Source organism: Paenibacillus sp. GCM10023252, assembly GCF_042653305.1.
GTDB lineage: Bacteria > Bacillota > Bacilli > Paenibacillales > Paenibacillaceae > Pristimantibacillus.
On the sequence record NZ_JBHSHW010000021.1, the window covers coordinates 115,344 to 172,757 of the forward strand.

General features: G+C 52.7%; 56 protein-coding genes (1 of these 56 cut by a window edge). 36 read left to right on the forward strand and 20 right to left on the reverse strand.

Going from position 1 to position 57,414, the window contains the following annotated elements; genetic code table 11:
- The 3 genes from ACFO9Q_RS11420 to ACFO9Q_RS11430 all read left to right on the forward strand — a co-directional run.
- Positions 1-471: the end of a DUF2339 domain-containing protein gene (locus ACFO9Q_RS11420; RefSeq protein ID WP_379181954.1), read on the forward strand. It extends 1,182 nt beyond the left edge of the window; the window shows 471 of its 1,653 coding nt (coding positions 1,183-1,653); its start codon lies off the left edge, out of view; the stop codon is at positions 469-471.
- A gap of 873 nt (positions 472-1,344) precedes the next feature.
- On the forward strand, positions 1,345-3,702 hold the full coding sequence (locus ACFO9Q_RS11425) for a BclA C-terminal domain-containing protein (protein WP_417621572.1): 2,358 nt from the start codon (positions 1,345-1,347) through the stop codon (positions 3,700-3,702).
- 13 nt (positions 3,703-3,715) lie between these two features.
- On the forward strand, positions 3,716-5,218 hold the full coding sequence (locus ACFO9Q_RS11430) for a glycosyltransferase family 2 protein (RefSeq protein ID WP_379181956.1): 1,503 nt from the start codon (positions 3,716-3,718) through the stop codon (positions 5,216-5,218).
- A 99-nt stretch (positions 5,219-5,317) separates the two neighbouring features.
- On the opposite strand, the gene ACFO9Q_RS11435 is transcribed toward ACFO9Q_RS11430, so the two are convergent.
- The 3 genes from ACFO9Q_RS11435 to ACFO9Q_RS11445 form a co-directional block, all read right to left on the reverse strand.
- The gene (locus ACFO9Q_RS11435; protein WP_379181958.1) at positions 5,318-6,829 is read right to left on the reverse strand and encodes an alpha-glucosidase/alpha-galactosidase; all 1,512 of its coding nucleotides are present in this window, start codon (positions 6,827-6,829) and stop codon (positions 5,318-5,320) included.
- Positions 6,830-6,980: 151 nt separating this feature from the next.
- Positions 6,981-7,895: an AraC family transcriptional regulator gene (locus ACFO9Q_RS11440; protein ID WP_379181960.1), complete on the reverse strand. Its 915-nt coding sequence runs from the start codon at positions 7,893-7,895 to the stop codon at positions 6,981-6,983.
- The gene (locus ACFO9Q_RS11445) at positions 7,888-8,865 is read right to left on the reverse strand and encodes a helix-turn-helix domain-containing protein (protein ID WP_379182743.1); all 978 of its coding nucleotides are present in this window, start codon (positions 8,863-8,865) and stop codon (positions 7,888-7,890) included. The genes ACFO9Q_RS11440 and ACFO9Q_RS11445 overlap by 8 nt, the downstream gene beginning before the upstream one ends.
- Positions 8,866-8,915: 50 nt before the next feature.
- Here ACFO9Q_RS11445 and ACFO9Q_RS11450 point away from each other — a divergent pair, with 50 nt between their 5' ends.
- The 3 genes from ACFO9Q_RS11450 (at position 8,916) to ACFO9Q_RS11460 (ending at position 11,649) form a co-directional block, all read left to right on the forward strand.
- The gene (locus ACFO9Q_RS11450; protein ID WP_379181962.1) at positions 8,916-10,214 is read left to right on the forward strand and encodes an alpha-glucosidase/alpha-galactosidase; all 1,299 of its coding nucleotides are present in this window, start codon (positions 8,916-8,918) and stop codon (positions 10,212-10,214) included.
- A gap of 144 nt (positions 10,215-10,358) precedes the next feature.
- Positions 10,359-11,093, forward strand: coding sequence for an MBL fold metallo-hydrolase (locus tag ACFO9Q_RS11455; RefSeq protein ID WP_379181964.1), 735 nt, complete (start codon positions 10,359-10,361; stop codon positions 11,091-11,093).
- Positions 11,083-11,649, forward strand: coding sequence for a TetR-like C-terminal domain-containing protein (locus ACFO9Q_RS11460; RefSeq protein ID WP_379181966.1), 567 nt, complete (start codon positions 11,083-11,085; stop codon positions 11,647-11,649). The genes ACFO9Q_RS11455 and ACFO9Q_RS11460 overlap by 11 nt, the downstream gene beginning before the upstream one ends.
- Here ACFO9Q_RS11460 and ACFO9Q_RS11465 read toward each other — a convergent pair.
- Positions 11,646-12,563 carry an ROK family protein gene (locus ACFO9Q_RS11465; RefSeq protein WP_379181968.1) on the reverse strand — a complete coding sequence of 306 codons (918 nt, stop codon included), beginning with the start codon at positions 12,561-12,563 and terminating at the stop codon, positions 11,646-11,648. The genes ACFO9Q_RS11460 and ACFO9Q_RS11465 overlap by 4 nt on opposite strands.
- 143 nt (positions 12,564-12,706) lie before the next feature.
- Here ACFO9Q_RS11465 and ACFO9Q_RS11470 point away from each other — a divergent pair, with 143 nt between their 5' ends.
- Positions 12,707-13,831 (forward strand): AI-2E family transporter, encoded by a 1,125-nt coding sequence (locus ACFO9Q_RS11470; RefSeq protein ID WP_379181970.1) that lies wholly within the window; start codon positions 12,707-12,709, stop codon positions 13,829-13,831.
- 41 nt (positions 13,832-13,872) lie between these two features.
- Here the strand turns inward: ACFO9Q_RS11470 and ACFO9Q_RS11475 are convergent, their stop codons facing one another.
- Positions 13,873-14,499 carry a GTP pyrophosphokinase gene (locus ACFO9Q_RS11475; RefSeq protein WP_379181972.1) on the reverse strand — a complete coding sequence of 209 codons (627 nt, stop codon included), beginning with the start codon at positions 14,497-14,499 and terminating at the stop codon, positions 13,873-13,875.
- A 108-nt stretch (positions 14,500-14,607) separates the two neighbouring features.
- On the opposite strand from ACFO9Q_RS11475, the gene ACFO9Q_RS11480 reads away from it, so the two are divergent.
- The 3 genes from ACFO9Q_RS11480 (at position 14,608) to ACFO9Q_RS11490 (ending at position 18,704) form a co-directional block, all read left to right on the forward strand.
- Positions 14,608-15,384, forward strand: coding sequence for an ABC transporter ATP-binding protein (locus ACFO9Q_RS11480; RefSeq protein WP_379181974.1), 777 nt, complete (start codon positions 14,608-14,610; stop codon positions 15,382-15,384).
- A 215-nt stretch (positions 15,385-15,599) separates the two neighbouring features.
- Positions 15,600-17,867 (forward strand): alpha/beta hydrolase family protein, encoded by a 2,268-nt coding sequence (locus tag ACFO9Q_RS11485; RefSeq protein ID WP_379181977.1) that lies wholly within the window; start codon positions 15,600-15,602, stop codon positions 17,865-17,867.
- Positions 17,868-17,870: 3 nt separating this feature from the next.
- Entirely contained in the window at positions 17,871-18,704 is an 834-nt protein-coding gene (locus tag ACFO9Q_RS11490; protein WP_379181979.1) for an alpha/beta hydrolase family protein, read from the forward strand.
- A gap of 67 nt (positions 18,705-18,771) precedes the next feature.
- On the opposite strand, the gene ACFO9Q_RS11495 is transcribed toward ACFO9Q_RS11490, so the two are convergent.
- A complete protein-coding gene (locus ACFO9Q_RS11495; RefSeq protein WP_379181981.1) occupies positions 18,772-19,692 on the reverse strand; it encodes an AraC family transcriptional regulator in 921 nt (306 codons plus the stop codon).
- Positions 19,693-19,851: 159 nt separating this feature from the next.
- Here ACFO9Q_RS11495 and ACFO9Q_RS11500 point away from each other — a divergent pair, with 159 nt between their 5' ends.
- Positions 19,852-22,029 carry an alpha-galactosidase gene (locus ACFO9Q_RS11500; RefSeq protein WP_379181983.1) on the forward strand — a complete coding sequence of 726 codons (2,178 nt, stop codon included), beginning with the start codon at positions 19,852-19,854 and terminating at the stop codon, positions 22,027-22,029.
- 61 nt (positions 22,030-22,090) lie between these two features.
- Here the strand turns inward: ACFO9Q_RS11500 and ACFO9Q_RS11505 are convergent, their stop codons facing one another.
- Positions 22,091-22,795, reverse strand: a complete 705-nt coding sequence (locus tag ACFO9Q_RS11505; RefSeq protein WP_379181985.1) for a queuosine precursor transporter — start codon at positions 22,793-22,795, stop codon at positions 22,091-22,093.
- 197 nt (positions 22,796-22,992) lie between these two features.
- On the opposite strand from ACFO9Q_RS11505, the gene helD reads away from it, so the two are divergent.
- The 5 genes from helD (at position 22,993) to ACFO9Q_RS11530 (ending at position 31,332) form a co-directional block, all read left to right on the forward strand.
- Positions 22,993-25,317 (forward strand): RNA polymerase recycling motor HelD, encoded by a 2,325-nt coding sequence (helD, locus tag ACFO9Q_RS11510; RefSeq protein ID WP_379181987.1) that lies wholly within the window; start codon positions 22,993-22,995, stop codon positions 25,315-25,317.
- A gap of 282 nt (positions 25,318-25,599) precedes the next feature.
- Positions 25,600-26,766 (forward strand): glucose-1-phosphate adenylyltransferase, encoded by a 1,167-nt coding sequence (locus ACFO9Q_RS11515; RefSeq protein ID WP_379181989.1) that lies wholly within the window; start codon positions 25,600-25,602, stop codon positions 26,764-26,766.
- The gene (gene glgD, locus ACFO9Q_RS11520; RefSeq protein ID WP_379181991.1) at positions 26,763-27,875 is read left to right on the forward strand and encodes a glucose-1-phosphate adenylyltransferase subunit GlgD; all 1,113 of its coding nucleotides are present in this window, start codon (positions 26,763-26,765) and stop codon (positions 27,873-27,875) included. The genes ACFO9Q_RS11515 and glgD overlap by 4 nt, the downstream gene beginning before the upstream one ends.
- 47 nt (positions 27,876-27,922) lie before the next feature.
- Positions 27,923-29,386 (forward strand): glycogen synthase GlgA, encoded by a 1,464-nt coding sequence (glgA, locus tag ACFO9Q_RS11525; protein ID WP_379181994.1) that lies wholly within the window; start codon positions 27,923-27,925, stop codon positions 29,384-29,386.
- Positions 29,371-31,332 carry a glycoside hydrolase family 15 protein gene (locus tag ACFO9Q_RS11530; protein ID WP_379181996.1) on the forward strand — a complete coding sequence of 654 codons (1,962 nt, stop codon included), beginning with the start codon at positions 29,371-29,373 and terminating at the stop codon, positions 31,330-31,332. The genes glgA and ACFO9Q_RS11530 overlap by 16 nt, the downstream gene beginning before the upstream one ends.
- 146 nt (positions 31,333-31,478) lie before the next feature.
- Here the strand turns inward: ACFO9Q_RS11530 and ACFO9Q_RS11535 are convergent, their stop codons facing one another.
- From ACFO9Q_RS11535 to ACFO9Q_RS11560, 6 genes are all read right to left on the reverse strand, one after another.
- Complete coding sequence (locus ACFO9Q_RS11535; RefSeq protein WP_379181998.1) at positions 31,479-31,631, reverse strand: sporulation protein YjcZ; 153 nt, start codon at positions 31,629-31,631, stop codon at positions 31,479-31,481.
- Between the two features lie 190 nt (positions 31,632-31,821).
- Positions 31,822-32,259: a spore germination protein GerPE gene (locus ACFO9Q_RS11540; protein ID WP_379182000.1), complete on the reverse strand. Its 438-nt coding sequence runs from the start codon at positions 32,257-32,259 to the stop codon at positions 31,822-31,824.
- Entirely contained in the window at positions 32,234-32,488 is a 255-nt protein-coding gene (locus ACFO9Q_RS11545) for a hypothetical protein (RefSeq protein ID WP_379182002.1), read from the reverse strand. Before ACFO9Q_RS11545 ends, ACFO9Q_RS11540 begins: the two co-directional genes overlap by 26 nt.
- On the reverse strand, positions 32,485-33,153 hold the full coding sequence (gene gerPC / locus ACFO9Q_RS11550) for a spore germination protein GerPC (protein ID WP_379182004.1): 669 nt from the start codon (positions 33,151-33,153) through the stop codon (positions 32,485-32,487). Before gerPC ends, ACFO9Q_RS11545 begins: the two co-directional genes overlap by 4 nt.
- Positions 33,154-33,181: 28 nt before the next feature.
- Positions 33,182-33,385 carry a spore germination protein GerPB gene (locus ACFO9Q_RS11555; RefSeq protein ID WP_379182006.1) on the reverse strand — a complete coding sequence of 68 codons (204 nt, stop codon included), beginning with the start codon at positions 33,383-33,385 and terminating at the stop codon, positions 33,182-33,184.
- Positions 33,382-33,621: a spore germination protein gene (locus tag ACFO9Q_RS11560; protein WP_379182008.1), complete on the reverse strand. Its 240-nt coding sequence runs from the start codon at positions 33,619-33,621 to the stop codon at positions 33,382-33,384. The genes ACFO9Q_RS11555 and ACFO9Q_RS11560 overlap by 4 nt, the downstream gene beginning before the upstream one ends.
- A gap of 72 nt (positions 33,622-33,693) precedes the next feature.
- Here ACFO9Q_RS11560 and ACFO9Q_RS11565 point away from each other — a divergent pair, with 72 nt between their 5' ends.
- The 10 genes from ACFO9Q_RS11565 (at position 33,694) to ACFO9Q_RS11610 (ending at position 42,178) form a co-directional block, all read left to right on the forward strand.
- Complete coding sequence (locus ACFO9Q_RS11565; RefSeq protein ID WP_379182010.1) at positions 33,694-34,245, forward strand: Hsp20/alpha crystallin family protein; 552 nt, start codon at positions 33,694-33,696, stop codon at positions 34,243-34,245.
- 124 nt (positions 34,246-34,369) lie between these two features.
- Positions 34,370-34,570, forward strand: coding sequence for a hypothetical protein (locus ACFO9Q_RS11570; RefSeq protein WP_379182012.1), 201 nt, complete (start codon positions 34,370-34,372; stop codon positions 34,568-34,570).
- 173 nt (positions 34,571-34,743) lie between these two features.
- Positions 34,744-34,962 carry a hypothetical protein gene (locus tag ACFO9Q_RS11575; RefSeq protein ID WP_379182014.1) on the forward strand — a complete coding sequence of 73 codons (219 nt, stop codon included), beginning with the start codon at positions 34,744-34,746 and terminating at the stop codon, positions 34,960-34,962.
- 10 nt (positions 34,963-34,972) lie between these two features.
- On the forward strand, positions 34,973-35,410 hold the full coding sequence (locus ACFO9Q_RS11580; protein WP_379182016.1) for a Fur family transcriptional regulator: 438 nt from the start codon (positions 34,973-34,975) through the stop codon (positions 35,408-35,410).
- A 27-nt stretch (positions 35,411-35,437) separates the two neighbouring features.
- On the forward strand, positions 35,438-35,683 hold the full coding sequence (gene yidD, locus ACFO9Q_RS11585; protein ID WP_379182745.1) for a membrane protein insertion efficiency factor YidD: 246 nt from the start codon (positions 35,438-35,440) through the stop codon (positions 35,681-35,683).
- A gap of 378 nt (positions 35,684-36,061) precedes the next feature.
- Positions 36,062-38,086 (forward strand): methionine--tRNA ligase, encoded by a 2,025-nt coding sequence (metG, locus tag ACFO9Q_RS11590; RefSeq protein WP_379182018.1) that lies wholly within the window; start codon positions 36,062-36,064, stop codon positions 38,084-38,086.
- Between the two features lie 522 nt (positions 38,087-38,608).
- Positions 38,609-39,658, forward strand: coding sequence for a metal ABC transporter solute-binding protein, Zn/Mn family (locus ACFO9Q_RS11595; RefSeq protein ID WP_379182020.1), 1,050 nt, complete (start codon positions 38,609-38,611; stop codon positions 39,656-39,658).
- A 29-nt stretch (positions 39,659-39,687) separates the two neighbouring features.
- Positions 39,688-40,536, forward strand: a complete 849-nt coding sequence (locus ACFO9Q_RS11600) for a metal ABC transporter ATP-binding protein (RefSeq protein ID WP_379182022.1) — start codon at positions 39,688-39,690, stop codon at positions 40,534-40,536.
- Complete coding sequence (locus ACFO9Q_RS11605; protein WP_379182024.1) at positions 40,524-41,330, forward strand: metal ABC transporter permease; 807 nt, start codon at positions 40,524-40,526, stop codon at positions 41,328-41,330. The genes ACFO9Q_RS11600 and ACFO9Q_RS11605 overlap by 13 nt, the downstream gene beginning before the upstream one ends.
- A gap of 134 nt (positions 41,331-41,464) precedes the next feature.
- The gene (locus tag ACFO9Q_RS11610) at positions 41,465-42,178 is read left to right on the forward strand and encodes a cytochrome c biogenesis CcdA family protein (protein ID WP_379182026.1); all 714 of its coding nucleotides are present in this window, start codon (positions 41,465-41,467) and stop codon (positions 42,176-42,178) included.
- 4 nt (positions 42,179-42,182) lie between these two features.
- Here ACFO9Q_RS11610 and splB read toward each other — a convergent pair whose 3' ends face one another.
- Positions 42,183-43,256: a spore photoproduct lyase gene (splB, locus tag ACFO9Q_RS11615; protein WP_379182028.1), complete on the reverse strand. Its 1,074-nt coding sequence runs from the start codon at positions 43,254-43,256 to the stop codon at positions 42,183-42,185.
- Between the two features lie 231 nt (positions 43,257-43,487).
- Here splB and mntR point away from each other — a divergent pair, with 231 nt between their 5' ends.
- Positions 43,488-43,910, forward strand: a complete 423-nt coding sequence (gene mntR, locus ACFO9Q_RS11620; protein ID WP_379182030.1) for a transcriptional regulator MntR — start codon at positions 43,488-43,490, stop codon at positions 43,908-43,910.
- A gap of 124 nt (positions 43,911-44,034) precedes the next feature.
- Positions 44,035-44,313, forward strand: coding sequence for a HesB/YadR/YfhF family protein (locus ACFO9Q_RS11625; protein WP_379182032.1), 279 nt, complete (start codon positions 44,035-44,037; stop codon positions 44,311-44,313).
- 87 nt (positions 44,314-44,400) lie between these two features.
- On the opposite strand, the gene ACFO9Q_RS11630 is transcribed toward ACFO9Q_RS11625, so the two are convergent.
- Together ACFO9Q_RS11630 and ACFO9Q_RS11635 are read right to left on the reverse strand one after the other, a co-directional pair.
- Complete coding sequence (locus ACFO9Q_RS11630; RefSeq protein WP_379182034.1) at positions 44,401-44,700, reverse strand: hypothetical protein; 300 nt, start codon at positions 44,698-44,700, stop codon at positions 44,401-44,403.
- Between the two features lie 46 nt (positions 44,701-44,746).
- Positions 44,747-45,724, reverse strand: a complete 978-nt coding sequence (locus ACFO9Q_RS11635) for a DUF1385 domain-containing protein (RefSeq protein WP_379182036.1) — start codon at positions 45,722-45,724, stop codon at positions 44,747-44,749.
- A 206-nt stretch (positions 45,725-45,930) separates the two neighbouring features.
- On the opposite strand from ACFO9Q_RS11635, the gene ACFO9Q_RS11640 reads away from it, so the two are divergent.
- The 7 genes from ACFO9Q_RS11640 (at position 45,931) to ACFO9Q_RS11670 (ending at position 51,775) form a co-directional block, all read left to right on the forward strand.
- Positions 45,931-46,467: a YqhR family membrane protein gene (locus tag ACFO9Q_RS11640; protein ID WP_379182038.1), complete on the forward strand. Its 537-nt coding sequence runs from the start codon at positions 45,931-45,933 to the stop codon at positions 46,465-46,467.
- A gap of 93 nt (positions 46,468-46,560) precedes the next feature.
- Positions 46,561-47,010 carry a type II 3-dehydroquinate dehydratase gene (gene aroQ, locus ACFO9Q_RS11645; protein WP_379182040.1) on the forward strand — a complete coding sequence of 150 codons (450 nt, stop codon included), beginning with the start codon at positions 46,561-46,563 and terminating at the stop codon, positions 47,008-47,010.
- A 27-nt stretch (positions 47,011-47,037) separates the two neighbouring features.
- The gene (locus ACFO9Q_RS11650) at positions 47,038-48,111 is read left to right on the forward strand and encodes a M24 family metallopeptidase (RefSeq protein WP_379182042.1); all 1,074 of its coding nucleotides are present in this window, start codon (positions 47,038-47,040) and stop codon (positions 48,109-48,111) included.
- A gap of 69 nt (positions 48,112-48,180) precedes the next feature.
- Complete coding sequence (gene efp, locus ACFO9Q_RS11655; protein ID WP_379182044.1) at positions 48,181-48,738, forward strand: elongation factor P; 558 nt, start codon at positions 48,181-48,183, stop codon at positions 48,736-48,738.
- A 137-nt stretch (positions 48,739-48,875) separates the two neighbouring features.
- Positions 48,876-50,129 (forward strand): aspartate kinase, encoded by a 1,254-nt coding sequence (locus tag ACFO9Q_RS11660; protein ID WP_379182046.1) that lies wholly within the window; start codon positions 48,876-48,878, stop codon positions 50,127-50,129.
- A 96-nt stretch (positions 50,130-50,225) separates the two neighbouring features.
- Positions 50,226-50,888 (forward strand): futalosine hydrolase, encoded by a 663-nt coding sequence (locus ACFO9Q_RS11665; RefSeq protein ID WP_379182048.1) that lies wholly within the window; start codon positions 50,226-50,228, stop codon positions 50,886-50,888.
- Positions 50,885-51,775 carry a 1,4-dihydroxy-6-naphthoate synthase gene (locus ACFO9Q_RS11670; protein WP_379182050.1) on the forward strand — a complete coding sequence of 297 codons (891 nt, stop codon included), beginning with the start codon at positions 50,885-50,887 and terminating at the stop codon, positions 51,773-51,775. Before ACFO9Q_RS11665 ends, ACFO9Q_RS11670 begins: the two co-directional genes overlap by 4 nt.
- 452 nt (positions 51,776-52,227) lie before the next feature.
- On the opposite strand, the gene ACFO9Q_RS11675 is transcribed toward ACFO9Q_RS11670, so the two are convergent.
- Positions 52,228-53,268, reverse strand: coding sequence for a LacI family DNA-binding transcriptional regulator (locus ACFO9Q_RS11675; protein ID WP_379182052.1), 1,041 nt, complete (start codon positions 53,266-53,268; stop codon positions 52,228-52,230).
- A gap of 153 nt (positions 53,269-53,421) precedes the next feature.
- On the opposite strand from ACFO9Q_RS11675, the gene ACFO9Q_RS11680 reads away from it, so the two are divergent.
- A complete protein-coding gene (locus tag ACFO9Q_RS11680) occupies positions 53,422-55,218 on the forward strand; it encodes a glycoside hydrolase family 13 protein (RefSeq protein WP_379182054.1) in 1,797 nt (598 codons plus the stop codon).
- Here the strand turns inward: ACFO9Q_RS11680 and ACFO9Q_RS11685 are convergent.
- The 3 genes from ACFO9Q_RS11685 to ACFO9Q_RS11695 form a co-directional block, all read right to left on the reverse strand.
- On the reverse strand, positions 55,199-55,660 hold the full coding sequence (locus ACFO9Q_RS11685; protein WP_379182056.1) for a DUF441 domain-containing protein: 462 nt from the start codon (positions 55,658-55,660) through the stop codon (positions 55,199-55,201). The two genes, ACFO9Q_RS11680 and ACFO9Q_RS11685, sit on opposite strands and share 20 nt — an antisense overlap.
- Before the next feature lie 122 nt (positions 55,661-55,782).
- A complete protein-coding gene (locus ACFO9Q_RS11690; protein WP_379182058.1) occupies positions 55,783-56,499 on the reverse strand; it encodes a 2-phosphosulfolactate phosphatase in 717 nt (238 codons plus the stop codon).
- 32 nt (positions 56,500-56,531) lie between these two features.
- Positions 56,532-57,401, reverse strand: a complete 870-nt coding sequence (locus ACFO9Q_RS11695) for a phosphosulfolactate synthase (RefSeq protein WP_379182060.1) — start codon at positions 57,399-57,401, stop codon at positions 56,532-56,534.
- Positions 57,402-57,414 lie beyond the last annotated feature (13 nt).

A 57,414-nucleotide genomic window follows, 5' to 3' on the forward strand; every position in this document is an offset into this window, starting at 1 on the left:
ATGTTGCCTATGATGACAGAGGAAGGTAATCGTCACCTGTCCCATGGCTACGCGCTTATCTCTCACCTTATAGTAGGGGGGCTGCTGACCGTACAGATTGAGAATATTTTCGAAGAGGTCGATGGGGCTGGCGGGTACTTGAATCTTACGCTCTCTGTGTCATGGGCGGTCTATGCGCTGCTGCTCGTTCTGTGGGGAACCTATCATCGGCAAGCTCTGTTCCGCTGGTTCGGCTCTGTTGTACTGGTGTTAGTTGGAGCTAAGGCGATCTTCCTTGATCTGAGTGGGGAGGAGACCTTGTACAAGGCGTTGGTTCTATCCATTCTAGGCGGAATATCATTCTTAATTAGTTGGATTAATGGACGCTGGAGCGGGAATCGTGAGTTGGATCAGAGTGGGCAGGGTGAAGGGGTAACCGGGTTGTCGTGGACAGATTCGGAAGAGCTGACGAATGAAGCGGATAAGGGTTAGGCTGATGCCGTGTTCACTTCCATTCTCTGACATAGACTGGTGTAATGATGCTGGTTATCGGGCTTGGGCTAAGGCTTGGGTAGTTCGAATATGTGCGGGGGAGGTAATCCTCGTTGAAAAATAAAAAGAAAATCAAAAAAATAAATCAATGCCTTCGATCGCTCAAGAGAGCAAAACGTGAGCTTAGAGCTCGTAAATGCAAAACGGCGGTCATTCGGATGAGACGCGTATCTATTGAATTAAGGGAGCTCCTTGTTGAGAAGGACCGGTGTAAAAGGGTAAGGGGGCAGGAGGGTGAATCGGCGTAGACAACGAAGAGCAGGCTGCATAAGCAAGGTTAACCGCTCCATTCGGAAGCTGCGGCTGGCTAGAAAGGCTCTGCTGAATGGTATGGTTGATGAAGCTCAGGTGAAGCTCGTTCACTCACTCCATGAATTGAATCAAGGTATTAGATGTGTTGATCGTTATTGCGGCTGCGGCTGCAGGCATACCGCTGGGAGAGGAGCCAGAGGAGCAACGGGTCCAACTGGTATGCGGGGTGAAGCTGGGAGCACGGGACCTGCGGGGCCCCAGGGGGGAAGGGGAGCAACAGGTGTAACTGGAGCGCAGGGGGCTGTAGGCGCAACGGGAGCACAGGGAGAGACTGGTGTGGGAGGATTGCAAGGTCAAGCTGGAGCGACCGGTGGGACTGGAGCCACTGGTGCCACCGGTGCAGCTGGCGTAATGGGGGTAACGGGGGCTACTGGCGCAGTTGGACCGACAGGACCAGGTGCTGGAGACACAGGGGTAACTGGTTCGACCGGGGCGACTGGAGCTACGGGAGCGACGGGAGCGAGCGGTGCAGGTGCAACTGGTGCGACAGGTGCAACTGGAATGACTGGATTGGCAGGAGTTGCAGGTGTAGCTGGGGTAACGGGAGTAACCGGTGCGACTGGGGTTACGGGGGATATTGGATTGACTGGAGCGACAGGCGCTTCCGGTGTAACAGGCACTACGGGAACGACGGGTGCTACCGGAGTAACTGGAGTGACAGGAGTGACTGGCGCTACCGGTGCGTCAGGTGCAACAGGGGAGACAGGAGCAACCGGGGGCACTGGTGTAACAGGAGCGACGGGAGTCACTGGTGTGACAGGAGTGACTGGAGCAACAGGTGAGACAGGAGTAACCGGGGGTACTGGTGTAACAGGCGCGACGGGTGTAACCGGTGTGACAGGAGTGACTGGAGCAACAGGATTGACGGGAACGACGGGCGCAACAGGTGCAACAGGTGTAACAGGAACGACGGGTGTCACTGGTGTGACAGGAGTGACTGGAGCAACAGGTGAGACAGGAGTAACAGGTGCCACTGGTGTAACAGGAGCGATGGGTGTCACCGGTGTGACAGGAGTGACTGGAGCGACAGGTGAGACAGGAGTAACCGGGGTTACTGGTGTAACAGGAGCGACGGGTGTCACCGGTGCAACAGGAGTGACTGGTGCTACTGGAGCGACAGGTGAGACAGGAGTAACCGGTGCCACTGGTGTAACAGGAACGACGGGTGTCAGTGGTGTGACAGGAGTGACTGGAGCAACAGGTGAGACAGGAGCAACAGGCGCGACGGGTGTCACCGGTGCGACAGGAGTGACTGGAGCGACAGGTGAGACAGGAGTAACCGGGGTTACTGGTGTAACAGGAGCGACGGGTGTCACCGGTGCAACAGGAGTGACTGGTGCTACTGGAGCGACAGGTGAGACAGGAGTAACCGGTGCCACCGGTGTAACAGGAACGACGGGAGTCACCGGTGTGACAGGAGTGACTGGAGCAACAGGTGAGACAGGAGTAACCGGTGCCACTGGTGTAACAGGAGCGACTGGTGTCACCGGTGTGACAGGAGTGACTGGAGCAACTGGAGCAACTGGATTGACTGGGGCTACTGGAGCAACCGGTGCCAATGGTGTAACAGGAACGACGGGTGTCACTGGTGTGACAGGAGTGACTGGAGCAACAGGTGAGACAGGAGCAACCGCCGCCACCGGTGCAACAGGAGTGACTGGTGCTACTGGAGCGACAGGTGAGACAGGAGTAACCGGTGCCACTGGTGTAACAGGAACGACGGGAGTCACTGGTGTGACAGGAGTGACTGGAGCAACAGGTGAGACAGGAGTAACCGGTGCCACTGGTGTAACAGGAGCGACGGGAGTCACTGGTGTGACAGGAGTGACTGGAGCAACAGGTGAGACAGGAGCAACAGGTGCCACTGGTGTAACAGGAGCGACGGGAGTCACCGGTGTGACAGGAGTGACTGGAGCAACAGGTGAGACAGGAGCAACAGGTGTCACCGGTGTAACAGGAACGACGGGTGTCACCGGTGTGACAGGAGTGACTGGTGCTACTGGAGCGACAGGTGAGACAGGAGTAACCGGTGCCACTGGTGTAACAGGAGCGACGGGTGTCACTGGTGTGACAGGAGTGACTGGAGCAACAGGTGAGACAGGAGCAACAGGTGTCACCGGTGTAACAGGAACGACGGGAGTCACTGGTGTGACAGGAGTGACTGGAGCAACAGGTGAGACAGGAGCAACAGGTGTCACCGGTGTAACAGGAACGACGGGAGTCACTGGTGTGACAGGAGTGACTGGAGCAACAGGTGAGACAGGAGTAACCGGTGCCACTGGTGTAACAGGAGCGACGGGTGTCACCGGTGTAACAGGATTGACGGGAACGACGGGCGCAACAGGCACAACAGGAGTGACTGGCGCAACAGGCGCAACAGGAGCGACCGGAGTAACCGGTGCCACTGGTGCAACAGGAGCAACCGGCGAGACAGGAGTGACCGGCGTTAGCTTAACCGAAACCTCCGCATTTGCAAGCAACACGAGTGGTGGAATAATAGCTGTTATTCTTGGCGGCACGAATGTTCCGCTTCCGAACGCTCAGAATATCGGGACCGGGATTACGATTAATGGAGCGAACGATACGTTCACCGTTGCTAACGCAGGCCGTTATTACATGACGTACCAGATCAATACAACCGCAGCTGTACTTGCCAGCTCGCGGCTGGTTATTAACGGCACTCCCAATCTAGCCTCTACGGTTGACCCCGTGCTGTCGCTCTCTTCCTACAATAATGACGTCATTGTCACGCTTGCTGCGGGATCGACGATTACTTTGCAGTTATTTGGATTAATTGCGGCCGTTACCCTGCTTAGCAATAGTGCAGGAGCAGCCTTGACGATTATCCGTCTATCATAGTGAGGTGCTCCTTATGTCTGAATGCACGAATCGGGTGCTGATTGCAAGTCCCGTTCATCAGAAGGCAGACATCCTTCGTTTATTTCTTCAGTCGCTTGAGAGGTTAACCTGCCAATCCTTGCACGTAGATTATTTGTTCATTGACGACAACGTGGAGGAAGCCAGCTCCGACCTGCTAAGCCAGTTCCTCCCCGCTCATACGACCGTATGGAAGTCTGACTACCGATCCATCTACATTCGAACAGAAGCGGCCCATTGCTGGAATGAACAATTAATCTGGCAAGTCGCCTCTATGAAGAACAGAATCATCCAAGAAGCCATCAGCCTCTGCTATGACTACTTGTTCTTAATCGACTCCGACCTGCTCCTTCGTCCCCCGACCTTACAACATCTGATCTCCCTCAATAAGCCTATCATCTCCGAGATATTCTGGACGAAGTGGCAACCAGATGCAAGACCGCAGCCGCAGGTATGGATGAAGGATGAGTATAAGCAATGGGAAGTGGGAAGAGGTGAGAAGCTAAGCGACACGGAGGTTCAGGAGCGATTCGAACAATTCTTGTTGAGGATGCGAACACCGGGCGTGTATGAGGTGGGAGGGCTAGGAGCTTGTACCTTAATGAGTAGAGAGGCGCTAGTTGCTGGTGTGCATTATGGCGAGATTCCGAATCTGTCATTCTGGGGGGAGGATCGGCACTTCTGCATAAGAGCTGCAGCCTTGGGCATCCCTCTCTTCGTAGACACACATTATCCTGCCTATCACATCTACCGGGATTCTGAGCTTCCCGCTGCAATGGACTATATGAAGCAGAATGGCAAGAGAGCGAAGCTAACCTTGACTATGATCGTTCGCAATGAGAGCGGCAGGTATCTGGCTAGGGTACTTCATGAGCATCGCAAGTACATTGATGAAGCGGTTATTATCGACGATGCAAGCACGGATGATACAGCTGAGCTATGCCGTACCCTGCTTCAAGGTATTCCGCTCAAGCTCATCCGTAATTCGGAGTCCAAGTTCAGCAATGAAGTGGAGCTGAGACGGCAGCAGTGGGAGGAGACCATAGCGACAGAGCCGGAGTGGATTCTTAACCTGGATGCGGATGAGATGTTCGAAGCTGCGTTCCACACCGAGCTGCCCGTACTGTTGAATCAACAAGAGGTAGACCTCTATTGCTTCCGGCTGTATGACTTCTGGAATGAGCAACAGTATCGGGAGGATTCCATCTGGAGGGCGCATCTGCACTATCGACCGTTCCTGCTCCGATATAAGCCAGGCTTCACCTATACGTGGAAGGAGACTCCCCAACATTGCGGTCGATATCCTCAGAATATATTCGAGCTTCATCATCAGCTGTCCGCTCTGCGATTAAGGCATCTAGGCTGGGCGCATCCGGAGCACCGAGCGGAGAAGTTCAAGCGCTACAGCCAGCTCGATCCTGAAGCTAAGTATGGCTGGAAGGAGCAGTACAACTCCATTCTTGATGAGAATCCTCATCTGGTAGACTGGGTGGAATGACGAGACTGATAGAGGAGTTCCTGAGGCTATTCGTATAATTGATAAAAATAAGAGAGCCGTCCTATCTAACGACAGCTCCCTCCCCAATACCCTAATTCACTACTGCTCCACTACTACAGCCGCGCGGTCTGTTCCCTTGTCAGAGGCACCCGCCAGCTTATTGGCTGCTTCGCGGTCCTGCTGCATCTCATCAACCGTCTTCACCTTAAGTCTCGCTGCTCCTTCATTAATCCGCGTCGGAATGAGGTTGCCAGCTGCCAGCCGCTTCTTCGCCTGCTCAATAGCATCGGTGTATTGCGGCAGCCAGGCCTCTCCTGCCACAAGCATCTCATCTACCATCTGCCAGATCTCCTTCGGGTTGCAGACAGCTCCAACGAGGGGATCCATCATGAAGGCTTGGCGGAGCAATCGAACATCCCCGTGAACAGCTGCTTCTACAGCAAGGCGCTGTACGGAGATACTGACGTTGCATACGGCGGCTGGGCCTAGAGGGAGCTCACCTACACGCGGCATGGATATTCCGTTGCCGTCGACATAGCCAGGCGCCTCTATAATGGCATCATCAGGGAGATTGGAGATAATGCCATTGTTGACGACATTGAAGTGTCCGCGGTAGACACGTCCTGTCTCCAGTCCTTCAATAATATAAGAGCCGTGTTCATGGCCGCGTTCCTCTGCTGTATAGGAGAGTGGGGTGTCCTTCATCCAGTTCGGGAAGTCCGTCTCGAACCAGTTACGCCCTTCGGTGCATACTCTTAAGTAACCGCCGGTCTCTCCGTTAATCCAACTGCCCATATCAATCCAATCCTTAATCTCGTCGGCGCGCTTGCGATACCAAGGCAGGTATTCACTTAAGTGTCCATTGGATTCCGTGCTGTAGTACCCGAAGCGGCGAAGCATATCGATCCGCACCTTCTCCGTTCTGGCATAATCAGGGTGATTCTCGAATGCTTCAAGCAGGCCGCCGGTCAGATCCTTGCCTTGGTGACGAATCTGTACATACCATGTCTGATGATTAATACCAGCACATATAATGTCAACCTCGTCCTGCTTCAAGCCGTACACTTCAGCAATCTGATGGTGTCCATGCTGAACACCATGACACAGGCCAATTGTCCGAACACCACCGTACTTGTTGCAAGCCCAAGTGAGCATCGCCATCGGATTCGCATAATTCAGGAGCAGCACATTCGGGTCGGCATTCTCCCGGATATCCTTGCAGATGCTGAGCATCTCCGCAATGCCTCGTTGACCGTACATAATTCCGCCTGCACAGAGGGTATCGCCAACACATTGGTCTACGCCGTACTTCAAGGGAATATCCACATCCGTTGCAAAAGCTTCAAGCCCACCAACTCGAATCGTGCACAGCACATACTTGGCATCCTTAAGGGCTTCTCTGCGGTCGGTGGTCGCCTGAATCTGTATGGACAACCCGTTCTCTGTAATGTCCCGCTGGCACAGCTGGGTTACCATATCCAGATTATGCTGGTTAATATCGGTGAAGGCGACCTCAATATTGCTGAATTCTGGCACTGCCAGCAGATCCTTCAGTAATCCTCGCGTGAATCCAATGCTTCCAGCTCCAATGAACGTAACTTTGAATGACATGATTACTTCCTCCTTCAGGATGACTCCCGCTTGCAAGGGCGCCCCGAACCATACACCTGGCTGTCTTGCAGTAGAGTCTTATATGCTCTTATTGTAACAAGCACTCGTGAGGAAGCGTTATCAATATCGTTACTCATTTGCAATTCGTCTGTCAACTATCCTCACTACTCACATCACCAATCCATCTATGCGTATTGACGGAATGGCGGTATTGAACCGGAGTTAGGGCGGTGTGCTTCTTGAACAGCATATGGAAGTATTGTCTGCTTGCAACACCCACATAATCATAGATCTCGGTCACCGGTATGTCAGTCTGGAGCAGCAGCATCTTCGCCTTCTCGATACGAAGGGAGGTTAAGTAGGCTGTAATCGTCAATTCGGTGTGCTGCTTGAATATTCGGTGCAGATAACCTGGATGAAGGTTGACGGCAGCGGCAATATCCTTCACTTGAATATCCCGATCGTAGTTCTGATGCAGATAGGAGATGGTCTGCTGGACATAGTAGTTCGATTGCTGCATACCGCTGGCTGCTGTCGCCCCCTGCAATCTGCCTATACGAATGAGAAGCTGAGAGAGGAGCAGCTCTGCCATCATTCCCCCGTGCTGCTCTCTGCAATCAAGCTCGAGCACCAGACTCTTCATCGCTTGGTACACTTCGTCCGCATCATGGAGCACAACATAGGAAGCGGGAGTGGAGAGAAGGGAGCTCACTGAAGACTGCTCTGCAGCCAGGACGCGAATTGAAGGCAGCAGACTATCGAGCTTCCTCCAGCGGAATTCCACATTCAGCATGCGGCATGACACCTCATCCTCCATCATGAGCCGGTGCGGCGTTCCAGCATTCAGCAGGATGAAGTCCCCCTTGCTGAGAATGACGCTGTTGCTGCTCCCCTGCTGCTCAATATCTACTCGGCAGGTGCCGGAGATGACATACATGATCTCCATTCCCTCATGGGTATGGCAGGTCATCTTGTATCCATTCCATTGCTTGAAGTAGTACGCATCCACCTTAGGCCAGTAGTCTTCATCAAGCAGGTGTGAATCGAACAACGTCAATCTATCCATGCTGCAGCTCCTCTAGCTTGAATTTGCGATAGCCGGTAGGCGATAGTCCGCACCATTGCCGGAACTGCTTGGAGAAGTATAGAGAATCCTGGTAGCCGACGGAGGAAGCAATCTCGTCAATCGTCAAGGAAGTGGACAGCAGGAGCTCCTGCGCCTTCTCCATGCGAATAGCAAGCAGATACTGCATGGGGGACTTGCCGGTCTTGCGCTTGAACATCTTGGACAAGTGGGTTCGATGATAGCCCAACGACTTCGCCATATGCTCTACCGAGATTGCCTGATAGAACTGCAGCGACATCCAGCGAATGGCCTGATCCACCTGCCTCTCAATATCGGAGAGGGGAGCAGAGCCTTGCGCGATGTGCTGAGCATTAGCCTGTCCAAGCTCATGTAGCAGCAGTCTCAAGATGCCTGAAGATTCAAGATTGGCTAGTGCGGGATGGGTATACGTCATTAGGGATTGCCGTAATCTTGCATATAGAACCTTGAGCTTGCGATAGCGCGGAGAATGAACAATGGGCTGCTCCTGGGTGATGCCTAAGGCTGCTAGTACGGATAGAGCCGCATGTCCGCCTATGCCTGCCCAGGCATATTGCCAAGGGTTAATCGGGTCAGCAATATACGTGATCAAGGCTCCTGGGAAAATAACAAATGTATCACCGGCGCTACATGTATACCGCTTACCAGCAAGCTCATAATAGCCTTCCCCGGCGAACACGGTATGAATGAGAATATAGTCATGAATAGTAGGGCCGATCTGATGTTCGGGGTAAGGATTCGCGTCACCGCTGAATAGAGCCGTTAATTCCCCGTGTGAAGGGGCAGAGTTAGTCGCAATACTATTGCAGTTGTTGTACGGGGTGCTGTTAATCAGAGCAATCCCTCCCTGGTCGTCTACTGCTAGATTAACTTTTGAAACTACAAATGTCCATACTCTTTCTGCTTTTTTCCATACTCGAAATCTGCGTATTTAATTATAGTGAGGGTAAGCACATATCTTCCTAAAAAAGGAGACTAACCATGTCTAAAATTACGTTTCTAGGTGCGGGAAGCACGGTATTCGCTAAAAATGTACTCGGTGATTGTATGCTCACGCCAGCGCTTCAAGGGTATGAGCTGGCTCTGTTCGATATTAATCAAGAGCGGCTTCAGGATTCAGAGAATATGCTTCGCAATATAAAGGAAACGTCGGGCAGCACTTGCACGGTGAGAGCTTACAGTGACCGTAAGGAAGCGCTGCGCGGGGCGAAGTTCGTCGTGAACGCCATTCAAGTTGGCGGCTACGATCCGTGTACCATTACAGACTTCGAGATTCCGAAGAAGTATGGCCTTCGTCAGACGATTGCCGATACGGTTGGGATCGGCGGTATTTTCAGAAATCTGCGTACCATACCTGTTATGCTCGACTTCGCAGCCGATATTCGCGAGGTATGTCCAGATGCCTTGTTCCTGAATTATACGAATCCGATGGCCGTGTTGACCAATGTGATGAATACGTACGGCGGCGTAGAGACGGTGGGGCTGTGCCATAGTGTGCAAGCCTGTATTCCAGGTCTGTTCGACAGCCTCGGTATTGATCAGACTGGTGTGAAGTCGAAGATTGCGGGCATCAACCATATGGCTTGGCTGCTTGAAGTGACGAGAGATGGAGAGGACTTGTATCCAGAGATTAAGCGGCTTGCTGCGGAGAAGCAGAAGGAGAAGCATTGGGACATGGTCCGCTATGAGATGATGCTGAAGTTCGGCCATTATATTACGGAATCCTCCGAGCATAATGCGGAATATCATCCGTACTTCATCAAGCGCAACTACCCTGAGCTGGTTGATCGCTTCAACATCCCGCTGGACGAATATCCGCGCCGCTGCGTGGAGCAGATCGAGCGTTGGGCACAGATGCGTGAGGAGCTCGTGAATGATCAGAATCTAACCCATGAGCGTTCGCATGAGTATGCTTCCTACATCTTCGAAGCGATTGAGACGAACGTGCCGTTCAAGATCGGCGGCAACGTGATGAATACTGGCCTCATTACGAACCTCCCGCGCGAAGCGGTCGTTGAAGTTCCTTGTCTCGTCGATCGCAGCGGCGTAACGCCAACGTATGTAGGTGACCTGCCTCCGCAGCTCGCGGCGCTGAATCGTACGAATATTAATACTCAGCTGCTCACGATTGAAGCTGCCATTACGAAGAAGCGAGAGCATATCTACCATGCAGCGATGCTCGATCCTCATACGGCAGCTGAAATATCTATGGATGATATCGTAGCGATGTGCGACGAATTGATTGAAGCGCATGGTGACTGGCTTCCAGCCTATAAGTAAGCGGTAAAAGTTCATCCTATGGTCAGTCGAAGGCAATTGCCTAAGGCTGGCTATTTTTTTTTTATTGAGAGGCTCATCTTGCATAAACTAATGGCATTAGTTATACTAAAACTAATGATATTAGTTAATGTGGAGGGATATAGGATGAGAACGATTCAAGAGGGTTCATTGTATCAATTGACCTTCATGCCAAGGCTATTCCCGGTTAATTGCTATCTGATTGAGGAGGAGAAGGAGCTAACCTTAATTGACGCCGCGCTTCCTTACAGCTGGAAGGGAATTGTTGCTGCAGCTGGCGCGATCGGCAAGCCCATTACTCGAATAGTCTTAACACATGCCCATGATGATCATGTCGGCTCCTTGGATCGACTGAAGCAGCTGCTGCCACAAGCTCAAGTGTATCTGTCGGCAAGAGATAATCGACTGCTTCAAGGTGATCTGTCATTAGATGAGGGTGAGTCTCAGGGCAAGATTAAGGGCTCCGTTCCGAAGAAGCTGAGCACAAGACCTGATGTACTGCTCCAAGGCGGTGAGAATATCGGTAGTCTGCTCACTGTGCCTTCCCCTGGACATACACCGGGGTCGATGTCCTTCTATCACTCACGGACAGGTCACTTAATGGCTGGCGATGCATTCCAGACCAGAGGGGGGATCGCGGTATCCGGACATATGCAGCCCCTGTTCCCCTTCCCAGCGATGGCTACCTGGGATGCAGCTTCCGCTATCTCAAGCGCCAAGCAGCTGCTTGAGCTGAGGCCTTCGCTGCTAGCAGTTGGTCATGGAGAGCTTGTACGCGCGCCTCAGTATGCATTAATCACAGCCATTACGAGAGCAGAACGCAGTCTGCTGAGGCGTGGAGTGAATTCCATTGTCTCCTAGAGCAGGGCTTGACCTTACCATTATCGTGAAGGCTGCGGCCAATAGAGCAGATCAGGATGGCTACGATGAGTTAACGTTAGCTTCTGTAGCCCAGGAGCTTGGCGTTCGTTCCCCTTCCCTATATAACCATGTGGGCGGGCTGCCTGAGCTTAGAGTTCATGTTGCCGTGTACAGCTTGATTGAATTCCTAAGAAGATTAAGGGAAGCTAAGGGAGACAACGTGGGGGAGGAGGCAATTCTAGCCTTAGGCATGGGTTACATCCAATTCGTCCGGGATCATCCCGGACTATATGAGATGATTCTACGTTCGAAGGACTTAAGCGACTCGAGGTTAAGCGGATATGGAGAAGAGATTGTCCAGCTCGTTGTTGGCTGTCTAGAGCCTTATCACTTGGACAGTGAGATGGCTATTCATATCGTTCGAGCAATTAGAAGCCTTCTTCACGGATTCGCCTCCCTGGAGCAGGGAGGCGGCTTCGGTATTGCGCTGGATCTTAATGTGAGTGTGCGGCTTGGTCTTCGTACCTTGCTAGCAGGAATAGAGAGGCCAGGCTAATCGCCCTGATGAACGAGTGCAGCCGCCCCGATGAGCCCCGCATTCTGAAGCAGAGCAGCAGGAACAACAGCCGTTCGCTTGCCCGATGGATTAAGCGCATGCTCGCTGATATACCGGCGGACGGCGTCGAATAGAGGCTCGCCTACCTGAGACACACCGCCTCCGATGACGATGGTGTCCGGATCGAGCGTATTGATGAGGGAGACGCAGCCCATTCCTATGTATCGGAACACCTTGTCGACTAGTGCAGCCATCTCTGGATCGCCGCCTGCAGCAAGCTCGAACGCTTCCTTCGAGGTGACGGGTCTGCCGTACAGGGCGGATGCTTGACGGGTAATCGCTGTCCCCGAGGCAATCCATTCCCAGCAGCCTGCTTGTCCACATAGACAAGTGCCAGCGGAAGGGTCTACGACCATGTGGCCGACGTCTCCTGCGTTGCCTGTAGATCCAGTCAGCAGCTTGCCATGCAGGTAGATGCCCGCGCCAATGCCAGTACTAATTGTAATGAACACGAAGTGGTCGGAATCCTTAGCGGCGCCAATCCACTTCTCAGCTAGAGCGGCAGCCGTAGCATCATTCTCCATCCGAATCGGCAGATTGGTGAAGTGGTTGCTGAATTGCTGTACAACCGGGAAGTCCCACCAGCTCTTCAGATTTGGAGGACAAGTCAGCTTGCCGCCTCTAGGATCAAGCGGACCAGGCGCTCCTATGCCGATGCCTGCAATTTTCGTGTAATCGATACCGTTTTTTAGAATCAACTGCTTAATCTCTTGAGCGGTCTGTGAGACCATGTCCGCAGGAGGTTGAGTCAAGTCCGTATGCAGTGAGCTGCTCGCTAGGATGGTCCCTTTCTCATCTATGATGCCTGCTGCTATTTTGGTACCACCGATGTCAATTCCGATTGCTAGATTCACGATCGAATACCCCCAACTAGATTGTTATATAATGATGGCCTATCCCGAATTGTATCATATAACCGTATCGCTTATAATGTCGAGTAAGCCTGACCGAACGATTTGTTTATAACCGGGCTAATTCTTGTATAGGGCGGTGGATAATGCCTCAATCTCGTTTTTTTCGAATCGGATATGGTGTGCTGCTCGTCTTCCTCATCATCTGGGTAGGCGTCAAGATTAACTTCATCTTCTATCCGCTCCAAGTTCTGTTCCAGACCATGTTCGCTCCTATCCTCATATCTGGAGTACTCTTCTACCTCATGCGCCCGATGGTTAATGACCTTACGGAGCGAAGGGTCCCGAGAGTAGTTGCTATACTCATCGTCTTCCTAGCAGCAGGCTGCATGATTACCTTGCTGGTGCTGTTCGTAGCGCCTGTCATTCAGCGGCAGTTCACGGAGCTGCTCGAGAGTCTTCCAACCTTCATCGAATCCGTGACGGATGGGAGCAAGGAGATTGTAGAGGATAAGTGGCTTAACCAATTCTTAAGCTCGCTCGACCTTGATCTGAATCAGATTACGGCTCGATTCTCGCAATATGCGATGCAATTCCTGAATGTAGTAGGAACGAACCTGCAATATCTCATTAATCTGATCGCGAACCTGGTTGTGCTGCTCGTGACCATCCCGCTCATCCTGTTCTATCTATTGAAGGACAGCGACAAGATCTCAAGCGGGATGCTCTGGGTGCTGCCTCTAGCGAAGCGCAAGCATGGCCGCACGATGCTCGCCGAGATTGATACGACCATCTCTACCTACATACGCGGACAGCTGCTGGTAGCCTTATGTGTGGGTGTCATGCTGTTCATCGGCTATCTTATTATTGGAATAGACTATGCGTTCCTGCTGGCCCTGACGGCTATGCTGACGAATGTCATCCCCTATCTGGGTGCCTTCATTGCAGCTGTGCCTGCTATACTCATTGCACTAACGGACTCTCCGATGATGGTGCTCTACGTGCTGATTGTCATTGTCATCTCTCAGCAGCTGGAGGGCAATCTCATCTCGCCTCAGATTATGGGCAAGCAGATGGATATCCATCCGCTCACCATTATCATCCTTCTACTTGTTGCAGGAAGTCTTCTCGGTATTGTCGGGCTGCTGCTAGCCGTGCCGTTCTACGCGATTATGAAGACGGTTGTTATGAATGGCTACAAGTTCTTGCGTATGCGCAGTGAGCCGGACGAAGACGATGAGGATGCGAATAAGGACAACAGGGTGCCCTGAGGGGCACGCCTGCTGTCCTTATTCTGATCTCGTCCTGTCCACTACGTGGAGATCAGCTTATGATTCTTGACCTCTTCATTCAGCGTCAGCATCCTGGCATCGAGTGAGGAGATGATATCAGCCGTCTCCTTCAACTGCTGGCTAATGTGGGAGGGAACGCTCTCGTTGAACTTGTAATAGATCTTGTGCTCCAAGCTAGCCCAGAAGTCCATGGCAATAGTACGAATCTGAATCTCAACGAGCACACTCTCTATACGGTCCGTGAGGAAGACCGGAATCTCAGCGATGAGATGAAGGCTCTGATAGCCGTTAGGCTTAGGGTGCTTCACATAATCCTTCACTTCAACGACACGGACGTCGTCATGCGAAGAGATCATATCATAGATGGCATAGATATCTGTGGAGAAGGAGCAGATGACCCGGATTCCCGCGATATCGCGAATATGCGACTTGGCATGCTCCATCGTCATGTCCAGCCCCTTGCGCTGAAGCTTCGCAAGGACACTCTCAGGCGACTTGATGCGTGTCTTCACATGTTCAATGGGGTTATAGTCATGGAGGAAGTGGAATTCTTCATTCAGAATGTTCAGCTTCGTCTCGACTTCATCCAAGGCGAACTTATACGTTAGGAAAAAATGTGCCCATGCCTTCATATTCTGCGGTTGCATTCATATCACTCCAGCCTTGTTAGCTTGTCTATGTATTAGTGTAAAGCATTGCCGTTCCAATGGAAAGTGGACCGAAATTCGTCCATTCAGGAGAGGAGAGCTTCCCCATTGATTATTCATGCTGAAAATATAAGCTTACGACAGGAACAACACGATATTCTTGCACATATTGACTGGACGGTGAAGGAGGGAGAGCACTGGTGCTTGCTCGGCCTCAACGGCTCTGGGAAGACAACCCTTCTGAATATGGTGAACGGGTATATCTGGCCTACCGAAGGTCAGATGACCGTACTCGGCAAGCGGTTCGGTGAATATGACCTCAGGGAACTGCGCAAACGCATTGGCTGGGTAAGCACTTCTATGCAGGAGATGCTGCACGGGAGTGAGACGGCGCTTCGGGTCGTCATCAGCGGCAAGTTCGCCAGCATCGGTATATATGAGAGCTTATCTAGTCAAGATGAAGTGCAGGCCATCTCCTTAATGCACAGGCTAGGCTGCGAAGAGCTCATGGAGCGGGAGTACGGCACCTTGTCGCAAGGGGAGAAGCAGCGTATTCTCATCGCGAGGGCACTCATGGCACAGCCACGCTTGCTCATTCTGGACGAGCCTTGCACGGGTCTTGACTTGTTCGCTAGAGAGCAGCTGCTAGGGATGATTGCCGGGGTAGCGGCTCAGCCGGACGCACCAACAATCATCTATGTTACCCACCATATTGAAGAGATTCTGCCTTGCTTCGACCACACCTTGCTCTTGAAGCAAGGGAGCGTATTCGCTGCAGGAGGAACAGAGGAGGTCCTGACTTCCTCTGTACTGACAGCCTTCTTCGGTGTGGAAGTAGAAGTGGAACAGCGAGAGGCACGCCGTTGGCTGTATATCTCTTCATAGAAGGAGAGTCTTAGAGGTGATTCACGGATCCTTGCATGATCCATGCGCCTGTCTGCAAGTCGCGGGATAGACAAAGTCATGGTTACCTCCCGATTGGATAATACCTATAAATGTTAACGTTGGTGATTCGTAGGAAGTTGCAAGGAATGGTTGGTAGATGCCCGGCGCCCGCTTATAATAAGAGATAGAATCAATGCCAAGCTAAGGGAGACGCTATGGAATCACAACTTGAATTACAAGAGATTATGAAGCCTGCTCGTGGTGGACTGCGGCGGCGGATAGCCATGCGTTACCAATACGACACAGGCTATGCTCGGTCTGCAGCTGCCGGTGTGTGGACAGCTAGTTCAGTCATGGTGCTGCTTGCTGCGGCGGGAATGCCTACCGGGCTTGGTACAGCCTTCGATTGTATGGCAGCAATCGGAGTGCATACGTTAGCATCATGGCTGGCTGGTTGGGCTGTAGCTACGCTGCTCAGCTTATTGCCTTCACTTCGTATGCCGAGACGGCTTATTGGCAGTAGTCTCTATTCGGGTACTGTAATGTTCTATATGTTCTACTATTCAGATATTAGTATACCTCTGTCTATTATGATTGGAGCTGCTGTCGTCCTCGCAGGGCTCGTGGTCGGCTGCTTGCTGCACCTCGTGCTGACCTTGCGACTTCCTATTCGAACCAAGCTGCTGCTGCTCTCCTCCCTTGTCCTAATCCCAACAGCTGCTTGCGGAGTATATGTTGCTGGTCTTCAAGGAGACTACGCCGTACCTGCAATGTCAGCACAGGACAGCTCTGCAGGAGGGCTGGATAACCCGGCGAAGAGGGGGGCTTACCACTATGAATCCTTCACCTACGGCAGAGGGAACAATTCGATTGCCTCTGATGGGAATGACAAGGTCGATCTTCATTCCGAATCGGTAGATGCTTCAGCATATATTACAAGGTGGCCATGGCTGAGGGAAGCCATGTGGGGATTCAATGAGCGCGAGCTGCCGCTTAATGGCCGAGTGTGGATGCCGCAAGAGGAAGGAGAATATCCTCTAGTCTTGATGGTACACGGCAATCATCTCGCAGAGGATGACTCTGATGGGGGGTATCGTTACCTTGGGGAATTGCTTGCCAGCCGCGGGTTCATCGCGGTCTCGGTGGACGAGAACTTCCTTAATTATTCGGTCTGGACAGGCATTCCGAATCAAGACATGAAGGTTCGGGCCTGGCTGCTGCTGAAGCATCTGGAGCAGCTGCAGGCATATGAACAGACGGAGGGCAATCCATTGTTCGGCCGGATTGACTTCACTAAGGTTGGTCTTATTGGCCACTCCCGTGGAGGGCAAGCCGTGGCCATGGCGGCAGATGCTGATCGCTGGTTCAAGGACGACTCCGATCTGATGGATTCAATGAAGGAGATACGCATTCAGTCCGTGGTTGCCCTCGCCCCGACAGACAAGCAAGTGGACGATACGTCGGCTAAGCTGCAGGATGTCAACTATCTCACTCTGCAGGGAGCGCGAGATGCCGATGTGAACAACTTCTACGGGGAACGCCAATATATACGAACAGCCTTCAGTGAAGGGGATGGACTGCGGTTCAAGGCGGCCGTCTACTTGCCTGAAGCGAACCACAGCCGCTTCAACACGAGCTGGGGGCTCATGGATGAGAAGCTGCCTGGCGGACTGCTGCTTAACCAGTCAGGCATGATGACTGGAGAAGCTCAGCGGGAAGCGGCGAAGGTGTATATCTCCGCCTTCATGGAGGCGACGCTTCGAGGCGAAGATGGTTATAAGGCGCTTATGCAAGATTACAGGACTGGGAAGCACTGGTTGCCTGATACGGAATATATAACGAGATATGAGGATAGCTCCTTCACGCTGCTTGCAGGCTTCGAAGAAGACCGTGACAAGCGCACTGCCACGCTGAATTCGGGTAAGGCAGCAGGTGAAGATCTGCGGATATGGGAAGAGACGGACGCACTCGACCGCGACCGCCGGAAGAAGGGGACGCGAGGTGTGCAGCTGGAGTGGAGTGAATCGGGAGGGAGCTATACGCTAACCTTCCCTTCGGGGCAAGTCAGCGCATTCGCGAAGAGCGGAGGCAAGTCTGCAGCACTATCCTTCTCCATGGCTAATCTGGAGCGGGATCTTAAGGCTCGGGGTGAGCATCAGCTTCCGCAGATCGAGATGGAGCTGACGAGTCGCACAGGGGAGAGCATGTCCCTTCCACTACAAGAAGTGAAGCCTGTTCCACCGCAGCCGTATACGACGTTCACCATACTGCCTTCCTTCGAAGATCACATTAAGGATAACAAGTACAAGGAGTCGACAGAGCCTGTCTTCCAGACTTATCTAGTGCCGCTGGAGAAGTTCCGATCGAACAACGGTGCTGTCCAAGCAGAGGAGATTGTCTCAATCACCTTCCGCTTCCAGGGCGGGCCTGGCCGAGTGATGCTCGATGATATCGGATTCGCCAGTCATATAGGAGGGGAATAATTGATGTCTATCCTTACAGAGCGGTTCGAGCTTACCGCGGGCCAAGACCTAATCGTCCGAGGGAGAGTGAGCATGTCCCGCCAGGAAGGAGCAGTCCGTAGGCCCGTCTTGATCATCTGCCATGGATTCAAGGCCTTCGCAGGATGGGGCTTCTTCCCTTATACAGCTGACTGGTTCGCAGAACGAGGCTTCTATACCGTATTGTTCGACTTCTCCTGCAACGGAGTGAGAGATCGAGACTTTGACGAGCTGGACAAGTTCGCTCTCAATACGTATAGCAGGGAGCAGAAGGATCTTGCACTTGTGATGGATGCCCTTCGGCAGGGCAAGCTTCCTCATGCCTCATCGGCCGATTCCGCGAAGCTGCATCTCCTCGGCCACAGCCGCGGAGGCGGCAATGCGATTATATTCGCAGCGGAGCATTCCGCAGTCTGTTCCATCGCGGTGTGGAACAGCATCGCCTCTCCGCAACTGCTTGGTGAAGCGGCTGCCGACGAAGCGAAGCAAGCTGGCGTCACTTATATCGAGAACGCAAGGACGAAGCAGCAGATGCCGATTTCCTATACTTTTTTCAAGGACATTGAGGATCATCTAGAGCGCTTTGCGATAGCCAGGCGGCTGTCTGAGCTCGCTCAGCCTGCCTTGCTCATTCAAGGGGATCAGGATTCCTCACAGCTAGTAGACGGGTACCGTCAGCTGCAGCTGGCCGCTCCGCAGCACAAGTATAGGACGATTGCTGGAGGCACCCATACGTTTGGTGCGGTGCATCCCTTCCAAGGAACAACCCTTCAGCTAGAGCAAGCTTTGGACGCCACTTTTGCGTTTTTCAAGGAATAGATGCCGCCGGTGTGCGGCTTTTTTGCTCACATTAGGGCAGCTTATAGATCGTTACAGTTACAGAATGCTATAGAATTCTTGAGTACTTGCGATAGGTCTCCGCCGTCATGCCCTCCCACTTCTTGAACACTCGGCAGAAGTAGGCGGTATCCTCATACCCGACGCTCTTGCCAATCAGCTCCAGCTTATCCTCCGTATTGCGCAGTCTCTCCTTCGCTCCCTGATGCCGGACCCACTGTACATACCGGTTCGGACTCATCCCCATCGTGCTTCGGAACAAGCGAGCCATATAATCCTCATTCACGTTCAGCAATGCAGCGATTCGAGCATTCGACCAGTCCTCTGAGCAGTGCTGCTCAATCTCACGCGCGGCGGCTCGAATCCCGTCTTCATAGGCCTTAGCGACCTCTATCCGAGGATGCTGTGAATGGCGGTACAGCTGCGAGATGATCGTCAGCATCATTCCCTTGCAAGCTAGTTCATAACCTGGACGCTTGTGGGAAAACTCTTGAATAACAAGCTCCATCACTGCAACGGTCTGAAGGGGAGGTGCAGGATAGAGGTACGGAAGCTTGCCGCCAAGCTCATCCAGGTGTGGAAGCTTGCAGAAGCGAGATTCCTGCGCTGCCGTGACAGGCAGGCTGACAACGAGATCCTCGTCGGTTCTCAGGTCCACTTCGTTGTAGAAGTCGAAGTGAATGCCCAAGAATACGGCTCCAGGCTCGCTAACGATAACATAATGATGATACATACCAGCAGGAAGCAGAACTAGCTGCCCATTGGTCAGAGTCATGGCCGTTCCGTTCGCACCGAGCCTCAGCTTAATCTCTCCTGCCTTGACATAGAGCAGCTGGAAATCATAGATCTGCCTGGATATGACGAATCCGTGCTCGCGCAGATGCTCCTGTGCCCAATGAACGGTAGGGTTCAATTCATCAATGGATGTTGATGATATTAGTGGATATGTTCTCTCTTGCTCTATGCCCATGCTCGTTCCCACACTCTCCTGAATGATATCGGAAAAGTACAATTAAATATCGAATATAGTCAATTTCAAATGACGCTATCCATGATATCATAAGAAACGTTACACATGTACCGTATAACCCAACATGAAGAATTAATCCAAGAGAGGCTGGTACACAACATGGGAATTACGTATTATGCATCCACACAAACCTTCCATCTGTTCTCTGAGCAGACGAGCTATATGATTCGAATCGAGCGGGGCTACCTGTCTCACTTATACTGGGGCAGACGGCTTGCAGATACCGATGGAGTGCTTGGTAACGGAACGGCCTCCCGCGGCTTCACTACCGAGGTTGAGAAGGACTTCTCCCTCGACTACTTGCCTCAGGAGCTGCCAGGCTTCGGCTCTTCAGACTTCCGTCAGCCGGCTTATCAATTCCAGCTGGACAATGGAACGACAATTGCCGAATTCAAGTATGCCTCTCACCGCATTCTAGAAGGCAAGCCCGCTCTGCAAGGACTTCCTTCGACCTATACGGAATCGGATGGGGAAGCAACTACCTTGGAGATCACTCTCCGTGACGAGGCTGGCGGATTAGAAGCTATTCTTCTCTATACCGTATTCAATGAGCTAGGTGCCATTACGAGGTCCGTTCAATACCGCAACACATCAAGCACTCCAGTTCGGCTGCTTAGGGCGCTCAGCATGAGCGTAGACTTCGGGCATTACAACTATGACATGGTGCAGCTATCAGGCTCGTGGGCGAAGGAGCGCTGGCAGTATCGGAATCCTCTTCGCGCCGGCACACAGTCCGTGGAGAGCAAGCGGGGGGCGTCCAGCCATCAGCACAATCCGTTCCTTGCCCTCGTGGACCCAAGCACGACTGAGCAAGCTGGCGATGCCTATGGATTCAGCTTCGTATACAGCGGCAGCTTCCTAGCTTCAGTTGAAGTGGATCAGTTCCAGACGACCCGCGTATCCGTTGGCATTAATCCGTTCGACTTCAACTGGCTCTTGGATCCGGGAGAGCAGTTCCAGACGCCTGAAGTAGTGATGGTCTATTCACATGAAGGACTTGGAGGCATGTCGCGCCAGTATCATCGCTTATATCGCACGCGCCTCTGCCGCGGTCAGTTCCGTGATGCTATTCGACCTATTCTCGTGAACAACTGGGAAGCGACTTACTTCGACTTCGACCATGACAAGCTGTTAAGCATCGCGGAAGAAGGCAAGAATCTCGGTATTGAGCTGTTCGTGCTTGATGACGGCTGGTTCGGCAAGCGCAATGACGACGCCACCTCCCTCGGCGATTGGTTCGTGAACCGCGCCAAGCTGCCAGGCGGCATTGACGGCGTCGGACAAGCGGTCAAGGATCTTGGCATGGAGTTCGGCCTCTGGTTCGAGCCGGAGATGATCTCTCCGGAGAGCGAGCTGTACAAGGCCCATCCCGATTGGTGCCTGCATGTGCCTGACCGCCGCAGAACGCTGTCGCGGAATCAGCTGGTGCTGGATGTATCCCGGACGGACGTGCAGGATTATATCATCCAATCGGTATCCGATGTATTGGCATCCGCTCCAATCACCTATGTGAAGTGGGACATGAATCGTCATATGACAGAGATCGGTTCAGCACTACTGCCCGCTGAACGCCAGCGGGAGACGGCTCACCGCTATATGTTAGGCCTGTATCGTGTATTGGAGGAGATTACTACACGCTTCCCACATGTCTTGTTCGAGAGCTGCTCCGGCGGTGGCGGGCGCTTCGACCCAGGTATGCTCTACTACATGCCGCAGACTTGGACAAGCGATAACACGGATGCTGTGGAGCGTCTCAAGATTCAGTATGGAACGAGCCTTGTCTATCCGGCCAGCTCGATGGGCTCGCATGTTACCGCCGTACCGAACCACCAAGTTCATCGCAGCACGCCGCTTGCCATGCGCGGAGATGTCGCACTGTCCGGCAACTTCGGCTACGAGCTGGATCTGACGGCTCTCTCTCAGGAGGAGAAGGATCTGATCAAGGTGCAGGTGCAGACGTGCAAGGACATCCGGTCGCTTACCCAGCAAGGGGATATGTATCGTATATTAAGTCCATTCGAAGGCAATGAGACTTCTTGGATGTATGTATCGGAGAGCAAGGATGAAGCCATCGTCTTCTTCATGAAGGTGCTTGCTGAGCCGGTTGAACCGCTCAAGCGGATTAAGCTGCAGGGTCTTGATCCAGCGAGCGTCTACGTAGAGCAGTCTACAGGCGCTAAGCACAGAGGCGATGTTCTGATGTATGCAGGACTTCCAGTTCCAGAGCTTCATGGTGACTTCCGCAGCATAGCGTGGCACTTCACTGCTTCGAAGTAATTCATAACTAGCATAAGCGGGCACCCCGGCAGATGGGGTGCCCGCTTATTGCTCGTGAATCCTATTCGTCTCGGAAGGTGAAGCTTCTAGCGGCATATAAGAATGGCGTCGATACGAGTGACACGATAAACTTAATGATATAGGTCGACAGGAAGATCGACAGCCACACCTCTCCTTCATAGACACCTGCGAATGCAATGGTCGTGAAGATCAAGGTGTCCACGAGCTGACTGATCACAGTCGAGCCGTTATTGCGAATCCACAGCTGACCCGGCTTCGGGAACGCCCGCTTCAGCATGGAGTAGAGTCTAACGTCCAGGAACTGACTAATGAAGTAAGCGCATAGACTGCCGAGCGAAATTCTTGGGAGCAGTCCGAATATGGCACTCAATGCGTTATGAGCCTCCAGGGAGAATTCGACGCCTTCAGCAGGCTTGAACAGCAGCGCCATCTGCATAATAATTGTAGAGGCAATGAGGGTGAAGAAGCCGAACCAGACCGCTTTCTTGGCGGCCTTCTCGCCATACTTCTCATTAAGCAAGTCGGAAGCGAGATAGATCGTTCCGTAGATCGTATTGCCGAGAGTAATGACAATTGCCGTGAGCCCCAGGTCAAGCTCTACCGTCTTAACGACTTGAATATTAGCCAGCACTGTCGCCATCCCGATCCATGCATAGACACCTACTTTGCCGAAGAGGCGGTAGGAGAGCAGGAACAGGCTGAAGTGCACCAGCATGAAAATAACCCCAAACCATAGATTAAACATCGTTACAAAAAACCTCCTAGTTTTGATAACGCGGGAAGATCGCGAACCGCGGCTTGCATCTGTGAGGTGCAAGCTGTTATCCTAATGTGTATTTCTGCCCTAGCTATTATATATGGCAGCCCTGCGGTTGTGAAGTGAAAGTTAAAGCTATATTATGGGAAGATATATGCGGTAAATCGGTGATAAGGAGCGGCAATATGAGCGTGGAAGATCAAGATTGGAAGCAGGAACAGCAGCGGGTGGAGGAAGTTTCCAGGCAGATTCAAGACCGTATCGAGGTGCTGGCTGCTCAAGTTGGAGAGGTGCGCACCGATGTCGTCGACATTCGGACGAACTTCTGGGACGATGTGACGGTGAACTTCGAGGACTCTGCAGAGGCTGCAGAGACCTATGCCAGCATGAAGCAGCAAGCGGAGGTGCTGCAGGAGCGTGAGCAGAGATATCGTCATGCAGAGAAGCAGCTGAAGACACTGCGCAAGCTGGCAAGCTCACCATACTTCGGACGAGTAGACTTCAAGGAGAAGGGCGAATCGGTAACGGAGCGAATCTATCTAGGCATTGGTTCCTTCCTAAGCGATGATGAGGAAGAGTACCTCATCTATGACTGGAGAGCGCCTGTCTCCTCTCTATACTATGATTACGCACCTGGACCGGCTGAGTATGAGACGCCTTCCGGCACTGTAGGGGGAGATATGCCTCTGAAGAGACAATATGTCATTCGTGGAACCGTGCTGCGGAGCATGTTCGATACCGGAGTGACGATTGGTGATGAGATACTTCAGGAGGTGCTGGGGAAGCAGTCCGATTCTCAGATGAAGAGTATCGTGGCGACGATTCAGAAGGAGCAGAATCAGATTATTCGTAACACGGAGTCTCGTCTGTTAGTCGTCCAGGGCGCAGCGGGCAGCGGGAAGACGTCAGCGGCCCTGCAGAGAGTGGCCTATCTGCTCTACCGCTACAGGGATACCCTGCGCGCGGATCAGATCGTGCTGTTCTCTCCGAACCCGATGTTCAATAGCTACGTATCCACGGTGCTCCCTGAGCTCGGTGAGGAGAATATGCAGCAGACGACTTACCAGAGCTATCTGGAGCATCGTCTCGGGCGAACCTTCGAGGTGGAGAATCCATTCGCTCAGATGGAATATACACTGACGGGGATGGAGGATCCGGCGTATGACACGAGGATGACCGCTATCCGGCTGAAGACAGGTCTGCCCTTCATGCAAGTGATTGAACAGTATGCCGGATCATTGGGGAGCAGCGGACTGGTGTTCAAGCCCATCGTATTCCGAGGAGAGCCGCTTATCGAAGCCTCTGCCATCTCTGAGTACTTCTACCGTCTGGACCGCAGCTACTCTATCCCGAACCGGATGAAGCTATTAACGGAGTGGCTGCTGCGCGAGCTCACCAGGCTCGGCAAGGAAGAGCGGGGCAAGCCTTGGGTATTGGAAGAGATTGAACTGCTGGATCAAGACTCGTACACCCTTGCTTATCAGGAGCTGTCGGAGAAGAATCAGTTCACGGAGAGCTCATTCGATGACTTCGATCGCGAGCAGGAGCGCTTGGCAGCGACGCTAGTGCAGGAGCGGTTCAAGCTGTTGAGGCGGCGGGTTAAGAAGCTGAGGTTCCTCGATGTGCCAGCGGTGTATCGACAGCTGTTCAGCAAGACGGAACCGGAATGCGCGTTCCTGGCGGCGGAGCTGGGTGTGGACCTGCAGCGATGGAGACAGATTGAAGAGCTGACGATTCTGGCGCTCGATAACGGGAATCTCTACTATGAGGATGCGACTCCCTACTTGCTGCTGAAGGAGCTGCTGGAGGGGTTCCAGACCAACTCTGCGGTGCGGCATCTGTTCATCGATGAGGGTCAGGATTATTCGCCGTTCCAGTTCCACTTCCTGAAGCGGTTATTCCCCCGCAGCCGCATGACCGTGCTAGGCGACCTGAACCAAGCAATCTTCACCCATGCCTCCGCAGACGACGGTCTTGGACAGCTGTCATCTCTCTACGGAGAGGAAGAGACAGAGCGCATCAGCTTGACAAGAAGCTACCGCTCTACCAGGGAGATCATTACCTTCACTAGCAAGATGCTGAAGGGCGGCCACTTCATCGAGCCCTTCAATCGCAGCGGCGATGAGCCTTCCATCAATCAGGTTAAGGACCATGAGGCCATGTTGGCAGCTCTGACGGAACGGATTGCTGAGCTGCAATCTGCAGGGCATGCCTCTATAGCTGTTATCTGCAAGACGGCTGAGCAGAGCAGAACGGTGTTCGACCGGCTCAGTCCGACTCAAGGATGCACCCTCATACAGAGCGAGACCGTTACATTCGGAGGAGGCGTAGTCGTCATTCCAGCCTATCTGGCTAAGGGAGTTGAATTCGATGCTGTCCTTATCTATGATGCGTCTTCATCCAACTACTGGCGAGAGAGCGAGCGGAAGCTGTTCTATACCGCATGTACCCGAGCGATGCATGTGCTTGACCTCTATTATATAGAGGAGAGAACCCCGTTTTTATCCTGATTCCATATTTCGATTTTGACACCCTGCGACGTTAGTTAAGCTGACTCAATTTTCAGAAAACAGGGTGTCAATTTCTCTTATCCCCATGTATAATATGGTTATCCATTGGATAAGCATGAAGCAGCCAATGGCCCCAGAATATTCAAGTTCCTCTCCACTCATCATCGCAAGTACTCGCAGACCGACGAAGCAATACCAGTTATTCCGCATTAATCCCCTTACCTACCGTACCATTCTATCAACCCTAGATTCGGGGACCTACATTGATAAGGAGTTGGTGTCATGGGCCGAAAAGAAATGATCGCTATGCTGCTCGCCGGAGGTGAAGGGAAGAGGCTCGGCGTTCTGACGAAAGATGTCGCGAAGCCGGCTGTTCACTTCGGCGGGAAATACCGCATTATTGACTTTACCCTCAGCAACTGCACGCATTCGGGCATTGACACCGTTGGCGTACTCACCCAATACCAACCACTTGAATTGAACCGTTATCTTGGCATCGGAAGTCCTTGGGGACTTGATCGGAGAGACGGAGGCATGGCTATCTTGCCGCCTTATGTGAAGAAGAAGGGCGGAGACTGGTATAAGGGCACGGCCAATGCCATCTATCAGAATATGGCTTATATCGAGAGTTACTCTCCCGAATATGTGCTGATTATTTCCGGTGATCACATCTACAAGATGGACTACGAACAGATGCTTCTTCATCATAAGAAGTGCGGTGCGGATGTAACAATAGCCGGCATCGAGGTGGATTGGAAGGAAGCAAGCCGATTCGGAGTCATGCATGTCGATGATGAGGACCGCATTACTGCCTTTGAAGAGAAGCCTAAGGTGCCGACTAGTAATCTAGCATCTATGGGCGTTTATATTTTCACATGGCCCGTCTTGCAGAAGTATCTGACGAGAGATGAAGGGACCCGCGGCTCCAATCATGACTTCGGCAAGGACATTATCCCGGCGATGATGAAGGATGGAAGGAACCTCCATTCCTATTCGTTCAGAGGATATTGGAAGGATGTTGGGACGATCGAGAGTCTGTGGGAAGCGAATATGGACTTGCTGGAGCGAGAGCCTGGACTCGACCTGAGGGATCAGGACTGGAGAATCTTCTCCGTCAGCCCGAATCGTCCTGCTCAATATCTGTCCGCAACGGCTGAGGTATCTACGTCTCTGGTGAACGAAGGCTGTGTTATTGAAGGCAAGGTAGATCGCTCTGTACTGTTCTGCGGCGTGCAGAGCGGGGTGGACAGCGTCATCTTTGAGTCGGTTATTATGCCGAATGTCACGATAGGCGCTGGAGCGAAGATCTATCGAGCGATTATTGGCGAAGGGGCCGTTATTAAGGAAGGCGTAACGATTGGCAGCCCGGATGACGAGACGATTACCGTGGTCGCCAGTGATGAATATATTAGCAATTTCCATACCTTGCAGGAGGTGGAGCTGCCATGAAGCAGAAGGTAATGGGTGTCATTAACTTAATTCACGAACAAGATGAGCTGGAATCGCTGACTCGAGGCCGCTGCCTAGCTACTGTGCCGTTCGGTGCGCGATATCGTCTCATTGACTTCATCTTGTCGAGCATGGTTAATTCCGGTATCTCCAAGGTTGCCGTGTTCGCTCATACGAAGTACCGCTCCCTCATGGATCATCTGGGATCGGGCAAGCATTGGGATCTGCACCACCGTCAGAGTGGGCTGTTCGTGCTGCCGCCGGCTACGGATGATATTCATGAGATTAGCCGCGGCGACCTGTACCACTTCTACCAGCACCGTGACTACTTCAACCGAAGCCCGCTTGAGTATGTAGTCATCACGAGAAGCCATATGGTGTGTAACATCGACTTCGAGCCGGTCATTGCCTATCACGAGGAGAAGGGTGCTGACATCACGGTTGTATGCAAGCAGCAGCGGGGAATGACTACAGGGAAGACACGCAAGGTCAACATGAAGGACGATGGACGCATTACGGCGATACAGGATCACTACGGCCGGATGTTGAGCGATATCTCATGCATGGAGATGTACATTATGAAGAAGGATCTGCTCATGGAGCTCGTGGAGACTTCGCTGGCCCAAGGGCAGGATCATCTGGTGAGGCATGCCATCTTCTCCCGCATTGATAAGCTCAACGTCTATGGCTACATGTACGAAGGTTATCTTGGAGCTGTCAATACGATATCAAGCTACTATCAGAACAATATGAATCTGCTCACACCGGAGGTGTGGCGGCAATTGTTCTTCCAGCCAGGTCCTATCTTCACTAAGGTGAAGGACGAGCCTCCGGCTAGATACCTGGAGGGGTCGCTGGTCAGCAACTCACTTATCGCCAATGGCTGTCTGATTGAAGGGACTGTCATTAACAGTGTCCTGTTCCGAGGCGTTCATGTTCGCAAGGGTGCGGTCATTAAGAACAGCATTATTATGCAGAACGGCGAGATCGGAGTGAATGGTTCAGTCAATTACGGGGTGCTCGACAAGGATGTTCGAATCGAGCAGGGGAGAGACATTCAAGGTTCTGTATCATCGCCATTCCTCGCTGCCAAGCGCAAGGTGATCTAGCCGCTATACATAGAGATGCTAGAGTCAGGAGAATGGAGGGAGCTACTGTGAATATATTGTTCGCGGCATCCGAAGCTGTTCCGCTCGCGAAGACAGGCGGTCTAGCGGATGTTACTGGCGCTCTGCCGAAGATGCTGAACAGTAAGGACACCGAGGTCAGAGTGATTCTTCCCAATTATGCAGAGGTGCCGGCGCATCTGTTAGGACGATTCGAGAGGGTGGCGGAATATACGGTTGCCTTCGGCGGCTGGAGGAATCCTTATTGCGGCTTACTTAAGGCAGAGCTGGACGGCGTCATTTATTATCTAATTGATAACGAATGGTACTTCGGACGCAAGGGCTTGTATGGGTATGGTGATGATGCCGAGCGATTCGTCTTCTTCTGTTATGCGGTTATGGAAGGGCTGAGCCGGATGGACTTCTCGCCGGATATTATCCATTGCCACGACTGGCAGACGGGGTTGATCCCATTCCTACTGAAGACCCGCTATGCTGCCGAGCCCGATTATGCTTCCATTCAGACGGTGTTCACCGTTCATAATCTTCAATATCAAGGGCTGTTCCCTATTGAACTGCTTAAGGAGCTGACCGGAGCGGGAGACGAGGAATTCTCCCATGAACGGCTCGAATACTTCGGGTCTGCAAGCTGTCTGAAGGGCGGACTCGTCTATGCTGACAAGCTAACGACTGTATCCGAGACCTATGCAGCGGAGATTCAACAGGAGCAATACGGGGAGGGACTGCACGGGCTGCTGAGGAGCAGATCTTGTGACCTAATTGGTATACGCAACGGTATTGATGTGAGCTTATACGATCCGATGAACGACGATGCCCTGCATACGCCGTACCGCAGCTCTATTGGCCGCAAGCGGAAGAATAAGCTGGCTCTGCAGAGAGAGCTTGGACTGCCGGAGTCTGAATCTACCCCTCTGTTCGCGATGGTCACTCGATTGGTTGAGCACAAGGGCTTCAGCCTGCTAGAGTCTATTGCTGATGAGTGGCTAGCGGACGATGTGCAGCTAGTCGTGCTTGGTGTTGGAGAGTCTAGGTATGAGAATCTGCTTCATCATCTGGCCAGTCGATATCCGGATAAGGTAGCGGCCCGGTTCGAGTTCAGTGACCAGCTGGCAAGAAGAATCTATGCCGGTTCGGATCTGTACCTCATGCCATCGAAGCATGAGCCTTGCGGGCTTAGCCAGCTGCTGGCCCTGCGATACGGCTCTGTGCCGATTGTACGAGAGACTGGCGGACTTAAGGATACCGTTCAGCCTTACGATGAATATATAGGAGTAGGGAATGGATTCACATTCCCAGGGTATGATGCAGCAGAGCTGCTGCGCACGATACGAGGCGCGCTGGCACTATATTACAAGGAAGACGTATGGAAGCGAATCGTGAATAACGCGGCCAAGGAGGATCTTGGCTGGAATCGCTCCGCTAGAGCCTACCTCACGTTATATACCCAACTTCTAACGCATCGAAAGGGGAAACCACTATGGCCCGTCATCTAGTCATCGGCAACGGCAAGATGCTGCTCAATCTGGATCAGCATTGTTATATTCGAGATATCTATTATCCCTTCGTCGGTCAACTGAACCATGTTGGCGGTCAATATTGCAGGCTTGGCATATGGGCTTCCGGCAAGTTCGCTTGGCTGGATGAGCCCGGCTGGCACTTCGATCTCGGCTATATTGAAGACTCTCTAGTGACGAATATTATTGCTAAGCATGAGGGTCTTGGCGTAGAGCTGCAGATGAATGACGGCATTCATCAACGGGAATGTATCTATATTAAGCGGGTAGTCGTGCGTAATCTGACGGATGAGACGAAGGAATTCCGGCTGTTCTTCCATCAGGATCTCATGATCGAAGGATCTGAGGTGGGCGATACAGCGGCGTATTACCCCGAGAACCATACGCTGTTCCATTACAAGCGATCGAATTACTTCATGTTCAACGGATTCTCCGATGAAGGCGGCATGATGCAGTACTCAACCGGAATCAAGCGATTCCACTCCGCGGAAGGCACTTGGCGGGATGCAGAGGACGGTATCCTGATGGGCAATACGATTGCCCAAGGATCGGTTGACAGCACGATTAGCTTCCGCACTGTCGTTCCGCCTCGCGGGGAGAAGACCATCTATTATTGGATGTCCATCGGCCAGAATCTTGAAGAGGTGAAGGAGCTGAACCAGTACGTTCAGGAGAATCATCCGGAGAAGCTGCTGAGCCGTATGGTCATCTACTGGAAGCATTGGCTGCGCCGTGCAGAATCCGATCTAGGGGATCTGCCAAGCGATGTGGTACGCATGTTCAAGCTGAGCTTGCTGCTTGTAAGAACACAAGTCGATGAGCGGGGAGCCATCCTGGCTGCGAATGACACCGACATCCTGCAGTACAACAGGGATCACTACAGCTATATGTGGCCTAGGGATGGCGCGCTGATTGCAGATGCGATGTCAATGGCGGGCTTCCAGAGTGTCATTACGCCATTCTTCCACTTCTGCGCGCAGGCGCTGTCGCCTGAAGGCTATCTGTATCATAAGTACAATCCGGATGGAACGGTAGGCTCCAGCTGGCACCCATATATCGTGCAAGGAAGCCGCAGGCTGCCGATTCAAGAGGATGAGACAGCCTTAGTATTGATGGCGCTGTGGAGGGATTACTCCCGTCATCAGGTGATTGAATTACCTCAATCGCTGTACAGCAATCTGATCCGCAAGGCCGCGACGTTCCTGAGCCAGTATATGGAGCACTCTCTGTCGCTTCCTAAGCCAAGCTACGACCTGTGGGAGGAGCGATACGGCATATGGACGTATACGGCTGCTTCCGTATACGGAGGGCTGATGGCTGCGGCATCCTTCACGGAGCTGTTCGGAGATTATGAGCGCAGCGATCATTACAAGAATACAGCCGAAGCGATTAAGCACGGGATGATTACTCATCTGTGGGATGAGGATTCGGGGAGGTTCGCCCGCGGCCTCATTCAGAAGGATAACCGCTGGGTGAAGGATATGACGCTCGAGAGCTCCATGTTCGGCATCCTTGAATTCGGCGTGCTGCCGGTTGATGACAGCCGCGTCATCCGCACGATGGAAGCGATCAAGGAAGGGCTCAAGATTCGCACTCATATTGGCGGCGTCGCCCGTTATACGAATGATTACTACTTCCAGCAATCCGGGGAGATTGACAAGGTACCGGGCAACCCTTGGATTATCTGTACGCTGTGGGTCGCTAATTATGAGATTGAGGCAGCGAAGTGTCTGGAGGATCTTCGCGAGCCGAGAGAGACGCTGCAATGGGTCTCAGACCACGCGCTGGAGAGCGGGCTATTGCCAGAGCAGCTTAATCCTTATGACGGGACTCCGCTGTCTGTAGCGCCTCTAACGTGGTCACATGCTACGTTCGTTCAGAGTGTGTCGAAGTACGCCTCGAAGTTTAAGCAGCTGCGGGGGTAAGGAACGTTTGTAATAACTGAGAGCGAATCAAGTGTGGGGATAGACCCCCAATTGATTCGCTTTTTTGCGTACACAGACAGAAGCAGGGCAGCCCCTCAGGTCATGAAGACCTGGGGGCTGCCCTGATTAAGCCGTATAGTTAGTGATTAGTAGCCGCCGAATCCGCAGCCTGCTGCAATGATGATTACGAGCAGAATGAAGAGGACAAGAACGATGCCGACAGCTGAACCGTAACCTCCAACATGACAACCGTGTCCCATGTTACCTACGCCGCCTACGCCGCCTGGTTGATATCCCACAGTACATACCTCCTGAGTGTTTGTTTGATGTTTGTTGTGGTGATGAGTTAGATCACATTGATAATGTATGGCGGAGGTGTGCATTTGTATTGGACGTTTGTACCGGGTCACTCGGAATTCAGCGAATGTCCCGGGTATGGGAGGCGCAGGAGGTGGAGGAAGTCGCCTTGGGGTACAAGTGTCCTTGACTTCAGCATCCAATCGGGGGCCTCTGAGAAGGGGCGGCGAATTGTCTAATATTGCTGATTCGCGACTCCGCCGTGAAGGCCATTCCGTTGCCAGCTTGTAGGATAGCGGATGAGCTCATTGCCGTAACAGAGACACAGCCGACGCAGATTAATCCGGACCGACTCGTCCGCTCGACGGGCACGACCTCCTGGGCTTCACCTTCCGGATCGATTAACACGGGCAGAGGACGGTCGAATATCGGATACGACTCGAAGTAGACGTTGCCAGCACGAGTATGAGCCTCTTCCCGCTGCACAGCTACCCCTCTTAGGTTAGCTTCTGCAGTCGCGCGGTCTCCAATCTGAATGACTGAGGCTTGTGAGGCGGAGATGACATACACGATACCGATCTCCGCCGTCCGGATAGAGTAGCCCTCACCTGTCATCTTGGGCAGCCTCATCTGCTTCGCCTTCTTCTCCGGCACTCTCGCCTGCAGCGCTCTGAGCATCTTCAGGGACGGGGAGCGGCGCGAGCGGACCTACGATGAGGGACTCAGGGGGCGTATCGAACATGGAGCTGAGCACCACTCGGTCGGTATCGCCAATCTGCAGCATGGACGCACTGGACACGGCAAGCAGCTCGATATGCCCTACAGACAGAATGTCATTCGTGACATGGAACTTAATCATGGCAATGCCCCTCCATTAGACGCTTGATTGTGGGATAGCTGCTGAACATACTGCTGCATAGCCAGGTCTGCATCTCGTATCGTTCGAGCGGACACCTGCGCCTGCAGAATCGCATCCGCCTGCGATTCCCCAGCATCCGAGGAGCTGCTCTCCTTCAGAGATGTCATATAATACTGAATTCTAGTCGGCATCTGCTTGCGAATGTCTTCAATGACGATTCGACGATGGTAAGGATCCAGCGGCAGGCAGAGCTCCTGTTCAATCTGGGCAAGCCGAGCAGGAGCTTCGTTGTTCAGATAGTCATCTACCTGAGCCCGAATGGCGGGGTAGGGCGCAGCAGGCGGAGTCACATTCGCAGCGGCAGACGGATAAGTAAGCGGCTTCGACACGGCATACTGGTCTACTGCTTGCTCGAATGGTTGTGTGCCAGGCGGGCTCATCCCAATATTCAACGTCCCTTCAAGCTTCTCCACCTTCAACTGGTCAAAATGATAAGACAAACTCTCAATATTATAAGTTGGCTTACTCTCTAAGGCTCTTAGCTGTTCCTGCATCAATAGCTGCTGCTTCTCCAAAGCAATAATCTTGGCTTGCTGCTCGGATAGGCAGCGCTGAACCTCTTGTACCCAAGCCTGCCAGGGCATCGGGTTGTTCGGCTGCTGCATAGCAGTTCATCTCCTTTCCTGCACAGCATTAGGAGGGATTGGGCAGCGGAACGAAGCTCGTTGGCGAGCCTTCCCCAAGCTCGGGAGCAGGTCCGGTGAATCCGCCTGTATTATACAACTGGGATAGGGAACGAATAGACCCGGCGCTCCCAACCTGGAGCACCGAGCTGTTCGTCACGCTGTCCACCCGAAGCTGATGAATCGTAATACTCTGGTGAACGGTCCAATTCATACGACATTCACTCCGCTGGCTACCTCATTCTGAGAATTATCCTGCAGATCAGGATCAATCGTATTCGTAGCGTTCAGGCCGGTGTTCGAGTTGGCGAGGCTTCCGGTTAAGAAGGAGCCAGAGCCTGCATACGTCTTGGAAGTGCTGGAGGGCGACAGCTGCACCGCGTCTCCGAACTGAATGATGGAGGAGGAGCCGACACTAACAATCTTAACGAAGCCTACTACGGAAGGCATGATTAACCACCCTTCTAATCAGATGCTCATACTCCCATCGTATGCGGCATTCGCCTAGAGGTTCCTGCCTATGTGGCAGCAAGTCCAGCTGGTCGCGGTATTCCAGCTAGCTGCGCCATGCTGGTAGGAAGTATCCCGTTCGCCCAGATTCGCATATGCTGGGAGGAGAAGCGGAAGGCAGGTGTTAAGGTCATGGCCTCGAAGTGGGATGAGATGGAGCGATGGATGGAGCGACAGCAGCTGCCGCAAGGATTCGAGAAGCTGCGAGAGCCGGGCTGGATTGAGCAGTTCGTCGGACGGATGATGACCCGAGCACTGCCTGAAGCAGCCGAGACTCTCACGAAGCGGCCTGCGAATGCCCAGTTTTTCGAGACGCATCACTTCGTTGTGGTGAAGTTCACCTTGCCTGCGAATACCGAACCTGAGCAGCTAAGACTGTTCATTCGAGAAGACCTGGTGCGGCTGGATGGACTGCCTGGAGGCAAGCAGGAGAAGATTAAGCTTCCGAAGCGCGTTCAGCCCCGGAGATGCCGTGCGCTGGTGCAAGACGGGGTGCTGCAGATTAAGCTGCGGAAGCGGCCGGGCACGCGTACTTACCATGAAGCGCCAATCAGGTGGAGTTGATTGTGGCTTGGAGCAGTCGGCAGTTAGATAAGGATGTCACGAATTTGTCCAGGTTATCCGGTGGTGCTTGGCCTGAATATCCCTTATAATGCTAATAGACAAGAGGAATAAGGGGTGTTCGTTCGTGACTTTGGTTGATGTGAGTGAAGTATCTGCAACATTATTTATTCTGGGAGTTATTTTCCTGCTGCTCATATTCGGATTGCTGAGCTTCGGCATTGTTCGTATGTTCCAGCAGCGCTTCCGTGCAGGATGGTTATGCATTGGCGGAGCGGCCTTAAGCACGATTCTATTCGTCGTTATTCTTAATCAATGGTTTGTATGAGTGATTAACGACTTTGGCATGAAGTTTGAGGCATGAGGAGCTCTTCCCTTCGATTTTTCGAAGCGGCGGAGCTTTTTTTGGGGCTGATAGAGCCAGTGATCGTTGCAAAAGCGTCCGCCATCCTATAAAGTTGTGTGTATGAAAGATGGCCTGACATGGAGGGACAAGCAAGCGTGAAGCTGATGTGGTTTGTTGCGAATCTATTTTTTGTAGTCTCTGTTATTACTCTATTATTCAACATTCGATCGGTTACTGAAGCCAGGCAGACGGATGCCGCCCCAGACCAAGTACGTCGATTGGTAAGAAGGCGCAATGTGCTCATCGCCGTCACGATTCTACTATTCTTCGTGATGTCCGCCAGCTTCGTAGCTGATATGGCCATGAACGGTTAGGGGGCGCACCATGAGGACGAAGGAAGAGATTCTGAAGATGATGTCCAGCCAAGGGCTGCGCATTACCGACCAACGGAAGACACTGACGAATCTATTCTCAGATACGCCAGGCTATCTGTCACCGAAGGACGTCTATGAATATATGGGGAAGTATTACTCCGGCCTTAGCTTCGACACCGTCTATCGCAACCTTAGGGTGATGGAGGAGCTAGGTGTACTGGAGCAAGTAGTGTTCGAGGAAGGCGTTAAGTTCAAGCTGCATTGCAGGGAGCATGATCATCATCATCATATGATCTGTCTGAACTGCGGCAAGACCTATCCCATTACATTCTGTCCGATGGATCAGACCGAAGCGCCTGCAGGGTTCAAGGTTGTGAAGCATAAGTTCGAAGTGTTCGGATATTGCGAGGCCTGCCAGCAGGAGGAAGCCGCCTCAGCGGAGTCTTAATCGGTAAAGGGGGATCGGACGATGGTGATGAGAAGAGTGCTCCAGGCTCCCGTTCACTTCTACCGGAGAGCAATCTCGCCCCTCAAGCCGCCTTCATGTCGGTACTATCCAACCTGCTCGGCCTATGCGCTTGAAGCGCTGGAGGTTCACGGCGCGCTGAAGGGCTCCTGGCTTGCGGCGAAGCGCATTGCACGCTGCCATCCTTGGCATCCGGGCGGTTATGATCCGGTGCCGCCGCTCAAGGAAGACGACAGCGGACATTCGCCTTCTTGACAAGGGGCGGTGGGTAACGGTATATTCTGTCGTATACGGATATTTTCATGAACGTAACATGTCCAATGAACGGATAAGTACTAAGAGAGCTCCTGACAGAGAGCCGGGCAAGCAGCTGGAAGCCGGCAGGTTGATTCACTTAGGAAGATGGTCCTGGAGGATCCTTACTCGAGCAGAGCCTGCATGCTGGCAAGCAAGGGGAGGCGCGTATTCGGCGATAATGAATGGGCTGTAGACATACAGCACAATGAAGCTTCTGCTCTAGACTGGCAGAGGGAATTTGGGTGGTACCGCGTGAGCTGATAACTCTCGTCCCATGTGGACGGGATTTTTTTGTGCATTTTTTATGCTTTACATTGATTAGGAGGCGTGAAGGACATGACGAACAAGCAACCATCCTTTTACATTACAACCCCGATCTACTACCCTAGTGACAAGCTGCACATAGGTCACGCCTATACGACGGTAGCAGGCGACGCGATGGCCAGATACAAGCGCTTGCGCGGCTATAACGTATGGTATCTAACGGGAACAGATGAGCATGGGCAGAAGATTGAGCGCAAGGCGAAGGAGAAGGATCAGACTCCTCAGCAATTCGTAGATGATATTGTTGTAGGCATCAAGGAGCTGTGGGCGAAGCTCGAGATCTCCAATGATGACTTCATTCGTACGACGGAAGTGCGGCATAAGCAGGTGGTGGAGAACATATTCGATCAGCTGCTGAAGCAGGATGACATCTACAAGGGAACTTACGAGGGCTGGTACTGTACGCCTTGTGAATCCTTCTTCCTGGAGCGTCAGCTGGTGAATGGGAATTGTCCCGATTGCGGACGGCCGGTAGAGCTGGTGAAGGAAGAGAGCTACTTCTTCCGGATGAGCAAGTATGCAGACAGACTCTTGAAGTATTACGAAGATCATTCGGACTTCATTCAGCCGGAATCACGGAAGAATGAGATGATTAACAACTTCATCAAGCCGGGTCTTGAAGACCTTGCCGTGTCACGGACGACCTTCGATTGGGGCGTGAAGGTGCCGGGAGATCCGAAGCATGTCATCTATGTCTGGATCGATGCCTTGTCCAATTACATTACCGCGCTTGGCTATGGAACCGAAGAGGATGCTAAGTACCGCGACTTCTGGCCGGCAGATGTGCATCTCGTAGGCAAGGAGATTGTTCGATTCCATACGATCTACTGGCCAATCATGCTGATGGCGCTTGATCTGCCGCTGCCGAAGAAGGTGTTCGCCCATGGCTGGCTGCTCATGAAGGACGGCAAGATGTCCAAGTCCAAGGGCAACGTCGTTGATCCAGTCATGCTGATCGACCGTTACGGCCTCGATGCCCTTCGCTATTATCTGCTGCGTGAAGTGCCATTCGGTGCGGACGGCACCTTCACTCCGGAGAACTTCGTGGAGAGAATCAACTTCGATCTAGCCAATGACCTAGGCAATCTGCTGAACCGGACCGTAGCGATGATTGACAAGTACTTCGAGGGAGCGGTGCCTGCCTATGCTGGCGTAGTTACCTCCTTCGATGAGTCGCTTGAGACGTTAGCTGCTGCTACCGTTACCGCCGTTGAAGAGGCTATGGAGACGATGCAGTTCTCCGTAGCGCTGACTGCCATCTGGCAATTCGTCTCACGTACGAATAAGTACATTGATGAGACTCAGCCGTGGACGCTAGCCAAGGATGAAGTGAAGCTCGGAGAGCTGGCATCGGTGATGGCTCACTTGGCGGAAGCGCTGCGGATCGTCTCTATCCTGCTGCAGCCGTTCTTGACACACGCGCCAAGAGGGATGTGGGAGCAGCTAGGTATCGCTCAGGGTGAGCATACCGCATGGGATAGCATGAAGACCTTCGGCCAGCTTCCTGCGGGTACGAGAGTTGTGAAGGGAGCACCGCTGTTCCCTAGGCTGGAGACAGCGGAAGAAGCGGCATTCATCGCAGCGGCGATGGGTGGCGGCAGCGTGCAAGGGGAGCAGGCTGGGCAATCTGCAGGAGAATCTACAGGACAATCTGCCCCAGTCTCCGTCTCTTCGTCTGATGCAGCTGGCGCACTTGCAGATGTGGAGAGCAAGGAAGAGATTGGCATCGATGACTTCATGAAGGTAGAGCTGCGTGTAGCACAAGTCATTGCGGCTGAGCCTGTGAAGAAGGCTGACAAGCTGCTGAAGCTGCAGCTTGATCTGGGCTATGAGCAGCGCCAAGTTGTCTCTGGCATCGCGAAGTTCTACACGCCGGAGCAGATGATTGGGCGCAAGGTGATCTGCGTGACGAACCTGAAGCCAGTTAAGCTGCGCGGGGAGCTGTCCCAAGGCATGATACTTGCCGCATCACATGGGGAGCAGTTGGCGCTCGCTACAGTACCGGACGACATGCCGAATGGTGCGATTGTGAAGTAGTACAATCAGTGCTGTGCCATTATTTATGGGTGGCACAGATAGATAAGGAGAGGGCTAGGCCATGATATGGCTTGCCCTCTTCATTTTGGTTAATTCGACGTGCTTCTTCTCGTCGCGTCGATTGGAGACGATCGCACAGTTAAGCGTGGAGCGCGATAAGGTGCAATAATGCACCACATTGACGAACTTCGTGGAGCGTGGAGCGCGATAAGGTGCAATAATGCACCACATTGACGAACTTCGTGGAGCGTGGAGCGCCATAAGGTGCAATAATGCACCACATTGACGAACTTCGTGGAGCGTGGAGCGCGATAAGGTGCAATAATGCACCACATTGACGAACTTCGTGGAGTATGGAGCGTCATAAGGTGCAATTATGCACCACAGGTGGTGCAGCCAGAGATACCTGCCTGAGTGCCTATCATTGACACTCTGCGCTCGAGCCCGTATAATTCTATTCGTAATAGTAATAGTAACGATTACGAATTTTATTGCGAATGCAGATAGGAGATTATACTAGCGATGAACAAGATTACTAGAACACCTTGGAGATACTTGGCAACGGCGGCAGCGAGCGTGCTGATTCTCTCCATCATAACCGGATGCGGCAGCAGTTCTAGCAGCTCCTCATTAGTAGAAGGCAAGACGAATGTAGTGACTAGCTTCTATCCTCTCTATTATATGGCAGAGCAGATTGGGGGCGAGCATGTTCATGCTGTTAATCTTGTGCCTGCAGGGGTGGAGCCGCATGATTGGACGCCGAAGAGCAAGGATCTGAGCACGGCATCCAAGGCTCAGCTGTTCCTCTATAACGGAGCAGGGCTGGAAGGCTGGGTTAGTGACTTCCTCGAAGGACTTCCGAAGGACTCCAAGCTGGTGACAGCTGAGATGAGCGAAGGCATTGAACTAATCGAGGGTGACGAAGAACACGCTGACGAAGAGCATGCCAAGGAAGAGCATGCGAGCGAAGAACACGCGAACGAAGAGCATGCCAAGGATGACCATGCGAGCGAAGAACATGCAGAGGAAGAAGGGCATGATCACGAGCATGGAGTGGATCCGCATACCTGGGTTAGTCCGAAGTCGGCGCTGAAGATGGCAGAGAATGTGAAGAACTCACTCATTCAAGTAGACAGCGCGCACCAAGCGGACTACGAGGCGAACTACAAGCAGCTGGAGAGCAAGCTTGCTGCTCTGGATCATCAATTTGAATCGCAGCTATCCACGACAACTCGGAAGGATATCGTCGTGTCCCACCAAGCTTTCGGATACTTAACCCGTGATTATGGGCTTAATCAGATTCCGATTATGGGACTTGCTGCTGACGCAGAGCCGCGGGCGCAGGACCTGCTCGATATTACGAAGTTCGTCAAGGAGAACGGTGTGCAGTATATTTTCTTCGAAGAGCTGGTATCTGATGAATTAGCGAAGACGCTTGCGAACGAGGCCAATGTCGATACGCTCGTACTGAACCCTGTCGAAGGGCTTACTCCCCAGCAGGAGAAGGAAGGCAAGAATTATATCTCACTCATGGAAGCCAATTTGCAAAATCTGCTGAAGGCATTACAATAAGAGAGACAAGAAGTAAATGAGGTGCAGCAATGCCATTAGTAACGAACGAGCAGGCAGCTCCCGTAAGGGATCTATCCTGCCATCAAGAAATTATAGCCATGGAGGATATCTGCTTCTCCTATCAGCATCAGTCCGTCATCTCTCAGCTGCAGTTCTCCGTGAAGGAGAGAGACTTCGTCGGTCTAATCGGCTCGAATGGAGCTGGGAAGACGACGCTGCTGCGCATGATTGTCGGTCTGTTGAAGCCGGACAGCGGGAATATTCGATTGTTCGGGGAGCCGGTCTCCCAGTTCCGTCAATGGGATCTAATCGGATATGTTCCGCAGAAGAACTCCTTCAATCCCTTGTTCCCTGCTACTGTGCGGGAGGTCGTACTGTCCGGTCTGTTCAATCGACGGAGGCTGTTCCGCCGCATTAGCAGAGAGGATTATACGAAGTGCGAGGATGCGCTGCATGCAATGGGCATTGAAGACTTGAGCTCGAAGATGATTGGCCAGCTGTCTGGCGGACAGCAGCAGAGGGTGTTCCTTGCCAGAGCACTCATTAATAATCCTAAGCTGCTTATTCTTGACGAGCCGACTGTCGGCATTGATACGGAGACACAAGAGAGCTTTTTCCATATGATCAAGCATATGCATAAGCATCATAACATAACGTTCCTCATGGTCTCGCATGACATGGACATGATACGCTCCTATCTGGGACAGGAGCCGCTTGCACAGAGCAACAAGCTGAAGTTCTATGTGAAGCATTCCCATGATCTGGAGAATTGCGTGGAGACGAATCTTACCCATGGGCTGAAGGGGCTGCGCAAGGAGTTAGAATCTGTACCTGATGGGGAGAAGACAAGAGAGGTTGTTGGGGTTTGGAGATCGTAACGAGTGAATTTTTTCAACGGGCCATGCTTGGGGGAGTTCTCATTGGCATAACAGCGCCATTAATGGGCATCTTCCTCGTGCTGCGGCGGCTTGCGATGATTGGAGACACCTTGTCTCACGTATCCATAGCCGGTGTAGCGCTTGGCTTCTTAATCGGTGTCTATCCAGTTGCGGTCGGACTGGTCTTCGCCATCGCCGCATCCTTCGCAATAGAGAAGCTCCGCAAGGCATACAAGACGTATGCAGAGCTGTCTATTGCTATTATTATGTCAGGAGGCGTCGCGCTCGCTTCCATTCTGTTCACGATGGGCAAGGGCTTCTCCTCGAATGTGAGCAGCTATCTGTTCGGCAGCATCTTGACGCTGAACAACCGAGACCTAATCGTCATTGGAGCGGTAACCGTAATTGTACTTATTGCCATCTGGTCGCAGGTGAAGGAATTGTTCCTGATCTCCTTCGACGAGGATGCAGCTGCGGTCAGCGGATTGCCTGTCCGGTATTATAATATGATGATCTCGATCTTAACGGCGCTTGTCATCTCGGCATCCATTAAGATCGTTGGAGCGCTGCTCGTATCCGCTCTGCTGACCATTCCAGCAGCTTGCAGCCTTGTCGTCGCGCGCAGCTTCCGGCAATCCATCATCACTGTAGTCGTCGTAGCCGAGATTGCCATGATAGGCGGCCTGCTTATCGCAGGGGTGTGGAATCTTGCGCCAGGCGGTACCGTTGTGCTGCTGCTCATCGTCATCCTGCTGCTCTTGCTGCTAGTTCGGCGCGGCTTCAAGACAGCCTAGAGACACGTGAAGAGCTCTTGCTGCCCGCCGCACCGGCCCCCTGCACCAGCCAGACGCATGCAAGCAATGCCTAATCGCCAATAACGTCTGAGTCAGACGCCAAGGATACGTTCAGTTATAGAAGGGGAACTTCCATGTCTAATGTGAATATCGGGTTAGCTTTTGCCGCAGGCTTAGCATCGTTCATCTCGCCTTGCTGCCTGCCGCTCTATCCCTCGTACTTATCTTACATAACCGGAATATCGGTCAGCGATCTGAAGGAGAACAACCGGACGAAGGATGTACGCAACCGAACAATGTCGCATACGTTGTTCTTCATCCTCGGCTTCTCCCTCGTCTATTATTCGCTAGGCTACAGCACGAATGTGTTCGCTGAGTTCTTCAGTGAATACCAGCAGATCATCAGACAGCTCTCAGCTATCTTGATCGTGCTCATGGGATTGTTCCTGCTCGGCGTATTCCAGCCGCAATTGCTCATGCGAGAGCGCAAGCTGTCTGTAGGAACGAAGAGAACCGGCTACCTGGGCTCCTTCATCTTCGGCATTGGCTTCTCCGCCGGTTGGTCACCTTGTGTGGGCCCGATTCTCACTGCAATCCTCGCACTAGCTGCATCCGAGCCGGGCACCTGGTTCGGTCTGACGACGGCATACGCGCTCGGCTTCGCTATACCGTTCTTCGTACTAGCCTTCTTCCTCGGGTCCGCCCGGTGGATACTGAAGTATTCGAACGTGCTGATGAAGACTGGCGGGGCAATTATGATCCTAATGGGAATTCTGCTATTCACTGATCAGATGACCCAGATTACCGCTTGGCTTAATCTCATTACGCCAGAGTGGCTGAAGTTCTAACCCTCTAAGTGAAGTAATCAATCGTCGCCTGTGGAAAATGTTCAAAGATGCGCTCCGAGATGAACAATCGGAGCGCATCTGCTTGTTCAGTGGGGTAGACATACTTGCCTTGACCCCACCGGCCCCACTTGTACTTGCGCTTCTCGATATCCATCTCCAGCTTCGTGCGCGGGTAGCGCTTCTCAATCGTGGACTTCGCCGTCTTCGTGAAGCGATGCTGAATGAGCTCGAAGGTGAGATCCTTCGTCGCGTCCTTGGGAAGCGCAGCAGCCAGTGATTCAATCAGCTCCGCATAGCCTTCCTCCCACCCATCATGCCAGATAATAGGGGCGATGATGAAGCCCATCGGATAACCAGCCTTGGCTACCTTGGCTGCCGCTTCAATACGCTCTTCGAAGCGAGAGGTGGCGGGCTCGAAGTTCTTAATGACATACTTGTCATTGACGCTGAAGCGAATGCGAGTATGGCCGTTATGCTTCAAGTCCAACAGGGAATCCACATGGTGGAACTTCGTAACGAACCGAAGGCGTCCATATTCCTGCTCAGCCATGAATTCAATGAGCTCGCGAAGGCTTCCCGTAATGGGCTCCAGCCCGACAGGGTCCGAGGTGCAGGCTGCTTCGAAGCGGGTAATCTCAGGCTTGCGCTCCTCGATGTACCCTAGAGCAGCATTCGTAATGTCGTCTATGTTGACATAGACGCGAATATAAGGCTTAGCGCCAAGCGTCGTCTGCAGATAACAATAATGGCAGTGGGCCATACAGCCGGTTGCAATCGGAATCGCATACTCTGCAGACGGCTTAGAGGTGTCGAACTTCAATGTCTTGCGGAGTCCGACGACGAGTGTCCGCTTCGCAATCTTGTATTGCTCCAGCTCCGTATCGCCGGGAAGATTCGTAATCCGGTTATGCGAGGTCGTCATGCGATAGGGAATGCCTTCGCTCTTGACCCAGTCGAAGATGCGCTTGCCCTTCGGATATTCCAGCGCATCCGGCTCGAAGTAGACGAGCTCAGGTACGAAGGAAGGACGGCTCTTCGGTGTTCTTGCCGCGGGGCGGTCGAGTGTAGTGGTTGCCATGGATGTCCTCCTATTCCTTGGTGCCAAGTTCGTTCATGCATGGTTCTGCTGACAGGTTATGAACGTACTGGATGTTCATGTGAACTCCTGCATAGTTTGTCACAGGATGACGAATGTCAGTCATGGTAAGATCAAGCGAACAAGTTGCAGTGTAAGCTTATAACAGTGTATGATACTAAGAGTAATGCCGAGGATAACGAGGTATAGAAGCAAGTTAGGGGGGTTCTTTCGGTGCCTACTCCGAGCATGGAAGACTACTTAGAACGAATCTACAAACTCATTGATGAGAAGGGCTACGCCCGTGTATCGGATATCGCAGAAGGACTCGAGGTTCATCCCTCTTCCGTAACGAAGATGATTCAGAAGCTGGACAAGGACAACTACTTAATCTATGAGAAGTACCGTGGGCTAGTGCTCACGAACAAGGGGAAGAAGATGGGGAAGCGGCTTGTTGAACGCCATCATCTATTGGAATCATTCCTCTCTACGATTGGGGTTCAAGAGGAGAACATCTACCGAGACGTTGAGGGGATTGAGCATCATCTGAGCTGGGATTCCATCACCTGTATTGAGACGTTAGTGGAATACTTCCGCAGGGAGCCGGTTCGGCTGGACGAGCTCCGCGGAATTCGAGCAGAATTGGATACGGAATAAGCGGAAGAGTCTATCGGAAGATGGACTCTTTTTCCATGGGTGTAAGCGCTTATCATTCAGTTGACAAATGCAAGCAGCTGTCAGCATAATAAGATCAAACGGATAAGAAAGAGGTGCAAGGCTAATGAAGTTATCGATAACAGCTGCGGCCGCCGAGCGATTCAGATTGGAATGGGGATTCCAAGACAATGACCAGATTCGCGTGTTTGTCCGTTACAGCGGGGGAAGCTCCGATGCCTATTCCTTTGGAATCATGAAGGATGTCCCAAGGTATGCCGCTGTCACAAGCCAAGAGCAAGGGATTATGTTTTTCATGGAGCAGAATGATATATGGTTTCTTGACGGTCATGATCTAGTCATCGACAGCGAGCAAGATGAGATTGTATTCCGCCTTCATTCTTGATATAGAATACACACAGCTTAGACGTCCACTGAGGCCAACAAAGAACCGTACACCAATTGGTGTACGGTTCTTGTGCTTACCTGCAATCTAATGATACTTCGGCAGATCGTCGTCGTCCTTGCCGCCTTCGATGACGCGGAATGGAGCTGGCTTCTTACGCGCCTGCTGGCTCTTCGCCTTCATCTTCGCCTCTGTGCGAGGGGAAGGCTTGACTACAGGTCTGCGGGACCTTGCTCCTCCCGGATTAAGCTTGTACAGAAGGAAGATCACACCGAGTACAACGACAGGAATGATGAACGTGCTTGGGTTGTTGATGACCGCGGAGACGATTCCGATACCGATTAGGACGACCATCCCGATCATAAGTGGACTCCACTTGCGCAGCATGTTATTCACCCCCTCACAAGAGAGATAAGGTTATATCCTAGATGAACTAAGAGCGAGCCATCTGCTCATCGAGCTCACGCATCCGGTTGAAGGAAGCGATGGAGACAGATACTTGCTCGTTGTTCGGCTCCTTCGTCGTAAGCAGCTGCAGCCACAGCCCGGGGTAACCCAAGTAGCGAAGCAGGGGGATATCGCGCAGGGCGTTCGTTAGCCGAAGCACTTCATACGAGATGCCGAGTGTGACGGGCAGCAGCAGCAGCCGAATGTATACGCGTTCCCAGATCGTATCCCAGCTGAAGATCGGCAGGGAGTAGACAATAACTCCGACGATAACTGTGAAGATAAGGAACGAGCTTCCACAGCGGTAATGCAGCCGGCTGAACTTCTGTACATTATCGACGGTGAGATCCACTCCGGCTTCATAGGCACTTATCACCTTATGCTCAGCCCCGTGATATTGGAACAACCGCTTGATCAGCGGCGTTAAGGAGATGAAGTACAAGTAGGCTAGTAGGAAAATAACCTTGATAAGTCCTTCAAGCAAGTTGTGAACAACCCTGTTCTCGAACATATCCTCGAACAATAAGCTCTCGACAATGGCAGGTACTGCGGTAAAGAGCACCTTGCCGAATACGAAGGATAGAACGCCGGCAACAGCAACGCCAACGATCATACTGAGACTCCAGCCCGACTTCCCTTCGTCTGTCTTCTTCGGCTCATTCGAGCTCACGCTGCCTGCTTGAGCGGCGTCCTTGTCTGCCGTCTCATCCTCCGCATAGGCTTCCATGGAGAAGTTCAGATGCTGGGAGCCCTTCGCGCTGGATTCAACAATGCCGACAACTCCGCGCAAGATTGGAATCTTCTTCAGCCGCTGCACCCATCTCTGAGGAGTGCGCGGAACTTCATAGAATACGATGTCTTCATTCTTCCTTCGAACAGCGGTTACATTGACGTGTCTGCCTGCGAACATAACACCTTCAATAACTGCTTGTCCTCCGTAGATACTTCTGGAGTCTTGCGGCAAGACCGGTCACCATCCTTACGGCCGTATCGCCCAGTAGAGGACGAACGAGTTCCTATTAGTGTGTGATAGCATAGATGAGTCTATTGTACTTGATCTCCTGCGCAATTGCGAGAGCTCAGCGTCTCGCTTCATGATTATAGGAAGCTTCTTCTTCACATACTACACCTATAGAATTCATTCACAATAGGGCATGGAGGACGATTCATATGGCAGATGAGAACAAGGAACACTCGCAGAACGGCCAAGCTAAGGGGAATAAGCAAGCCAACAAGAGCTCACACCCTACCAAGACAGGGCTGTACCTCTTGCAGCTTGGCTTCTTCGCAGGATTGATATGGGGATTCGTCAGGTGGGTATTCTTCGAGATGAAGTTCACGCTAGTGCTTCCCGGCATGCTGCTGGATCCGTTCATGAAGCAGTCGTTCCTGCGCACCGGATGGGGGCATGGGGCAGGAATCGCTGCCTTCATTGTGTTGTCCATTGTCGCAGCCTTCCTCTATAAGGTTGTTCTAGGCAAGCTTAGAGGTCCTTGGCCAGGCGCCGTATACGGGCTGCTCTGGTGGGCTTTGCTATTCCTCGGCATCGGCCCTCTGCTCGGATTCATTAAGCCCATTACCGAAGCGGGATGGAACACACTGTATACCGAAGCGTGTGTATTTACGCTATGGGGATTGTTCATCGGCTACTCCGTCGCATTCGAGTTCACTGACGAAGCGTCGCGCGAACCGATTGGAGCGAAGTAGCTACTTCTCAAGCACAGGACATTTGTGGTAGAATGTTGAGTGACTTTTGCAGGCGGAAGGTTAGAACGTTCACGTCTGCTGGGAGGTACGAGAATGAGCAAGATCCTAGTTCTTAACGGTCCCAATCTGAATATGCTCGGCATTCGAGAGCCCGGCGTGTATGGCACCTTAAGCCTCGATGCAATAGAAGCGATGCTCACAGCATCTGCTGTCCGGCTGGGTGTGGAAGTCGAGTTCTTCCAGTCCAACCATGAAGGAGCGCTCATTGATCGCATACATAGCTCATATGGCGAAGCCGACGGCATACTGATGAATCCCGGCGCCTTCACCCACTACAGCTACGCGCTGCGAGATGCGCTTAGCTCCGTCGGATTGCCGGTTGTAGAGGTTCATCTCTCCAATATTCACAAGCGTGAAGCATTCCGTCATGTATCGGTCATTGCTCCGGTCGCAATCGGTCAGATTGCCGGATTCGGCGCATACAGCTATGACTTAGGCCTGCAGGCGCTTGTACAGCATCTGCAGATGCAGATGTCCGGGTAGGTATTGAAGGAGAGAGGAGACACGATTATGTCAGCAGCACGTGTCACACAGCTTAGAGAGCAGCTTGCTAAGCAAGGAATTCCTGCTGTCCTGATCGGCAGCAGCGTCAATCGAAGGTACATTAGCGGCTTCACGGGGTCATCGGGCATGGTGCTCATTACTCCTCAGAATAACTACTTACTGACGGACTTCCGTTATATGACGCAAGCTCCTCAGCAAGCAGCAAGCTATCAAGTGGTGGAACATGCTCCCAAGGCGCTCGAGACGGTAAGAGAACTGCTCGATGCAGCAGGAGTTAAGGAGCTCGCCTTCGAGCAGGATCATGTCACCTATGCCGAATATGCAGAGTGGACGAAGAGCCTGCCGGGCATTACACTAAGGCCAGTGTCTGGTCTGATTGAGCAGCTAAGAATGATTAAGGATGAAGATGAGCTGCGTATTATGCAGGAAGCGGCCAAGCTGGCTGACGATACGTTCGCACACATCCTGGGGCTGCTGAAGCCAGGCATGCGCGAGAGCGATCTTGCTCTCGAGATGGAAGTGTACATGCGCAGCCATGGCGCGACTTCATCGTCATTCGATACGATTGTCGCATCTGGAGAACGCTCAGCGCTGCCTCACGGTGTTGCCAGTGATCGAATCGTCGGTGTCAATGAGTTCGTGAAGTTCGACTTCGGCGCTTATTACCAAGGCTATTGCTCTGATCTGACTCGCACAGTCGTTGTAGGCAAGCCATCAGACAAGCATGTGGACATCTATAACATCGTTCTGGAAGCTCAGCTTCACTGTCTGGCGAACATTCGTCCAGGCATGACAGGCAAGGAAGCCGATGCGCTCACACGTGATGTCATCACACGGTACGGCTACGGCGATCATTTTGGGCATGGCACAGGACACGGCCTCGGCATGGAGATTCACGAAGCGCCGCGCTTGTCCAAGCTTAGCGACACGATTTTAACCCCCGGCATGACGGTGACGGTTGAACCTGGTATCTATATCCCCGGCTTCGGGGGCGTACGTATTGAGGATGATATTGTTATAACGGACTCCGGTATTAAAATATTAACCGCCTACCCCAAAGAGCTCATCACGCTCGGATAAGCGGCAAGCAAACAGGCAGATGGCCGGGATGAACCCGGCCTCTCATACTCATTAGGGAGGAAACAAGCAGTGATCTCAGTAAATGACTTCAAAACAGGCGTGACCATCGAGGTAGACACCGATATCTTCACCGTACTAGACTTCCAGCACGTTAAGCCAGGCAAAGGGGCAGCCTTCGTGCGCTCCAAGCTGAAGAATCTCCGCAACGGCAACGTGGTAGAGAAAACCTTCCGTGCAGGCGAGACGATTGGCCGTGCTCATGTTGAGAACCGTGAGGTTCAATATCTATACAACTCCGGCAATGAATACACGTTCATGGACAATGAGACGTATGATCAGTTCAACCTGGAGAAGAAGCAGCTCGAGTGGGAGATCAACTTCCTCAAGGAGAACATGAACGTGAACATCGCTTCCTATCATGGCGAGATTATCGGCATCACGATGCAGAACAGTGTGGAGCTGAAGGTCGTTGAGACGGAGCCGGGCATTAAGGGCAACACGGCTACTGGCGCTACGAAGAGTGCGAAGCTTGAGACGGGCCTCAGTGTTCAAGTTCCTCTCTTCATTAATGAAGGCGACGTGCTTCTTATTGATACCCGCGAGGGCAAGTACATCTCCCGCGCATAAGCTTCCTTAAGTATGAACGCAGACTGACCGCCCTTATGGGCGGTTTTTTTTTGCAACGGTATGTATACCGGCTGAATTGGGTTGTGATATAATATGGTCTTGTATGTATATGTCAAGGCTTAAGGAGTGAGTCAGCTTTGTCGTTGATAGTTATGAAGTTCGGCGGCAGTTCCGTAGGCACACCTGAGAGGATGCAGCGGGTTGCAGGGCGTATTATTGAGAGAAAACAACAAGGTCATTCCATCGTAGTCGTCGTCTCTGCAATGGGGGATACAACGGATGAATTGATCGACCAGTCGAAGCTGCTTAACCCGAATCCGCCGGCTCGTGAGATGGATATGCTCCTAACGACAGGCGAACAGATCTCGGTAGCGTTGTTGTCGATGACCATACACCAGCTTGGTGACCGTGCAGTCTCCTTAACGGGGTGGCAGGCAGGGATTCGCACGGAAGCTGTCCATAGCAAGGCGCGTATTACTGACATTCGTCCGGAGCGAATCTTCGAGGCGCTTGAAGGCGGCAACGCCGTAATCGTGGCAGGCTTCCAAGGGATGAGCGAGGATGGCGAGATTACGACGCTCGGCCGCGGGGGATCTGACACGACGGCTGTGGCGCTGGCTGCTGCGATTAATGCAGACATGTGTGAGATCTACACGGACGTAGACGGGATCTACTCGACGGATCCTCGGGTTGTGAAGGTGGCACGCAAGCTAGACGAGATCTCGTATGATGAGATGCTTGAGCTGGCTCACTTAGGAGCGGCGGTGCTTCATCCGCGTGCTGTAGAGTATGCTAAGCATAACAACGTGAAGCTGGTTGTACGCTCTAGCTTTACTCACAATGAAGGGACTAGTGTGAAGGAGGAAGCGGTCATGGAGCAGGGAATTGTCGTACGTGGAATCGCTTTTGACAAGAATGTAGCTAGAATTAGTATTCTCGGGGTTGAAGATGTGCCAGGCGTGCTTGCTCATGTATTCGGAGCGCTCGCTGAGAACGGAATCGATGTCGATATTATCGTGCAGAGCGGCGTGCAGAATGGGAAGGCGGACTTCTCCTTCACGGTATCGTTAGATGATAGAGAGAGAGCTCTGGCGGTCATTGAAGGCATTCGCAGCAAGGTGTCCTATCTGGAGGCCACATCAGAAGCGGATCTCGTGAAGGTATCCATTGTCGGTGCAGGCATGGTCAGCAATCCGGGCGTGGCGGCGACGATGTTCGAAGCGATCTCGAAGATCGGCGTATCCATTAAGATGGTCAGCACTTCCGAGATCAAGGTGTCATGTGTCATCGCAGCAGAGCCTCTGCATGAGGTGGTTCGTGCGCTTCATACGGCTTATGGCCTCGATACTACGGAGCAAGCCTTCGTCGGCGGGCCTCAAGACCGCAGATAACTCGTTATCATTGTCTATTCTATTCATGATCTACATGTAGAGCGGCTTGCTTACCCTCCGGGTTAGCGGCCGCTCTCTCATTATCCGTTAGGAGGAATGTGCGTGAAGGATGATCGTCAAGTACTTATTGTGACCGCTGTAGAGGCAGAGAGAGAAGCGGTGCTGCGCGGCATTGGTGCTGCAGGAGCACGCTTCACCGTGCTTGCCGGAGGGGTAGGCCCAGCCGCGGCTGCGGCAAGCACAGCGGCTGCACTTGCTCGCGGGTCTTATGATCTTGTTGTGAGTGCGGGCATCGCCGGAGGCTTCCCTGGACAAGCTGAGGTAGGCTCCCTCGTCCTGGCAAGCTCTATCATCGCAGCAGATCTAGGTGCAGAGACTGAGGTAGGCTTCATGAGCGTGGATGAGCTTGGGTTCGGTTCTTGTGTCATGGAGCCGCACATGCCTATCGTGCAGAAGTTATCAGTTGCAGGGCAACAAGCAGGGTATCGGGTGAAGGTGGGGGCTATCATTACGGTTACGACGGTTACGGGCTCTGCAGCTACAGCTTCCCTGCTGGCTGAGCGGGTGCCTGGTGCTGCTGCTGAGGCGATGGAAGGCTTCGGGGCGGCAACTGCTGCTCAGCAGCTCGGTATACCGTTCCTGGAGATGAGAGCCATCTCGAATGAAGTTGGCCCCAGGAATCGAGAGGCATGGCGGATCGGAGATGCGCTGAGGATGCTAGAGAACGCTGCGTCCTTATTGCCGGAGGTACTTCTATGAATATGGCTTACTCCCCTTGTCCGAACGATACCTTCATCTTCCATGCTTGGGCGCATGGTCTCGTACCAGGTGCTCCAGAGCTGAATGTGACCTATGCCGATATTGATATTACGAACTCCCTTGCCGCTAAGGGTGAAGGTCCAGAGGTTATGAAAATCTCCTACGCAGCCCTGCCCTGGGTGCTCGACGACTATGCGCTGCTGCCATGCGGAGGGGCGCTGGGCCGAGGCTGCGGCCCGCTCGTGCTGACTAAGCAAGGCGGAGCTGGTGGTGGTGGTGGAGCTATTATAGAAGCTTCTGGTGCTGCTCAGCACGAAGTCTATCCTCTGCTGGCAGGACAGCGAGTAGCCGTTCCCAGTGAACGATCCACCGCCTATCTGTTGTTCCGGCTCTGGGCTGCTCAGCAGCTCCCTGGCGAATCGCTGGAGATTGTGGTCATGCCGTTCGATCAGATTATGCCTGCGGTGAGGGATGGTCAGGTGGATGCTGGACTAGTCATCCATGAAGCTAGATTCACCTATGCGAATTATGGGCTTCAGCTGTTGACTGATCTCGGCAGCTGGTGGGAGTCGGATACGGGAATGCCCATCCCGCTTGGTGCGATTATCGCCCGTCGTTCCCTGGACTTGGAGGCCATCACAAGCTGGATACGGGCATCTGTCCATTATGCTTGGGAGCATCCAACGGCGTCGCAAGCCTACGTTATGCAGCATGCTCAAGAGATGTCCCCAGAGGTAGCCGAGGCTCATATCGACCTGTATGTGAATGAGTTCTCAGCCGCCTTAGGTGAAGAGGGTTATGCTGCTATAGAAGCTCTGCTTGGCCGGGCGGCAGAGGCGGGGCTTGTCCCGGCATTCGATCTGGCTAAGCTTAGGCTGCAAGGGTAGCAGAGGTGCATAAGGGCAAACGCACCTCTCACTCAAAGTAGCACATCTGGAGTGGAATAGAGGTAAAAAGTACCTCTATTCGCTCGAAGCAGCGCATCTGGAGTGGAATAGAGGTAAAAAGTACCTCTATTCACTTGAAACAGAGCATCTGGAGTGGAATAGAGGTAAAAAGTACCTCTATTCACTTGAAACAGAGCATCTGGAGTGGAATAGAGGTAAAAAGTACCTCTATTCACTCGAAGCAGAGCATCTGGAGTGGAATAGAGGTAAAAAGTACCTCTATTCACTTGAAGCAGAGCATCTGGAGTGGATTAGAGGTAAAAAGTACCTCTATTCACCCAATATAGCCAGAGCCGAGCTCATTAGAGATTCCGAAGTACCTATCTCACTCAAGTCAGCGCCCTCTAAGTGTTACAGAGATGTTTACAGAGATGTGATAACAAGCAGAAATCTTAGGTGTGGCGCCGAACGGATGACTCCCGAACAATTAGCGTAGGAGGGAGGAGCAGCGGCTCCCCCAGGCTACTCTCGGAGGAGGAACCGTTAATGACCTGCATCAGTCTCGTAGCGGCCTCTATGCCTAGCTCGAACGTGTCAACCTCCAGACAAGTGAGAGGCGGTTCCGTATATGGAGCCAGCGGATAATTATCGAAGGCAGCGACGCTGATCTCAGAGGGGATGGAGACACCTGCCCTCTTCAGCGCCTTCAGCACTCCGAAGGCTGTATAGTTATTCATGCAGATCACAGCATCGGGTCTGTCCTCCAGCCCCAGTAATTCGTCCATCAGCCTCTCCCCGCCATACTCGTCGGAGCTTCCAAGCTTGCTGTAGCTGTCAATCGGCACCAGCCCTGAAGCTTCAAGACCTCTCAAGTAGCCTTCATATCTGCTCCGGCGAATATAATCCTGCTCTTCTCCGCCTATCCACGCAATCTTGGTCCGGCCCTGCTCAGCTAGATGCTTGGTCAGCAGCTCACCGCCCAATCGGTTATCAATGTCGACGATAGGAACATCATCGGGTCTCCACATTCCGCCAATGGAGACAATCGGGAACCGAAGCTGGTGCAGGTGAGCAAGGATCGCATCACTTAGCAGCGTATGGTTCATAATAAGTCCATCCACCTTGCGGCTCTGCACGAGTCGATTAACGAAGGACAACCGATCTTCTTCCGTATCTCCACTACCGTTAGCCATTGTAAGCTCATAATGGAGAGGGCCTATGACACTCTGAATTCCGCCAACAATACTGTAGAAAAAAGGATCAACATACTGCTCTCGCCGCGTCATATCAACGAGTACACCAATGTTATAGCTTGTCTGCCTGGCTAGCCGGGTTGCGAGGCTGCTTGGTGTGTAATTCATCTCCTTCATGACCGCTCTGACCTTGCGCTTCGTCTCCTCTGAGATAGATGGAGCATCGCTCATTACCTTGGATACAGTAGACTTGGCTACCTGTGCAGCCTTAGCAATATCATTAATCGTAATTTTACTCAAGGATGAACACCCCTCTCCTCCTTGCAGGAATAGATACATTATGTTAGTTTATACATATAGGGAAACCGGTTTCCCGAAAAGCTGATTCTCAAACCAGACAAACGGTTTGTCAACTTGATTCTACTATATATCATAACGAAGGGGAATGAACCTATGCCAGCCTCTATTGTCCATCATAGCGAAGCGCCTTATGCCTATCCCGTTACACCTACTTCCATGAAGCTGCGACTGAAGGTAAGGAGGGGAGGAGCCCGTGAAGTGGTCGTGCTCTACCGAGACCGCTACGTCACGCCTGGGACAGAGCAAGCCTCTTCCATGGAGTACGCAGGAAGTGACCGCTATCACGACTATTATGAGATGACTATTGATGTCCCGACTCGCCGATTAGCTTATCTGTTCCATGTCACGTTCCACGACGGTACGGCAGTCTGGTACGGGGAACGAGGGGCCGCGGACAATCGCCAAGAAGCAGCCACCTTCCAATATCCCTATATTTGCGGTGCGGATCTGCCTGTTGTGCCGGACTGGGTGAAGGATGCGGTTGTGTATCAGATCTTCCCGGACCGATTCAGCAACGGGGATACGTCGAATGATCAGCCTCATACCGAAGCATGGACGGCTGAGGCAAGACCGACAGCGGACTCCTTCTTCGGAGGCGACCTGAGAGGAATCATCAATAAGCTTCCTTACTTGAAGGAGCTTGGTGTCAACCTCATCTACACGACTCCGATCTTCCTGTCCCACTCCAATCACAAGTATGATACCGTTGATTACTATCAGCTGGATCCTTCCTTCGGCGATGAGGAGACGATGAAGGAGCTTGTAAAGGAGGCACACAAGCTGGGGATACGAGTCATGCTTGATGCGGTGTTCAACCATACGGGTGACGGGTTCTTCGCCTTCCAGCACTTGCTGAAGAATGGGGAGCAGTCCCCTTATAAGGATTGGTACTTCGTGGAGTCGTACCCGGTCACTCAGGATCCGGTCACGTACGAGACGTTCGGCAACCATTACGCCAGCATGCCTAAGCTGAACACCGGACATGAGCCGGCCGGAGATTATATGATTGAGGTAGCCAAGTACTGGGTGAGTGAGACGGGCATCGACGGATGGCGGTTCGACGTGGCGAATGAGGTGGATGCCAAGTTCTGGAGGAAGCTGCGCACGGAGCTGAAGTCACTTGATGCTGAGCTGCTGCTGCTCGGTGAGTTCATGCATGATGCGGGACCATGGCTGCGCGGAGATCAATTCGACGGCGTCATGAACTACATGTTCAGAGAGTCGATGCTGGACTACTTTGCGAAGCAGACGATCGATGCGAAGACGTTCGGAGAGCAGCTGACCCGCATGCTGATGAATCTGACTGACCAAGCAGGAGCCGCTATGCTCCAGCTCATTGACAGCCATGATACGGAGAGATTCCTGACGACGTGCATGAAGGGCGGTATAGGCTGGGATGCGAAAGGGACGGCGGAGGCGAGGATGCGTCTGGCGGTGTCGTTCCAGCTTGCTTTTCCAGGAATGCCAATGATCTACTACGGAGACGAAGCTGGGATGCAAGGAGAGCATGACCCGGATTGCCGCAGACCGATGCTATGGGAGGAAGCCGACCGAAGCCAGTCTATGTATGACACTTACGCTCGGATGATTGCTCTTCGCCACGCCCATCCTGCCCTTCGAAGAGGGACATTCCGGGTATGGTTCGCCGATGCGGCACGGAATGCCTTCGGATTCGTCCGGGAGACGGAGGAGGAGACCATCTATGTCATCATTAACAATTCAGCAGGGGAGCTTGGCCTTAAGGATGAGCTGAATACTCTCCTCGCCTCAGTCTCCTTGAAGGATGTGCTGAACGGCCGGACGTACGACGAGGGTGCTGCATCCGGGTTCAGTCTGCCTGCCTACGGCTGCGCGGTACTCTTGGCGTACGCTACAGATGGTCAGCAATAAGCCGGAACAGCTTGTACAAGATGGCAGTTATGCCTGCAGCCATTAACGGACCAACCGGTATGCCCCTTAGGAAAACAATACCAAAAATAGAGCCGATGACCAGGCCGACGACGAGCTGAGGATCGAACTTCAGCATCTCGAGTCCCTTGCCATTAATATAGGTAGCAGCCGCTCCGCCTGCCAGCGCGAGCCAGCCCGGCCAAGAGGTCAGAGCGGCTGTAATCTCTCTCATCTGCACACGACCGGATGCGAATGGCACAAGCACGGAGAAGGTCAGGAAGAGGAGTCCGAGCTCGAGTCCGCGACGTTCAATGGCCGGGAGATAACGCTCCAGGTTAACCAGCTTCACGATGAGAAGAAGACAAGCTGCCGTGGATATAATAGGCGATCGGCCTATTAACCCAATAATAATTAATCCGACTAGTATAATCTCCCCAATCATCTTCCTCAAGCTCCTTCCTGCAACGAAGAGGGGCGTGCTGTATCAGCTCATAGACGGCTGTCGCTGTCTCTGGCGGTATACAAGCATTCGCCCTCTTCCATTGTATGGATGGAGCTTCTTCGTTATGTCAGGGAGCAGATCATCGTGTCACCTGCGAGCCTCGGCACGACGGAGCAAGTATCTGCTGCTGCGCACACTTCCACATCCCGCCTAAGTCCCAGCTTCACCAGCCGCTTGCCGGTCGCTCCTTGCAGCAGTGTACTTAGCAGGGAGGCTGCTTGGTGTCTATATAGAGATAGCATAGCTGTACCGAAGTCATCGGTATCGATAGAGGAGCTAGATAGTCTCGTTAGATGATTCAAGAGAAGACCCGCACATAGTCCATCTTCAATGGCGAATTCATCATGGCTGCCTGAGCATAAGAGCACGATGTCTCTGCGCAGCTCCAGCGCCGACTTCGCACAGGCTTCAGCATTCAGCAAGGAGCCAGCCAAGACATGGTCCGATCGCAATGACTTGTGAATCGCTCTGGTCCCGTTCGTCGTCGTCAGCAGTATTCGTCTGCCGAGCACAAGCTCCTTCGTATATTCAGAGGGGGAGTTGCCCAGCTCGAAGCCAGGAATTCGTCTGCAGAATCGCTCTCCCCCGAGCAGATCGCCTTCACGCTGCAGCGCTCTGGCTTCCATGACCGTCTCGACGGGCACGACGCCAGCGGCGCCGGCAGCGAGTGCGGCGATAATCGTGCTCGTCGCACGAAGCACATCAATGACAATAGTCGTGCGATGCTGAAGCTGCTCTGAACTTGCTTCATTCACACTCGATACAACATGCACATGCATGAACGGAGTTCCCTTCCTTCTGCTAGATCATACTAGATCATATAATGAATCGGCTCATTCTGCAGTCCGAATGAGAAGGTATCCGAGCGAAGTCCTCTTCTCATCGTCTCCAGCGACAACACTTCCGACGGCGGAATATTGCCTAGATGCACGCCGCTGCCGTAATGCTGCAGCAGATAGACCTGCTGCTGCTTCAGCGGGGCCTCCCACATCAGCTGCTTCGTATTCGGAAGAGCGAGCTCAATCTGCTTCAGCAGCTCCTCACGGCATTGTCCCTTATCATCGAAGAGTCCTACATCTACTCCGGACTCTCTCGCCTCGACCGTTATATATTGAGCGCCTGCGGACCAGTCTGCTTCCGCCGTAACAGCCAGTTCATAAGGATTGACAGCGGAGCCTGCCTTCTTCTTCCCATACTCCGATACGACGTACAGTCCGCGGGCAGTTCCTTCCCTTATGAGATCGGATCTGACGCGGCGGCTCAGCTCAATCGTGCCGTCTGACACTTCCACTCCGCTGAAGCCCAGCTGGCACATACTGTCGAACAAGGACGAAGCAACCCCTTGCTGTACGGCCGCCTCCAGCAAGGTGCCCCCCGGCATGATGAGCAGGCCCTTCAACGCTGCAAGCTCAATCTTCCGTCTCAGCAGATCTGTCGGATAGAGCACGGCCGTTCCGAAGCCCAGCTTAATCATATCTATATAAGAGCTTCCGAGCTCCAGCATATCTTGATAAGCATGCAGCCCCATACCCTTATCGATCACCATCGTCCGTCCGGAGGCTTCATCATAGTACTCATGGCAGCCATACGAGCCTTGGGAGGGTGAGGCACATCCAAGCTGTCTCCGGCCGCTCGGGTCAATCAGCTTGCCCGGCCAAGGTCCTGCCAATGGCTTATTCATCGTTATAATCTCC

Coding starts and splice junctions, on each gene's coding strand:
- ACFO9Q_RS11435 (WP_379181958.1), bottom strand. CDS start 6,829: ATGTCATTCAAAGTTACGTTCATTGGAGCTGGAAGCATTGGATTCACG.
- ACFO9Q_RS11485 (WP_379181977.1), top strand. CDS start 15,600: ATGGAATCACAACTTGAATTACAAGAGATTATGAAGCCTGCTCGTGGT.
- splB (WP_379182028.1), bottom strand. CDS start 43,256: ATGGCAACCACTACACTCGACCGCCCCGCGGCAAGAACACCGAAGAGC.
- ACFO9Q_RS11455 (WP_379181964.1), top strand. CDS start 10,359: ATGAGAACGATTCAAGAGGGTTCATTGTATCAATTGACCTTCATGCCA.
- yidD (WP_379182745.1), top strand. CDS start 35,438: ATGAGAAGAGTGCTCCAGGCTCCCGTTCACTTCTACCGGAGAGCAATC.
- ACFO9Q_RS11680 (WP_379182054.1), top strand. CDS start 53,422: ATGCCAGCCTCTATTGTCCATCATAGCGAAGCGCCTTATGCCTATCCC.
- ACFO9Q_RS11670 (WP_379182050.1), top strand. CDS start 50,885: ATGAATATGGCTTACTCCCCTTGTCCGAACGATACCTTCATCTTCCAT.
- ACFO9Q_RS11425 (WP_417621572.1), top strand. CDS start 1,345: ATGACTGGATTGGCAGGAGTTGCAGGTGTAGCTGGGGTAACGGGAGTA.
- ACFO9Q_RS11650 (WP_379182042.1), top strand. CDS start 47,038: ATGTCAGCAGCACGTGTCACACAGCTTAGAGAGCAGCTTGCTAAGCAA.
- ACFO9Q_RS11610 (WP_379182026.1), top strand. CDS start 41,465: ATGTCTAATGTGAATATCGGGTTAGCTTTTGCCGCAGGCTTAGCATCG.
- ACFO9Q_RS11600 (WP_379182022.1), top strand. CDS start 39,688: ATGCCATTAGTAACGAACGAGCAGGCAGCTCCCGTAAGGGATCTATCC.
- ACFO9Q_RS11560 (WP_379182008.1), bottom strand. CDS start 33,621: ATGCCTTCCGTAGTAGGCTTCGTTAAGATTGTTAGTGTCGGCTCCTCC.
- ACFO9Q_RS11690 (WP_379182058.1), bottom strand. CDS start 56,499: ATGCATGTGCATGTTGTATCGAGTGTGAATGAAGCAAGTTCAGAGCAG.
- ACFO9Q_RS11490 (WP_379181979.1), top strand. CDS start 17,871: ATGTCTATCCTTACAGAGCGGTTCGAGCTTACCGCGGGCCAAGACCTA.
- ACFO9Q_RS11475 (WP_379181972.1), bottom strand. CDS start 14,499: ATGCAACCGCAGAATATGAAGGCATGGGCACATTTTTTCCTAACGTAT.
- ACFO9Q_RS11440 (WP_379181960.1), bottom strand. CDS start 7,895: ATGGATAGATTGACGTTGTTCGATTCACACCTGCTTGATGAAGACTAC.
- ACFO9Q_RS11665 (WP_379182048.1), top strand. CDS start 50,226: ATGTGCGTGAAGGATGATCGTCAAGTACTTATTGTGACCGCTGTAGAG.
- ACFO9Q_RS11580 (WP_379182016.1), top strand. CDS start 34,973: ATGAGGACGAAGGAAGAGATTCTGAAGATGATGTCCAGCCAAGGGCTG.
- gerPC (WP_379182004.1), bottom strand. CDS start 33,153: ATGCAGCAGCCGAACAACCCGATGCCCTGGCAGGCTTGGGTACAAGAG.
- ACFO9Q_RS11450 (WP_379181962.1), top strand. CDS start 8,916: ATGTCTAAAATTACGTTTCTAGGTGCGGGAAGCACGGTATTCGCTAAA.
- ACFO9Q_RS11540 (WP_379182000.1), bottom strand. CDS start 32,259: ATGAGGCTGCCCAAGATGACAGGTGAGGGCTACTCTATCCGGACGGCG.
- ACFO9Q_RS11640 (WP_379182038.1), top strand. CDS start 45,931: ATGGCAGATGAGAACAAGGAACACTCGCAGAACGGCCAAGCTAAGGGG.
- aroQ (WP_379182040.1), top strand. CDS start 46,561: ATGAGCAAGATCCTAGTTCTTAACGGTCCCAATCTGAATATGCTCGGC.
- ACFO9Q_RS11685 (WP_379182056.1), bottom strand. CDS start 55,660: ATGATTGGGGAGATTATACTAGTCGGATTAATTATTATTGGGTTAATA.
- metG (WP_379182018.1), top strand. CDS start 36,062: ATGACGAACAAGCAACCATCCTTTTACATTACAACCCCGATCTACTAC.
- ACFO9Q_RS11630 (WP_379182034.1), bottom strand. CDS start 44,700: ATGCTGCGCAAGTGGAGTCCACTTATGATCGGGATGGTCGTCCTAATC.
- ACFO9Q_RS11530 (WP_379181996.1), top strand. CDS start 29,371: ATGGCCCGTCATCTAGTCATCGGCAACGGCAAGATGCTGCTCAATCTG.
- ACFO9Q_RS11695 (WP_379182060.1), bottom strand. CDS start 57,401: ATGAATAAGCCATTGGCAGGACCTTGGCCGGGCAAGCTGATTGACCCG.
- ACFO9Q_RS11505 (WP_379181985.1), bottom strand. CDS start 22,795: ATGTTTAATCTATGGTTTGGGGTTATTTTCATGCTGGTGCACTTCAGC.
- ACFO9Q_RS11545 (WP_379182002.1), bottom strand. CDS start 32,488: ATGATTAAGTTCCATGTCACGAATGACATTCTGTCTGTAGGGCATATC.
- ACFO9Q_RS11625 (WP_379182032.1), top strand. CDS start 44,035: ATGAAGTTATCGATAACAGCTGCGGCCGCCGAGCGATTCAGATTGGAA.
- glgD (WP_379181991.1), top strand. CDS start 26,763: ATGAAGCAGAAGGTAATGGGTGTCATTAACTTAATTCACGAACAAGAT.
- ACFO9Q_RS11495 (WP_379181981.1), bottom strand. CDS start 19,692: ATGGGCATAGAGCAAGAGAGAACATATCCACTAATATCATCAACATCC.
- ACFO9Q_RS11470 (WP_379181970.1), top strand. CDS start 12,707: ATGCCTCAATCTCGTTTTTTTCGAATCGGATATGGTGTGCTGCTCGTC.
- ACFO9Q_RS11500 (WP_379181983.1), top strand. CDS start 19,852: ATGGGAATTACGTATTATGCATCCACACAAACCTTCCATCTGTTCTCT.
- ACFO9Q_RS11515 (WP_379181989.1), top strand. CDS start 25,600: ATGGGCCGAAAAGAAATGATCGCTATGCTGCTCGCCGGAGGTGAAGGG.
- ACFO9Q_RS11430 (WP_379181956.1), top strand. CDS start 3,716: ATGTCTGAATGCACGAATCGGGTGCTGATTGCAAGTCCCGTTCATCAG.
- ACFO9Q_RS11595 (WP_379182020.1), top strand. CDS start 38,609: ATGAACAAGATTACTAGAACACCTTGGAGATACTTGGCAACGGCGGCA.
- helD (WP_379181987.1), top strand. CDS start 22,993: ATGAGCGTGGAAGATCAAGATTGGAAGCAGGAACAGCAGCGGGTGGAG.
- ACFO9Q_RS11555 (WP_379182006.1), bottom strand. CDS start 33,385: ATGAATTGGACCGTTCACCAGAGTATTACGATTCATCAGCTTCGGGTG.